This window comes from Microbispora cellulosiformans (assembly GCF_008728085.1).
In the GTDB taxonomy this organism is placed as follows: Bacteria; Actinomycetota; Actinomycetes; order Streptosporangiales; family Streptosporangiaceae; genus Microbispora; species Microbispora amethystogenes.
The window spans coordinates 57672-115342 of the sequence record NZ_VYTZ01000011.1; the positions used below are offsets into that span (position 1 = coordinate 57672).

Sequence of the window (57671 nt, forward strand, 5' to 3'; positions counted from 1 at the left end):
CCGGAGGCCGCCATCATCGTCACGGCCATGGGCATCAGAGCCAATGTGGACAGCAGCCCCGGCCAGCCGAGGACGGCCTGGAGGAACGGGAAGAGGACCACGGCTATGCCCGCCTGGACGCCGAAGACCACCAGCAGTGTGACCGACCCACCGGCCAGACCACGCTCACGGAACAGGCGCACGTCCAGCAGCGAGGCGTCCCGGCGGCGTACCTCCCAGGCCACGAAGCCGACGGCGGCGACGAGACCGGCGGCGAGGCCGGCCAGAGTCGCGGGCGCGGTCCAGCCGCGCTCGGGACCCTCCTGCAGAGCGAAGATGAGCCCGGCGACGGCGACCACGGACACGAGCGCGCCGACGGAGTCGAAGCTCTGGGCGGACCTCTGACGGGAGTCGGGGACCGACTTCAGCGTCATGGCCAGGGCCACGACGACCAGGACCACGGGCAGGACGAACAGCAGGCGCCAGTCGGCGACGTCGACCAGGAGCGCGGAGAGGAACATGCCCAGGATGCCGCCCCCTCCGGCGACGCCGGTCCACACGCCGATCGCCGCGCCACGTTCCTCCTCGGGGAAGGTGGAGGTGATGACGGCGAGAGTGACGGGCATGACCATCGCGGCGCCGACCCCGCTCGCCGCACGCGCGGCGAGCATCACCTCGGCCGTCGGAGCCAGGCCCGCCGCGATGTTCGCGATGCCGAAGACACCCAGACCGGCGACCAGCATGGGCTTGCGCCCCAGCCGGTCGCCGATCGCGCCGAGCGGCAGCAGCAACGCGGCCAGGGCCAGGGTGTAGATGTTGATGATCCACAAGATCGTGCTCTGCGAGGCGCCGAACTCGACGGCCAGGTGCGTCTGTGCGACGTTGAGTCCGGACACCGACGCGATGACGGCCATCAGCGCGATGGAGACGGCGATCAGAACGGTGCGCAGCTGACGCGCGTCCAGTGCGGCTCCGCCACCTCCGTCGGCGGCCGCCACCTGTGCGGGCTGGTTCGTACTCATGTGTTCCTCTCTTACTTCCAGATACGGGTCGCAGTGGGACCCGCTGCGCACACTAGGCCGCCGTTGCGAGAGGGGCATAGGATGTTGCGCATGGAGCAAGAAAGTGGGGACCTGGACAGCCTCGTACGCAAACGCCTCCGCGCCCTGCGCGTCGCGCAGGGCTGGTCCCTGGAAGAACTGGCCACCCGGGCCAACCTCAGCCAGTCGTCACTGAGCCGCATCGAGAACGGTCAGCGTCGCCTCGCCCTGGACCAGCTGGTCACCCTCGCCCGCGCCCTGGACACCACCCTCGACCAGCTCGTCGAGACCGCCGCCGACGACGTCGTCACCAGCCCGGTGATCGACGGCGCCCACGGCCTGATGCGCTGGCCGGTGAAGAGCGACCCCGGCATGAGCGTCGTACGCCAGCGCATGACCGAGCCACCGCCCGACAACCCCTCCCGCATGCGCGCCCACCCCGGCCGGGAATGGCTGGTCGTGCTCTCGGGCACCGCGATCCTCATGCTGGGCCACCGGCGCCTGCGTCTCGAGACCAACCAGGCCGCCGAGTTTCCCACGATGATGCCGCACGCCATCGGCGCCGAAGGCGGACCGTGCGAGATCATCGGCATCTTCGACCGCGACGCCCGCCGCGGCCACCAGCGCGACAACGGCAGCGACCGCGACACCCCCGGCGTCAGCGACTGAACTCACCACAGCGACCTTGGCTTTCGGGCATCGCGCAAGCGAGACAGCTAACCCGGAGCCTGCTATCCCCGAGAGCGCGTCCACGGACTGCGCTCTCTCTCACCACGAACCGACGTTCTTCAGCTGCCGATCCGACTCCGCAACTCGCGGGCTCTGACGTCGTCGAACTCAGTCAGCGCGGTAAGCGCTTCCTCCCGGTACGACCTGAGGTCCTCGCCGGCCCCTGCCTGCGTGATCGCCGTCATCATGTTCGCCAGCGCGATCGCCAGCTGCCACTGATCTCGCAGTTCACGATGAACTGCCACCGCCCGGCGATGGAAATCAAGGGCCTCCGTGGGTCGGCGGAGCGCGCGGTACGCTTCGCCTGTGGCATCCAGCGCCCGCGCTTCGCGGCTGCGGTCGCCCAAGCGCCGTTGGATACTCGACGCGCGCTGGAAGGACACCAGTGAGTCGGCGGGGCGTCCGGCCGCCAGCTGCACCTGGCCGTGCTCAAGCAGCCAATAGCCCTCCCACATGAGGTTGGCCCGGTCTCGCGCGATGCTCAGCGCCTCTTCGATGTACGCAGCGGCCTGACCGGCATGTCCGGCTTCGCGTCGCGCCATGGACAGCAGGCGCAGGGCGTTCCCCTGCCCGTCCGGAAATTCCAGTCGGCGGAAGCCGTCGAGCGCCCGCCCGGCGAAGTCCGCGCTCTCATCGAGGCGGCCCATCTCATAGGCCGTCTCGGCAAGATTCGCCAGTACGGTCGACTCCCAGCGGAGCTCGTCAAGCGGCCTGAGCGCGTCGAGGCTCTGTTCGAAGTCGGCGTGGGCCTGGCGCAGATCGCGGCGGCGAAGGTTGACCAACCCTAGGGCGTTGAGCGATATGGCCTCTCCGAGGGCGTCTCCGATTTCCCGCCTCAGCGCGAGTGCCATGCGGTGATGCTCGGCGCCCTTGTCGAGCTGGTGAGACTGGACATACGCCTTACCGAGGCTTTCGAGCACCTCCGCCTCGCCGTACGAGTCGCCGACGCGGCGGGCGGCCTCCAGCCCGATGGAGGCCAGTCCGAACCACGCCTCGAAGGGATTGTGCCGTGCGCAGTAGCCACGGGTGACGGCCGCCATCTGCCAGGCAAGGTCGTCCAGATCGTTCTGCTCCGCCGCCCGTACGGCTGCGACCAGATTTGGAAGCTCGACATTGAACCAGCGCAACGCTTCCTGGTATCCGGAAAAAGTCAGCTCGTTGACAGATGGATCCGGCTGACCCAGGCGGATCGGCCGGTCGAGCGGCGCCAGCATCTCCTGAGCGCCTGCGGCGGTGCGCAGATACCAGGTGGCCACCCTCCGCAGCACTTCGTGGCGACTTTTCGCGTTCTCCTCAGCGACGGCCTGGTCCACCGCGTAGGCACGCATCAGGTCGTGGAACTGGTAGCGGTCGGGACCAATCTGCTCGATGAGGTGGGCGCCCACGAGCGTGTCGAGCATCTGCCGGGCCTGGGCGGGCGCGCTCGAGACGGCCGCTGCCACGACCGGCACCCCGAACTCCGGGCTCGGATGCAGACCCAGGAGCCGGAACGCCCGTGCGGCCGGTTCGGGCAGCGCGCGGTAGGACCAGGCGAATACCGTGCGCACCGCATCGGATTCGTCGTCGCTTTCGGCGGTGAGTGCGTCCCAGAGCGCCGACTCGTCACGCAGGTCCTGGATCAGTTCGCGCAGCGGCATCCAGGGCCGGCTGGCGGCCCGCTCCGCCGCGATGCGCAGGGCCAGCGGAAGCCTGGCGCAAAGGCGCGCGAGCTCGGCCAATTCCTGCGGGTCGTCCTCTCCCCGGTAACCGGCGGTCACCCGGCGGATCAGCTCCAATGCCTCCGACTCGTGCAGCGTGTCAACGGTGACGCGGTGCGCCCCCTCACGCGCCATCAGCCCGGAAAGGCGGTCTCTGCTGGTCACGATTATTAGGCAGGTGTCTGTGCCGGGCAGCAGCGGACGTACCTGGGCCACCTTCGCCGCGTTGTCGAGCACCACCAGCATCCGCCGCCCCGCCAGCAGTGAACGGTACATCGCCGAGCGGGTTTCGGGATCTGGCGGGATCGCCGCCGCCGGGACGTCCAGAGCGCGCAGGAACCTGTCCAGAACCTCGTTCGCCGTAACCGGCTGGCCCGGGTCGTACCCGCGCAGGTTCACATACAGCTGACCGTCAGGAAAGCGCTCCCGGATCTGGTGCGCCCAGTGCAGTGCGAGCGCGGTCTTTCCCACCCCGGCGGTACCGGCGATCACGCAGACGCCGCTGGACCGGAACAGGTCGCCGTCCGGGATCAGTACCTTTCTGAGCCTGTCCAGCTCGTTCACCCGGTTGACGAACCCGCGGACGTCGCCGGGCAACTGGCGCGGGACATGTCCGGGCGCGTACACCGGGCCGTGGAAATGCACTCCTCCATGCACGTCCCGCGCCTGCACCACATCGCCCGCACTGCCGGACAGCTCCGAACGCGTGCTCCCGTCGTGCCTGTCGCCTGCGCCCTCCGGTCTCCTGGACCCCACCGTTTCCCTTCCTTCTATTTTTCGAGACCCTGAACGACAGCGTTGATCCGGAACCGACGTACGACGTCAGGCACCGGAACAGGAGAGTTCGAGCGTGGCTCCATTGCGGGCGAAGTAATCCGTCACGTCCTCGCCTGCACGATACAAGCGTTCGATCAGCGTTTTGCAACGCGCAATGAGCGAATGATCCGCATATCGCACACCGCCGGAGAGAATGCCGTGCTCGTTGTAGAGCACCTCGTACATGACGTCGTCTCCTAGCACCACCAGTTCCGGCAGCAGATTCGTCGTCTCCAGCGGTCGCACGTCAGCCGCGCCGACCACTCGCACCGAACCGCCATATTGGTGTCGAATACGAAGGAGGTGGAGCTCCCAGCGCAGATAAGGAGTAACCGGTTCTTCTACGACTCGTACGCGTCGCGTCCGGAACCCGGCTTTATCGATTCGCCGGTAGTAGTCGCGGATGGCGTCCCGTCGCTCGTCCAGCAGTCGGAGCGACCGCTTCCACTCGCCAGCCGAATACGCCGTCCAGCTCTCGTCCTCCGGTTCCTGGAACACCTGTCGCCGTTCCAGCTTCCAGAAGGCATTCTCGCGTATCGCCCAGAAATGCTCACTGAAGTCGTCTTGGTAAGCCTTTCTGGTGAGTTCCTCGCCATGGAACTTCTCGAGAAGATCACGCATCAGGTAAGTCCGCCTTGGCCGCGATGAGCATAACCCGGGGAATGATAACCAGCTTCTCATCCTCGGCGATGACCACACTCTCTGGCAGGCGCGATTCGTAGGAACGCGTGAGATCCCTACCGATCACCGCTATATCTCCGTTGTCGAGTTCCCAGATGTCGGGGCAACCATCGTCATTTCCGGTGCAGTCGAGTTCGGCCGCCGATTTGCCGAGCCGCCGGACCATCGTCGCCGAAGGGTCGGCCTCCCATGCACGAGCCATCAGTCTTCTCCTTTGCGAGTTGTCGTCTGGGTGAGCAGTCGGCCAGGATTGTTCGGACGAGACGTCTGGTCAGCGGTCAGGAGGGATGGCAGGTGTCATCTCAGTTATCCAGATCGGTCCGTCACCGCAGGTCATCTCCACTCCATCTGCGGGAGCGAGGGCAGTTCGCAGCAGTGTCATCCACTCACCGTCTATCCGGGCGAAAGGCCCGCGCTGCCCAAACAGCCCAAACCGGAAGACCCGGACTTGGTTGTGGATCTCGCGTGCACCGCGCCTCCAGTCCACGAACATGAAGTCCGGCTCCATCCAGCTGCCATAGTCAGCGCCCGCCTCGTCCTGAGGCTCGCCCTCCGCGCCAGCGGCCGCGAGCTCGATGGCGCCAGGGAGCAGTTCCGCGATGGCCTCGTCGATCTCCCGCCACAGCCTCTCTGTGACCAGGTCGTCCTGGATTTGGATACCGCCCTTTTGCGCGAGGATGTTCCCGCTGTCGAACTCCTCGTCCATCCAGTGGATGGAGACTCCGGTCTCCGGGTCGCCGTTGCGCACGGCCCAGTGAACCGGTATAGGCCCTCTGTAACGAGGCAGCAGAGAGGTATGCACGTTGATGGCGCCGAGTCGGGCGGTTCGCAGACCCTCCCGCGTCAGCTTCCATGGGCAGCCGTACACGACGATGAGGTCCGCCTGGTAACCGGCCAACGCCTTCGCCACTCCGCCGGCTGTACCGGGAAGCAGTAGATCCATGCCTGGCGGTAACGCCAGGCCAATGTCGGCCATGGTCTCCGCAGAACGTCTGCTGGTGGTTCTCTGCTGGCGCAGCGACCGAGCGTGCACGAATGCAACCGGCGTGTGACCCGCCTGAACGCAGGTTTCGTACAGAAGTCTGAAACCACTCACAGCAAAAGAGACCAGGACTACACGTAAGCCATTCGTCACGCTGGTCGACTCCTCGATGCCGCCCGATAGGGCTCCCTCCATGCAGTACGACTTCGCTCAGTACCCGATCCCGTGAACCGGGAGCCCAGGCGAAAGGAGCCGGGTAGTCACAGATCGCTGTCGCGACTCTCCGGTGTCGGAGCGCCGGGCGCGCCGAAGCGCACCGGTCCGTGGATGTCCCTGGCCTGGAGGACGGAGCCGTACTGAGAGCCTCCGATGATCACGTTCTGCACGGCGGGTGATCTTATCGTCGAATCAGAGGCCTCGCGACGGGCTTGAAACATTCCACAGAGCGTCAGCCCTATGCCTGCTATCGCTGCCAGCGCTCCGACGACGCTCGCCAGCTTGTCCGCTCTGTCAAGCCCGAGCACCGCGAAGTAGACCGCGGTTCCCGCGACGGCGGCAACGATGAGAAGGCCGCCTGCCCATAGTGATAATCGCCCCGGCATGACTTCCATCCTGAGCGTTTCCGATGGACATGACCAGCCCCGGCATTTGACGAACGAGGCTATATTCCCGTCCCGCTACGGGGGATACCCCTTGTGCTCACCTCTATCCTCAATAACGGTCTGGTACGCATTGCAGGGCCTTGGAGCCTTCTGCGCCCTTTCAGATAAAAACAGTCACGATGCGGCCCTCATCCGGCTACTACGCCCACGGGGTATGAAGGCCGTGCGGTACCGGGGCGCGCCTCGAGGGCCGGGTGTCAGGCAGGACGGGGGCCGCGGGTTTCGCGGAGGTGACCGCCGGAGAGCTCCAGCCAGCGCTCGACCCCGATCTCCGCGAGGAACCGTTCGTCGTGGCTGACCACCACGAACGCCCCCTCGTACGCGGTGAGCGCGCTCTCCAGTTGGGCCACGCTCACCAGGTCGAGGTTGTTGGTCGGCTCGTCGAGGAGCAGGAGCTGGGGGGCCGGTTCGGCGCACAGCACGCAGGCCAGCGTGGCGCGCAGCCGTTCGCCGCCCGACAGCACGCCGACCGGCAGGTGGGCCCGCGTCCCCCGGAACAGGAAGCGGGCCAGCAGGTTCATCCGCTCCGCCGGAGGCATGCCGGGCGCGTAGGCCGCCAGATTCTCGGCCACCGTGCGGTCGAGGTCGAGCAGGTCGAGCCGCTGCGACAGGTAGGCGACCCGGCCGTCGGCCCGTCGCAGCGTGCCGCCGTCGGGCGCCAGGTCGCCGCCGACGATGCGCAGCAGGGTGGACTTGCCCGCGCCGTTGGGGCCGGTCAGCGCGATGCGCTCGGGGCCGCGGATGGTCATGTCGAGACCCGGCCCGGCGAACAGGTCGCGGGCCCGCAGGCCTTCGCCGTGGAAGACCGTGCGCCCGGCGGGCACGTTCGTGCCCGGCAGTTCCAGCGTGATCCGCTGGTCGTCGCGCAGCGCCCGCTCGGCCTCGTCGAGCCTCGCCCTGGCGTCGCCGACGCGGGCGGCGTGCATCTGGCCCGCCCTCCCGGCCGACTCCTGCGCGCCGCGCTTCATGCCCCCGGCGACGATGCGCGGCAGGCCGGCGCTCTTGAGGTTGCGGGCGGCGTTGCCCGCGCGGCGCTCGGCGCGCTCGCGCGCCTGCTGCATCTCCCGCTTCTCCCGCTTGAGCTCCTGCTCGGCGCTGCGCACGGTTCGCTCGGCGGCCTCCTGCTCGGCCCGTACGGCCGCCTCGTACGCGGTGAAGTTGCCACCGTAGAAGCGGATCTCGCCCCGCTCCAGCTCGGCGATGCGGTCCATGCGGTCGAGCAGGGCCCGGTCGTGGCTGACCACGAGCAGGCAGCCGGTCCATTCGCCGAGCACGTCGTGGAGCCTGCGCCGGGCGGCGAGGTCGAGATTGTTGGTCGGCTCGTCGAGCAGCAGCACGTCGGGCCGCCGGAGCAGCTGGGCCGCCAGGCCGAGCGAGACGACCTGGCCGCCGCTCAGCGTGCCGAGCGGGCGGTCGAAGGCGAGGTCGCCGAGGCCGAGCCGGTCGAGCTGGGCGCGGGTGCGCTCCTCGATGTCCCAGTCGTTGCCGATCGCGGTGAAGTGCTCCTCGCTCGCGTCGCCCGACTCGATGGCGTCCAGGGCGGCGATCACCGGGGCGATGCCGAGCACCTCGGCCACGGTGAGGCCGGCGGTGAACGGGAGGTTCTGCGGCAGGTAGCCCACCTCGCCCTCGACGGCGACGGTGCCGGCGGTGGGCCGGTGCTCGCCCGCGATCAGCTTGAGCAGCGTGCTCTTGCCGGCGCCGTTGGGGGCGACGAGCCCGGTGCGGCCGCCGCCGATGGTGCAGGACAGGCCGGTGAAGACTGGGGTGCCGTCGGGCCAGGAGAAGGACAGGCCGGAGCAGACGATGAACGCGTCGGACATGGAAGAGACCTCGGTGTGTGTGACCCGGGCGCGCGACAAAGGGCCCGGTGGAGGGACGGGGAAACGACGACATGAGGCCACGCCGACAGCGGTTTGGTCACACGCCTGCCGGGGCCGTCACCCTCCGGTATCACCCGGAGATGTCGTCGTCACCTGCCACGTCTGGTCTCCTCGGTTCCGATCACAAACCGTCTGCCACCTTACCAGCCCGAGCACCGCCGGCGCGGAGGTGGGCGAGGCCCATGTCGAGGGCGGCCTCCAGATGGGTGGTCTCACCGGTGGACATCTGGATCAGCACGCCGCCCTGGATCCCGGCCAGCAGCGCGGCCGCCGCGCGGTCGGGGTCCACGTCCGGGCCGATCTCCCCGGCGTCCCGCATGTGGCGTACGCCCGCCGCGATCTCGGCCTGCCAGCTGCGCATCAGCTCGGTGACGACCGCCCGGGCCCCGGGCGTACGGCTGCCGAGGTGGGAGGTGACGGAGTTGAGCGGGCACAGGCGGCCCTGCCTCCGGTAACGGTCGACGACCTTGTCCCGCCACGCCTGCCAGGCGGGCCAGGAGGTGAGGTCGCCGAGCTGGGGCCGCTGGTCCTCCAGCACACGGTCGGCCTCGATGCGGGCCACGGCCAGCAGCAGTTCCTCCCGGCCGCCCGGGAAGTAGTGGAAGAGCTGGCTCTTGCTCGTCGCCGTGCCGGCCAGCACGTCGTCGAGGGTGGTGTCGGCCACGCCGTTCTCACGGATGAGCGCCGCCGCGCCCTCCAGGATGCGCTGCCGGGTCGCGGCCCCCTTGCGGGTCAGTGCGCGCATGACCCCCCTCCCTTTTGGACTTGCTGGTCCACTTTATCTCGCGCAAGCTGACTGGACCGCGCGGTTCGACACTCATCAGCCTTCCGAACGAAGGGGTCCTCCCCATGTCTCTCGACCACTACTACCTGCTCGGCCGTTCCGGGCTGCGCGTCAGCCGGCTCGCACTGGGCACGATGAACTTCGGCACCGGCGGCTTCCACGCCGCGTACGGCAGGACCGAGGACGAGGCCCGCCCGATCTTCCGCCGCTATCTCGAATCGGGCGGGAACTTCGTCGACACCGCCGACTTCTACACGGCCGGGGAGAGCGAGACGATCCTCGGCGCCCTTATCGCCGAGGCCGGGGTGCGCGACCGGGTGGTGCTCACCACCAAGTTCACCAACAGCGTCGACCCCGGAGACCCCAACGCGGGCGGCAACGGCCGCAAGCACATGATCAGAGCGGTCGAGGCGTCGCTGCGCCGCCTACGCACCGACTACGTCGATCTGTTCCTGCTGCACACCTGGGACCGTGTCACACCCGTCGAGGAGGTCCTGCGGACCTTCGACGACCTCACCAGGGCCGGGAAGATCCGGTACGCGGGCCTGTCGGACGTGCCCTCCTGGTACGCGGCGCGAGCGCAGACCCTCGCCGAGACGCACTCCCTCACGCCGATGGTCAGCCTGCAGCTCCCCTACTCGCTCGTGGACCGGGCGATCGAGCTGGAGCACGTCGCCATGGGGCAGAACCTCGGCCTCGGCATCACCGCGTGGAGCCCGCTGGGCGGCGGCTTCCTCACCGGGAAGTACCGGCCCGCGGACCGCGGCCTGACCGGGGGAGGGCAGGCTCGGCGGCGACGGCTCACCAGGACTCTCCTGGACCGACCGGGAGTGGCGGATCCTCGCGACCCTCGAAGAGGTCGCCGGGAAGCTCGGCGTGGCGATGGCCCAGGTCGCCCTGAACTGGGTCGCCACCCAGCCCGGGATCGCGGCGGCCATCGTCGGCGCGAGCAGCGCCGGGCAGCTCGACTCGAACGTGGCCGCCCTCGACTTCGAACTGCCGGCCGAGCTGCGCGCGAGGCTCGACGAGGCGAGTGCCGTGCCGCCCCCGTCGGTCTACCGGATGTTCACGCCGGGCTACCAGGGCTGGCTGGTCAGCCCCGGCGTCAAGGTCGGGGACAAGCCGGCCGGTTATGCCCCGGCCGTACGGAACTGGACGCCCGGCGGCGACGCCTGACCCGCACCGCCGCAGGAGCCGGGGCACGTGTCCGTCCCGGGTGGCCGTCTTCGGAGACTCCGGCCGTGGGTAGGGACTCCTGGACATCGAGGGAGACCGGTTATGGACACGGTACGGAACGTGATCGCCGGAGAGAGCCGCGAACCGGCGTCCGGCGAGTGGATGGACCTGGTCGACCCGTCCACCGAGAAGGTGTACGCCCGGGCGGCCCTCTCGGGCGGCGAGGACGTGGACCGGGCGGTCGCCGCCGCCACCGAGGCCGCCCGCGCCTGGCGGCGCACCACCCCGGCCGAGCGTCAGCGGCTGCTCCTGGAACTGGCCGATCTGATGACGGAGGGCAGGGAGGCGCTGGCCGAGGCGGAGGTGCGGGCGACCGGCAAGCCGCGCGCCACCGCGCTGAGCGTCGACGTGGAGGGGGCCGTCGACGCCGTCCGCTACTTCGCCGGAGCCGCGCGGCTGCTGGAGGGCCTCGGCGCCGCCGAGTACGCCGAGGGGCACACCTCGTTCGTGCGCCGCGAGCCGATCGGCGTCGTCGCCCAGGTGACGCCGTGGAACTACCCGCTGATGATGGCCGCCTGGAAGATCGGCCCGGCGCTGGCGGCGGGCGACACGGTGGTGCTGAAGCCGTCCGACACGACGCCCGGCTCGACCGTGCTGCTGGGCGAGATGTGCGCGCGGGTGTTCCCGCCCGGCGTGGTCAACGTCGTGTGCGGCGACCGGGACACCGGCCGCGCGCTGGTCGCCCATCCCGGGGTGGAGATGGTGGCGATCACGGGCTCGACGCGGGCCGGAGCCGAGGTGATGGCGGCCGCGGCGGGCGACCTCAAGGACGTCCACCTGGAGCTCGGGGGCAAGGCTCCCGCACTGGTCTTCGCCGACGCCGACCCGGCCGCGACGGCCGCCGGAATCGCCTCGGCGGCGTTCTTCAACACCGGGCAGGACTGCACCGCCGTCACGCGCGTGCTCGTGGAGCGGCGCGCGTACGACGGGTTCGTCGAGGCGCTCGCCGAGGCCGCGCGGGCGCTCGGGGTGGGGCACCCGGACGAGGAGGGCGTGTTCCTCGGCCCTGCCAACAACGCGGTCCAGGCCGAGCGGGTCGCGGGCTTCCTCGACCGGCTGCCCGCGCACGCCCGCGTGGTCACCGGCGGCGGCAGGCTCGGCCGTCCCGGTTTCTTCTTCCCGCCGACCGTCGTCGCCGGGGTGCGCCAGGACGACGAGATCGTGCAGCAGGAGGTCTTCGGCCCGGTGGTGACCGTGCAGCCGTTCGCGGACGAGGACGAGGCCGTCGCCCTGGCCAACGGCGTCGACTACGGGCTCGCCTCCAGCGTGTGGACCAGGGACACCGGGCGGGCCATGCGGCTGTCCGCCGCGCTGGACTTCGGCGCGGTCTGGGTCAACTGCCACCAGGTGTTCGTGCCGGAGATGCCGCACGGCGGCTTCAAGCACTCGGGCACCGGCAAGGACCTGTCCCGGTACGGCCTCGACGCCTACACCCGCGTCAAGCACGTGATGATCAGTCACACCTGACCACGCCGGCGAAGTTATTCCTTGACACGAATATTCGTGATGGGGAATAGTTCTCGTCGTGGACGAACTCCTCACCGCACTGGCCGACCCGGCCCGGTGGCGGCTCGTGAGCCTGCTGGCCGAGCGGCCCCGGCCGGTCGGCGTCCTGGCCGAGCTGGCCGGGGCGCGTCAGCCGCAGACCACCAAGCACCTGCAGGCCCTGGAGCGCGCCGGGCTCGTCACGTCCCAGCGCAGCGGCCAGCGCCGGATCTACGCCCTCCGGTCCGAGCCGCTGCGGGAACTGGCGGCCGCGCTCGGCCGCCTGGCCGACACCGCGGACCGGGCCGGCGGCCCGCGCGAGACCTACGACCGGTACGGGCTCAGCCTCCGCACGGAGCGGCTCGCCGCCGGCGAGCCGGGATGGGCCGACGGCCGCTCGTTCGGGTTCCACCGGTCACTGGCCGGCAGCCCCGAACTGGTCTGGCGTCACCTGACCGACGCCTCCCTCCTCGCCCGCTGGTGGACGCCCGACGACCTGCGCGTCTCCGAGCTCGTCTTCGAGGCGCGGCCGGGCGGGCGGATCGTCCAGGAGTACCGCGACGCCGAGGACACCGGCGGGGCGGACGTGGTCGCCGGGCGCGCCGAGGGGGTCGTGGACGAGGTGCGGCCCGGTGAGCACCTCGCCTACCGGCTCCGCCCGCTGCTTCCCGGCGGCGGCTCCGCCTTCACCGCGCACCTGGACCTCGGCCTGCGCCCGACCGAGGCCGGCACCGACCTCGACGTCCGGTTCCGGATCGCCGACAGCACGGTCGACTCCGCGGACTTCGTCGCGGGCGTCGAGATCGGCTTCGGCCAGAGCCTCGACCGGCTCGCGGCGATCCTCGCCGCCGGCCCGCACGACACCGGCACACCCACCAAAGAAGCCGAATCAAGGAGCACGACATGACCAGCACGACCCCCACCGGCCGCAAGGTGACCGCGAACCTGAACATCACCCTCGACGGGCGCTACCACGGCCCCGGCGGGCCCGGCGACTTCGCCGCCTTCGTCCCGTACGTGGTCACCGAGGTCGCCCGGGACCACATGAACCGCATGTGGCAGGGCGCGACGACGGCGCTGCTCGGCCGGGTCAACGCCGAGGGATTCATGGGCTACTGGCCCTCGGTCGCCGACAACGACGACGCCGACCCGCGTGACCGCGGATACGCCAAGTGGCTGGTCGGCGCGGAGAAGGTGGTCCTGTCGACCACCCTGACCGAGGCGCCCTGGGAGCGCACCCGCGTGGTCAACGCCCCCGCGGCCGAGGTCGTCGCCGATCTCAAGGCCACCGGCGAGGGCGACATCCTCGTCAACAGCAGCGCCAGTGTCATCAAGGCGCTCCTCGCGGCGGACCTCGTCGACCGGCTCCACCTCATGATCCTGCCCGAGATCATCGGAGGCGGGCAGCGGCTGTTCGACGACGGCCTGCCGGCCACGAAGTGGACGCTCGCCCACCGGGAGACCGGCGAACTCGGCGAGATGGCCATGGTCTACGACCGGCTCCGCTGAGCCCGGGACGATCAGCGCACCCGGCCGGGCCGGCGCCCGGGTGGTTCCCGTCTCACGCCACTTCTCCGGCGAGCAGTTCCTCCAGTTCGGCGAGATCACCGGTCCGCGCGGCGGCGGCGAACGTCCGTACGAGCCGCTGGTGCGCGGCGGCGCTCACCGGGTGGCGGCGCTCGCCCGCGAGACGGCCGTGGGCCCGTCGCAGGAGTTGCCGGGCGTGATCCTCACCCAGGTGGAGAATCCGCGAGATCCGGCGGTAGGGGTAGTCGAAGGCGATGCGCAGGAGATACACCGCGCGCTCGGCGGGGGTCAGCCGCTCCAGCAGCAGCCGGATCGCGGCGCCGACCTCCTCGTCTCGTTCGGCCGCCGTCTCCGGCCCGGCGGAGGGGTCCGCCGTCTCCGGCAGCCACGGACCGGCGGAGGTCTCGCGCCGCCTGCGGGCGGACTGCGCGACGTTGAGGGCGAGCCTGGTCGCGGTCAGCGCCAGGTACGCGGGCGGGCTGGCGACGGCGGAGCGGTCGGCGCGGGACCAGCGCAGCCATGTCTCCTGCACCACGTCCTCGGCCTCGCCCGCGTCGTGCAGGACGCGCAGGCCGATCGCTAAGAGCCGGGGCGCGACGGGGGCGAACGCCGCGACGCCGCCGTCTTGTCGCCCGGCCGGCACCTCGTCGATCCGCGCCGCGTGGCCCGCGTGACCCGCGTGGTCCGGCGGCGACTCCAACAGGTTCATGGTCACGATCTCGGCTCCGTTCGCACCCGGCATCCCCGCGATGCCGCTGTGATCACGGTCGCCTCCGGGGCCCCTCCATCGCGCCCCGGAGAGAGCCTGGTCGCTACCCTGGCCCCGGGTGCCCAGGGTGCCCAGGGGTCCCGTGACAGCCACCAGGAAGGCCGGAAGATGAAGATCGCCGTCATCGGCGGAACCGGGCTCATCGGCTCCCGGGTGGTCGAGATCCTCAGAGCTCGCGGGCACGAGGCGGCGCCGCACTCGACGTCCACGGGTCTGGACCTGCTCACCGGAAGGGGCCTGGCCGAGGCGCTGACGGACGCCGCCGTCGTCGTCAACCTGACGAAGCCGCGGACCTTCGACGACGCGTCACCCGCGTTCTTCCGGACGACCACGGACAACCTGCTGACCACCGCCTCGGCGGCCGGCGTCGGCCACACGGTCATCCTGTCGATCGTGGGCGCCGACCGGGTGCCCGGCTCGGTCTACTACCGGGGGAAGGTGCTGCAGGAGGACCTCCTCAAGGCCGGTCCCGTGCCGTACTCGATCGTGCGTGCCACGCAGTTCTTCGAGTTCATCGAGACGGTCATGTCCTGGACCTCCGACGAGCACACCGTCCGCCTGCCCGCCGTCCTGATGCAGCCCGTCGCCGCGGACGACGTCGCGCGGGCCGTGGCCGACGTCAGCGTGGGCGCCCCGCTGCGCGGCACCCTGGACATCGCCGGACCCGAGGTCTTCGCGCTCGACGAGCTGGGCAGGATCACCCTCGCCGCCCGCGGCGACCACCGCGCCGTCGTCACCGACGACGGCGCCGGCCTGTACGCCGCCGCCTCGGGCGACGCCCTCGTCGCCAAGGAGGGCGCCGTCATCGCCGGGACGACCTACCGGGAGTGGCTCACGCGCTGACCTGGCGAGCACGCACGCCTCGGTACCGCGTTGTCACAGATCCGGAGGCTGCCCTGTCTTCGAGACGGCCCGTACGTCGCGAAGTGACAGGAGCACGACCTTGCCGCCAGCAGCCACCACGATCCGGATCCGGGTCCGGATGAGCGCTCGCCCGGTCGACGAGCCGCACCGCGCCGCGAGCCAGCTCGAGCTGCTGTTCGACCTCACCTTCGTGGTCGCGGTCGCGGCCGCCACCGCCCAGTTCGCGCACGACATCGCCGCCGGTCACGGCCTGGCCGGTGTGGTGCCGTTCCTTCAGGTGTTCTTCGCGATCTGGTGGGCGTGGATGAACTTCACGTGGTTCGCCTCGTCCTACGACACCGACGACGTCGCCTACCGGCTGCTGACCATGGTGCAGATGGCCGGCGTGCTGGTCCTCGCCGCCGGCGTGCCCGCCGCGGGAAGCCGTTCCGACTACGGGATCATCACACTCGGCTACCTCGTCATGCGGATCGGGCTCGTCGCCCAGTGGCTGCGGGCCGGTCTCGAAGACCCGGCGGGGCGCCGCACCGCGCTCCGCTACGCCGGAGGCATCACCGCCCTGCAGGCGGGCTGGCTGGCGCGGCTCGCCCTCGTGGAGACGGGAGTCCTGCCCCCGTCGTCCGGCCTGCCGTTCTTCGCCTGCCTGGCCGCCCTGGAGCTCGCGGTGCCGGGGTGGGCGGAGCGGGCCAGGGCCACCAACTGGCACCCCCACCACATCGCCGAGCGCTACGGCCTGTTCACGATCATCCTGCTCGGTGAGAGTGTGCTGGCCGCGAGCAGAGGGGTCGGCAGAGCGCTCGAAGCGGGCGAGGTCGGCGGCCCGTTCCTCATGGTCGCCGGCGCCGGTCTCGTCCTGCTGTTCGCTCTGTGGTGGCTCTACTTCCTCGGCCCGGCGGGAGACGGTCTCACCGACCGTCGTCACCGGTCCTACCTGTGGGGATACGGCCACTACGGCATGTTCGCCGCCCTGGCCGCCCTCGGCGCCGGGCTGGAGGTGGCGGTGGAGCAGGGCGGGCACGACAGCGTGGTGCCGGGGGCTGCACTCGGTTACGCGGTCGCCGTGCCGGTGGGCCTGTATCTCGCCCTGCTGCTGGCGGTACACGTGCTCGTCGTCGCGGAACCCGTCATTTCGCCCACCGCGGTGCTGGGGTGCGCCGCCGTCGTCCTGTCGCTGCCGCTCGCGACGCCCTGGATCGGCGTGGCCGCCGTGGTCGGGGCGATCGCGGCCGTCTGCGTCCTGCTGGTCGCCGTCACGATCTGGACGGCCGCCGGGGCGCGTCGCGGGAACCGCGAGCGGGTCCGTCTCCCGTGACGTACGCCACGCCTCAGAAGAATTCCGCGGCGGCCGTCACAAGCCGGGAGCCTGTCCGGTCTTAGCTGGCGACCGGGTCGCGACGAGGTGGCCCGGCGTACGGAAAGGGAACGGCATGAAGATCGTGGTGATCGGCGGAACCGGCCTGATCGGCTCGAAGCTCGTGACGAAGCTGACCGAGCACGGCCACGAGGCGGTGGCCGCGTCGCCGAACACCGGCGTCAACACGCTGACCGGCGAAGGACTGGCCGAGGCGCTGACGGGCGCCCAGGTGGTGGTCGACGTCTCGAACTCCCCGTCGTTCGAGCGGGCCGCGGTGCTGAAGTTCTTCGAGACCTCCACGGGCAACCTGCTCGCGGCGGAGGCGGCGGCGGGCGTGGGTCACCACGTCGCGGTGTCGATCGTGGGAACGGAACGAATGCCGGACAACGGCTACTTCGCCGCGAAGATCGCACAGGAGCAGCTGATCGAGAAGTCGGGGATCCCGTTCTCGCTCGTGCACTCGACCCAGTTCTTCGAGTTCGCCCGCGGCATCGCCGACGAGGGCACGGTGGACGGCAAGGTGCACATGGCGCCCGTGCTCTTCCAGCCCATCGCGGGCGACGACGTCGCCAAGGCGGTCGGCCGGACCGCGGTGGGGGCGCCGCTGAACGGCAGGGTGGAGATCGCCGGGCCCGAGCAGTTCCGGATGGACGAGTTCTTCCGCCAGGCGCTCGCCGCCTGGGGCGACCCGCGCGAGGTGGTCACCGACCCCCACGCGCGTTACTTCGGCAGTGAGCTGAGCGAGCGTTCGCTGGTGCCGATCGACGACGCCGCCCTCGGCACGATCCGCTACCTGGACTGGCTCGGCACGGCCACCGGAAAGTAGACCGCGGCAGACGGCGCCGGACCCCAACACGGGAGGCCGGCACGGGCGGCCGGCGCGCCGGCCGCCCGCCGGGGAACGCTTCGCACCCGGCCGGATCAGATGACCAGATCACGCGTACGGAGGAACGATGAGTGCCCCGAGCGGCGAGAACGACTTCCTGCACGAACTCCAGATCGAGGTCGAGGCGGAGGTGATCGAGGTCGAGTGGAGCCGTCCCGAGGAGGCCGCCGGCCTGCCGGTCGCCGACTGGCTGTTCGACCCGTCGGACGCCGAACGTGAGGAGATCGCCTTGCGAGGTCTCCTCGACGCGGTCGAGGCGCTGGAAGACGGCCCCCGTCCGCGCGGTCCCGCCGACGACGGCCGTCGTTGACTGCCGGGGTTCACAGCGAGAAGGTAGGCTGCGCCTCGATCCGAGGCGTGGCGCCGGTAGCCTCCGACGTTCGACGGTCGGCACGTACGGCGGTCGGCAGTGAACGGGTGAAGGGTCGGCGGGACGGTGCCCATGGCAAGCGACGGTTCCGAGTCTCGGCTGCGTGGGCGGCGGACGGAGTGCGAGACGCTGGACCGGCTCGTGGCGACGGTGCAGGCCGGCCGCAGCTCGGTTCTGGTCGTGCGCGGCGAGGCCGGCATCGGCAAGACGGCGCTGCTGGACTACGCGCGGGACAGCGCATCCGGCTGCCGGACAGCCAGGGTGGCGGGCGTCGAGTCCGAAATGGAGCTGGCCTTCGGCGGTCTGCATCAGCTGTGCGCCCCGTTCCTGGACCGCCTCGGTCATCTGCCGGGCCCGCAGCGCGACGCGCTCGGCACGGTGTTCGGCCTGAGCGCGGGACCTCCGCCGGACCGCTTCCTGGTCGGGCTCGCGGTGCTCGGCCTGCTCGCCGACGTGGCCGGGAAGGGGCCGCTGGTCTGCCTCGTCGACGACGCCCAGTGGCTTGACGACGTCTCCACGCAGATTCTCGCGTTCGTCGCGCGGCGCCTGCTCGCGGAGCCGATCGGGCTGGTGTTCGCGGTGCGCGAGCACCACCTCGAACAGGAGCTGAGAGGGCTGCCGCAGCTCGGCGTGGGACGGTTGAGCGACGGCGACGCCCGCGCCCTGCTGGACTCCGTGACTCCCGGGCGACTCGACGAGCAGGTCCGGGACCGGATCGTCGCCGAGACGCAGGGAAACCCGCTGGCTCTGCTCGAACTGCCCCGGGGACTGACGCCGGCGGAGCTGGCGGGTGGATTCGGGCGGCCCGACGCGCGGCCGCTGGCAAGGCAGATCGAGCAGAGCTTCCTGCGGCGGGTCCGGTCGTTGCCGGCCGAGACGCAGCGGCTGCTGCTCGTCGCGGCGGCCGAGCCGGTCGGCGACGTGACCCTGCTGACGCGCGCGGCGGAGCTGCTGGGCATCGAACCGGACGCCGCCGCGCCGGCCGAAGCGGCCGGGCTGATCACCATCGGGACCCGGGTGCGTTTCCGTCATCCCCTTCTGCGCTCGGCGGCCTATCGTGTCGCGGCCCCGCAGGACCGGCAGGACGTCCACCGCGCGCTGGCCGACGCGACCGATCCCCGATCGGATCCCGACCGCCGGGCGTGGCATCTCGCCAACGCGACGGCCGGCCCCGACGAGGCGGTGGCCGCCGAGCTGGAGCGCTGCGCCGATCGGGCGCAGGCGCGCGGCGGGGTCGCCGCGGCGGCCGCGTTCCACGAGCGGGCGGCCGAGCTGACCCCCGATCCCGTACGCCGCGGCGCCAGGGCGCTGGCTGCGGCGCGGGCCAAGTATCGGGCCGGCGGGTACGACGCCGCGCTCGAATTGCTGGACGCGGCCGAGCTCAGCCCTCTGGACGAACGCGAACTGGCCCAGGCCGGCCTGCTGCGCGGTCAGATCGCGTTCGCCTCCAAGAGCGCCGGCGCCGCGATGCCGCTGCTGCTCCGAGCCGGCAGGCGCCTGGCGCCGCTCGACGCCGGGCTGGCCCGTGAGACCTACCGTGACGTGCTGAACGCGGCCATGAACGCGGGCCGGCTGCCGAGCGGCGCCCAGGTGGTGGACGTCGCCGAGGCGACGCTCGCCGCACCGCCGGGGCCGCCGCCGGAACGCAACGATCTGCTCCTGAACGGCGTGGCCGTGGCGCTCACCGAGGGGTACGCCGCGGGCGCGCCGATGGTGCTGCAGGCCCTCGCCGCCTTCCGCGCCGAAGGGGTCTCCAGGGAGGAGGGCCTCGGCTGGCTCCCGTTCGCGTCCCGCATGGCCCACAACGTCTGGGACTTCGACAGCTGGTCCGTGCTCTCCGCGCGACTGGCCGACCTCGCGCGCGAGGCGGGCGCGTTGTCGGTGCTGCCCTCAGCTCTCCACATGCTCGTGTCGAACAGGGTCCTCGCCGGGGAGTTCGCCCTGGCCGACGCGCTGGTCGCCGAGGCGGTGACGATCGGGGAGGTGACGGGCAGCCGCTACCTGGCCCAGTACGCGGCCCTGATACTCGAGCCGTGGAGGGGCCGGGAAGCCGCGACGCGTCAGGTCAGCGAAGCGATCACGCGGGACCCGGCCATCCAGGGGGAGGGCAAGGTGCTGACCGCCACCGCATGGGCGAGCGCGGTGCTCTGCAACGGCCTGGGCCGCTACGAGGAGGCCTACGTAGCGGCCGAGCGAGCATTCGAGCACCCGCGGCAGCTCGGCGGGACGGCCATCAGGTCCACGGCCGAGCTCGTCGAGGCCGCCGTCCGGAGCGGACGGCGGGCCAGGGCCGCCGAGGTCGCGTGGCGGCTCGACGAGATGGCACGGGCCAGTGGCACCGACTGGGCCCTCGGCACCTCGGCGTGCGTGCGTGCCCAGGTGAGCGACGGAGCGGACGCCGACGCCCTCTACCGCGAGGCGATCGAGCGGCTCGGCCGCACCGAGGTCCGCACGACGCTCGCCCGCACCCGGCTGCTGTACGGCGAGTGGCTGCGCCGCGAGAACCGCCGCCTCGACGCACGCGAGCAACTGGGCATCGCGTACGAGATGCTCAGCGACATAGGGGCCGAGGCGTTCGCCGAACGCGCCCGGCGCGAGCTCCAGGCCACCGGTGAGACGGTACGCAGGCGCACCGCCGAAGCGCGCCCCACCCTCACCGCCCAGGAGGCCCAGATAGCGCGCCTGGCCCGGGACGGGCTGACGAACCCCGAGATCGGCGCGCAGCTCTTCATCAGCCCGCACACCGTCGAATGGCACCTGCGGAAGATCTTCGCGAAGCTCGGCATCGCGTCCCGCAGGCAGATCGGCGCCGCGCTGCTCGAAGGCGTGGGCGTCACAGCCTGACCGCCGCCGACGGGCGGAGGCGACGTGACGGACGGGTGTCACAGATCCGCAGGGCCGCATGGTCCAAGTGCACGAGTCGATCAGAACCGTGCCGAGAGATGGATCATGAAGATGACGTGCCTCCGAAGACCGGTCGTGATTCCACTGGCCGCGGCCGGGTCCGTGCCACTTGGCGCCTCGACGCCGTCCGCCCTGTCCGCGGGCGGGTGACGGCGGTGTTGCGGGGACGGGCCGCCGAGCGCGAGCGGCTCGGCGGGCTGCTCGACGACGTACGGAGTGGTCAGAGCCGCGCGCTCGTGCTGCGTGGTGAGGCGGGAGTGGGCAAGACGGCGTTGCTGGACGACCTCGCCGCGCGGGCGCGGGGGTTTCGCATCGTCCGCGTCGCGGGTGTGCAGTCCGAGATGGAGCTGGCCTTCGCCGGGCTGCACCAGTTGTGCGCGCCGATGACGGACGGCCTCGCGCGCCTTCCCTCGCCGCAGGCCGGCGCGTTGCGCGCGGCCTTCGGGCTGAGCGCGGGGCAGGCGCCCGATCGCTTCCTCGTCGGTCTGGCCACGCTCGGCCTGCTGGCCGAGGCCGCCCGGGACCAGCCGCTGCTCTGCCTGGTGGACGACGCACAGTGGCTCGACCAGGCGTCCGTGCAGGCCCTGGCGTTCGCCGCGCGCCGCCTGCGGGCCGAATCGGTGGCGATGTGCTTCGCCACCCGGGTGCCGGACGAGACGCCGGACGTGCCGGGCCTGCCGGAGCCGCCGGTCGCCGGCCTGCCGGAGCTGACGGTGACCGGCCTGCCCGAGGGCGAGGCGCGGGCGCTGCTGCGCTCGGTGCTCCCCGGGCCGTGGGACGGGCGGGCACTCGACCGGATCGTCGCCGAGACGCGGGGCAACCCGCTGGCGCTGCTGGAGCTGGCGAAGGACTCCACCCCGGCCGACCTCGCGGGCGGGTTCGGCCTGCCGGGCACGCGGGCCCTCACGGGCCGGCTTCAGGAGCTCTACCAGCGGCGCGTCCTGTCGCTCCCGTCGCGTACGCGGCGGCTGCTGCTGGTGGCGGCCGCCGAGCCGGGCGGTGACCCGGGCCTGCTGTGGCGCGCGGCGGACCGGCTCGCCGTCGGGATCGAGGCGGTGACGCCCGCCATCGCCGCCGGGCTGGTGCAGATCGACGACCAGGTGCGTTTCCGCCATCCGCTGGTGCGTTCGGCAGTGTACTGGGCGGCCTCGCCGGAGGAGCGGTGCCGCGCGCACCTGGCGCTGGCGGAGGCCACCGATCCGCGGGCCGATCCCGACCGGCGTGCCTGGCACGCGGCGCAGGGCACGCGGGGCCCGTCGGAGGACGTCGCGGCGCAGCTCGTGCGCTCGGCCGATCGGGCGCGGGCCAGGGGCGGGCTCGCGGCGGTCGCGGCGTTCCTGGCGCGGGCGGTCGAGCTGACCCCTGATCCGGCCCGCCGCCAGGAGCGCGCGCTGGCCGCCGCGCGGGCGACCCATCGCGCCGGAACGCCCGGCGCCGCGCTGAGGCTGCTGTCCGTCGCGGAGGCGGGCCCGCTCGACGGGTTCCGGCGTGGCCAGGCCGACCTGCTGCGCGCACAGATCGCCTTCGCCACGGACCGCGGCGCCGACGCTCCCGGGCTGCTGCTCCGGGCCGCGCGGCAGCTTGAGCCGCATGACGTGCCGCTCGCCCGCGAGACGTACCTGGAGGCGATCAGCGCCGGGCTGTTCGCCGGTCCCCTGGCCACCGGCTGCGGCCAGCTCGAAGCGGCCGAGGCCGCGCGGGCGGCCTGCGTGACGGCGGAAGTGACACACGCCGCCCGCCCCGCCGATCTGCTGCTGAACGGCCTGACCGTGCTGATCACGGAAGGCCAGGCCGCTGGGGTGCCGGAACTGAGGCCGGCGCTGGAGGCCTTCGAATCCCCCGGCCTGTCCTCGGAGGAGGGGCTCGGCTGGCTCTGGCTGGCCGGCGTGGCGGCCGCGGCGTTGTGGGACGGTGAGGCCTGGGACCGGCTCGTCACCCGGCACGTCCGGCTCGCCAGGGAGAGCGGCCAGGCCACGGCGCTTCCCCTCGCGTTGACCGCACGCATAGCCGTGGACGCGTTCTCGGGGGAGCTGAGCGCGGCCGCCGCGCTGGCCGAGGAGGTGAAGGCGGTCTCGGAGGCCGTCAGGATCTCCTATCCGCCCTACAGCGACCTGCACCTGGCCGCCTGGACCGGACGCGAGGCGGACCACGCCGCGCTGGTGAGGACGGTGGTCGCGGAGGCGATGCGCCGGGGCGAAGGGAGCGCGCTGCTCGTCGCCGGGTGGTCGAAGGCGTTGCTCTGCAATGGTCTCGGCCGGTACGAGGAGGCTCTGCGCGCGACAGCCGACGTCGTCGGCCATCCGCGGAGGGAGACGAGCGCCGCAGTGGGCTGGGCTCTCGTGGAGTGTGTCGAGGCGGCCGCCCGCAGCGGCGCGCCGGGGCGGGCCGCCGACGCCTTCGAGCGGCTCGGCGAACTGACCCGGCCCAGCGGCACGGACTGGGCGCTGGGCGTCGAGGCGCGGTCGCGGGCGCTCGTCAGCACGGACGCGGAGGCCGAAGAGCACTACCGTGAGGCGGTCGACCGGCTCGGCCGGACCGCGATCCGGGGCGAGCTGGCCCGCGCCCATCTCCTCTACGGCGAATGGCTGCGCCGGGAGCGTCGCCAGCGCGACGCCCGTGAGCATCTGCGCACCGCCCATGAGGCGTTCACCGCCATAGGCATGGAGGCCTTCGCCGAGCGGGCCGCACGCGAGCTGCTGGCCACCGGCGAGCAGGCCCGGAAGCGCACCGCCGAGGCCGCCGGCGAGCTCACCGCGCAGGAGGCCCAGATCGTCCGGCTGGTCCGCGACGGCATGACCAACACCGAGATAGGCGCCCGCATCTTCATCAGCCCGCGCACGGTCGAATGGCACCTGCGCAACGTCTTCGGCAAGCTCGGCGTCACCTCCCGCAGGCAGCTCCAGCGCGCCGGCGCCGGGGTCTAGCCAGGCCCGGCCGGGGTCCGGTCACCCCGGGGAACCGGTGCCACCCCAGGGATCCGCCCCGTGTGTCACCCGGGTACGACCGGCCTCCCGCCCGAGGAGAGTGGGCACCGGAGAGACCAGATGAAAAGGGAGAATCCCCATGAACGACCACGTCTTGGAGCCGGCGGCTCAGGAGTTCGCCGAGGCGACCTCCACGCCCCCGTTCCTGTACGAGCTGGGCCCTGACGGCGCCCGCAAGGTGCTCGACGACCTCCAGGCCGCCCCGGTCGCCAAGCCCGAGGTCGACGAGAAGTGGATCACGGTGTCGGCCGGGGTCGGCGAGGTGCGGGCGCGCGTCGTCAGGCCCGCGGGGGCCTCGGGGACGCTGCCCGCCGTGCTGTACGTCCACGGCGGCGGCTGGGTGCTGGGCGATGCCGGCACGCATGACCGGCTGGTGCGGGAACTGGCCGTGGGCGCGGAGGCGGCGGTCGTGTTCGTGGAGTACGACCGGTCACCCGAGGCGCGCTATCCGGTGGCGATCGAACAGGCCTACGCGACCGCCCAGTGGATCACGCGGCACGGCGCGGACGAGGGGCTGGACGCCTCCCGGCTGGCGGTGGCCGGCGACTCGGTCGGCGGGAACATGACGGCCGCGCTGACCATCCTGGCCAAGTGGCGCGGCGACGTGCGGTTCGTGCACCAGTCGCTGTACTACCCGGTCACCGACGCCGCCCAGGACACCGGCAGCTACCGCGAGTTCGCCGACGGCCCTTACCTGACGGCCAAGGCGATGGCCTGGTTCTGGAACGCCTACACCACCGATCCCGCCCAGCGGGCCGCGATCACCGCCTCCCCGCTGCGCGCCACCCTGGAGGACCTGGCCGGGCTGCCGCCCGCCTTCGTCGTCGTCGACGAGTGCGACGTGCTGCGTGACGAGGGCGAGGCCTACGCCCGCAAGCTCGTCCAGGCGGGCGTCCCCACCACCGGCGTCCGCTACAACGGCACTCTGCACGACTTCATGATGCTGAACCCGCTCCGCGACACCCGCGCCGCGCGCGCCGCGACCGCGCAGGCCGTCGCCGTCCTCAGGACCGCCCTGAACACCGGAAAGGCACCCGCATGAGCGAGCAGCAGCCCGTCGTCGTCCTGGTCCACGGCGCCTTCGCCGAATCGGCCTCCTGGAACCGCGTCATCCAGCGCCTGCACACCCACGGCCTGTCCGCCGTCGCCGCGGCCAACCCACTGCGCAGCGTCGAGGGCGACGCCGCGTACGTGCGCGACGTGATCGCCGGCCTCGGCCGCCCGGTCGTCCTCGTCGGGCACTCGTACGGCGGCATGGTCGTCACCCAGGCCGCGGCCGGCCACCCGGCCGTGCGCGCCCTGGTCTACGTCGCGGCCTTCGCCCCCGAGCCTGGCGAGAACGCGTTCCTTCTGTCCGGCAAGTTCGAGGGCAGCACTCTGGGCGCGGCGCTGGAGGCCTATCCGGTCGTCTCCGGCGGCAACGAGTTCCGCATCGCGGCGGACAGGTTCCACCACCAGTTCTGCGCCGACCTCGACGCCGGCGAGGCCGCCCTGATGGCGGCGACCCAGCGGCCGGTGACCGAACGCGCCCTGACCGGCGCGCTGACGGCGGACGAGCCCGCCTGGCGCACCATCCCGTCCTGGTTCGTCCACGGCGAGCGCGACCTCAACATCCCGGCCGCGGCGCTGCGCTTCATGGCCGAGCGCGCCGGCGCCCGCCGGACCCGGGAGATCGCGGGCGCGTCACACGCGGTCGCCGCGTCACAGCCCGACGCCGTGACCGCCGTCATCCGCGACGCCGCCGACCACGCGCGGCGGTGAGACTCCGCAGGACCGCCTGAACCGGCCCCGGTCTCCGCTCACCGCGGAGACCGGGCGACAGACGCCGACACGAAAGGTCCAGGTGCGCGCATGGTCGCCTCCCTCCAACTCGAGCTCACGGCCGCCCCCGCGAAGACCTCCGCCACGTCGCTGACGCTGCGGCATCGGCACCTTCCCGGCACGAGCCTGATCGCGGTCGGCGGTGAGATCGGCCTCGCCAACAGCGACCTGCTGGCCCGCTACGTCGGCCGCCCCCGCCAACCGACCGTCAACGAGGTGAAGACCATGCCCGTCCACCAGGTCGTCCAGGAGCCCCGATCCCCTGTGCGTTTCACGACCCGCGCCGCCTGCGAGGACGCGGATCCCGGTCTGTTCTTCCCGATCATGTGGGACGACCGTCCCGATCGGCCCGACCGTCCCGATCGGCCGGAGGAGCAGGCCCGACGCATCTGCCAGACCTGTCCCCTACAGGCGGCCTGCCTCGACTGGGCGGTGCGCACCGGCGAGCCGGACGGCGTGTGGGGCGGCACCACCCCGGAAGAGCGCCGCCGGTTACGCGCCGGCCGGCGGCCCGCCACGGCCTGACCGCGTCCGCCGCAGGGGCCGGGGGCGCGGAGACTTCCGGGGCTGTCACAGGCGCGGCGGCCGTCCGGTCCTTATGGACGACCGGTCACGCGCACCACGATCGACAATGGAGGTAGAGCTCTGATGACGCATCCGGAACCGAGAGGGACCACTGCCGCTCCCGGCCGAGCGGGGATCGACACGCTCGACAGTCTGCGTGAGCACCTGCAGTGGGCGGTCGAGCTGGAACACGCGACGCTGCCGTCGTACCTGTGCGCGCTGTACTCACTGCGGCCGGAGGACAATCCGGAGGCCGTGGAGGTGGTGGGCAGCGTCTTCGCCGAGGAGATGCTGCACCTGGCGCTGGCGGCGAACCTGCTCAACGCCGTCGGCGGTCGGCCGCGTCTCGACATGCCCGGGATGCTGCCGCCGTACCCCCGGCGGCTGCCCCATAGCGACCTGGAACTGTCGCTGCTCCCGTTCGGCCCGGAGGCGCTGGAGATGTTCCTGCGCCTGGAGCGGCCCGCGCCGCCCGGCGCCCCGGCACAGGGCGACGGCTACGAGACGATCGGGCAGTTCTACGACGCGATCGAACAAGGGCTGCGCCACCTGTGCGAGCGGCTCGGCGAGCGGGAGGTCTTCTGCGGCGACCCCGCCCGCCAGGTGACCGGCGGCCGTTTCCGGCACACCACCGGCTCGTTGTTCGGGGTGGAGGATCTGGAGTCGGCGCTGGGGGCGCTGAAGGAGATCGTCGAAGAGGGCGAGGGTACCGCCCGGGGCGAGGTCTGGGACGGGGACCAGGACGTGTTCCACCCCGATCGGGACGAGGTCGGGCACTACTACCGCTTCCAGGAGCTCAAACTCGGCCGGCGCTACCGGCGGGGCGACACCCCGCGGTCCGGGCCGACCGGTGAGCCGGTCTCGGTGGACCCGGCCGCCGTACGGCCGATGCGGCCCAATCCGCGGCTGTCCGACCACGCCCCGGGCAGCGTCATCCGGACCGCGCAGGAGGAGTTCAACCGCGCCTACTGCAACCTGCTGAACCAGCTGGAGCAGGCGTTCGACGGCGAGCCGAGCCTGCTCGGGGCCGCCGTCGGCACCATGTACGCGCTCCGGGCCCAGGCCGACGCCCTGTTGCTGCTGCCGGACGCGGACGGCGCCATGGCGGGCCCCACCTTCGAGTGGGTGCCACCGGAGTCACGCTCGTGAGCGTCCCGCTCCCGGACACTCGTACGCGAGCACTCGCACACCATGGCGAGGGCGGCGCCCGTCCGGGCTCAGGATCGGGATCCGCTCGTGCTCGAAGCGCTCGATCGCCTCCCGGTACAGCGCCTCGGCCTCCTCATCTTGCTTGGCCTCCGCCGCGGCGATCAGCCGCTGCGCGCGGTGGAACGGCGCCGACGTCAGCTCCGCCGCACGCTTCAGGAACGCGCCTGCGGCGGCCGCGCGCTCCGCCGACCGCTCCAGGTCGGCGGCGACCTCCTCCCCCGGGGCGCCGAGCCGGCCCGCGTAGATCGCGGCCGGTGCACCGGTGGGGCCTGTGCGGCCCTCAATGGCAAGCGTGTCGTCTCGGCGTCGACGCGTGCGCGGTCCGTTCGCCGAGCAGCAGCGCGGCGACCGCCTCCGGGGCCTCGTGCATCGCGTCGTGGCCGGTCGGGAGGTCGTGGACCTGCCACCCGGGATCGGCGTGGAGCCGGGTGCGGAGCGCGGCGAACGGCGTCCGGTCCTCCCATCCCGAGCAGTAGACGAACTCCCGGCGGGGCACCCGGGCGAGCGCGCCTGTGAGCCGGACCGTCTGCAGGAACGAGGCGAGGGGATGGGGACGGCAGCGGGGATCCACGCCGACCGGCGGCCGGACGGCGTAGCCGGTGGTCGCGGCACCCGACGCGAACGCCTCCCGGTAACGCTCGGTCGTCGACGACCAGCACGACTCCCCGTCGCGCGGCACGTAGGCGTCGAGATGCACCAGTCGTGAGACACGGCCGCCGGCGCGATCGGCGGCGGCGGCGATCACCATCCCGCCGTAGCTGTGGCCGACCAGCGTCGCGCCGGTGACATGCGCGCGATCGAGGAGGCGCAGCACGTCGCCGGCGTGCGTGTCGAGGTTGGCGGTCGCGACCGTCGCGGCGTCGTCGTCCGGCCGCAGACCGGTCAGGGTCAGGGCGTGTACGGCATGACCGGCCCGTTCCAGCAGCGGAACCACCGCCTCGAACGACCAGGAGCCGTGCCAACCGCCGGGCACGAGGACGAACGTCGCCATGCGTTTCTCCTCCTCTCTCGAACCGCGGCATCGAGGCACGCCGCCTCGACGCTCCACGACGAACCAGGCGGCGCCCGCGCCGGTCGCTCTTCCAGAGCCTGGCCGGGGTGTCGCGCCTGTTCTCCGCCATTGTCTCGGCACACACGATATTGATCGCTCGCTTGGCGCGGCGGGCGAACCGTCGCGGGACGAACCTCCGAACAGATGCGGCCCGAACCGCCGGGAGGGTTGATCCACCGCCGTTTACACAATCTTCATTTGCTCGATGACGGGGCGTACCTCGCCTCCTGCGGCCCCGAAAGCCCTTTTGAGCAGGTACGACCGTACGTCCCGGAAGTCGTCGGCGAAGCCCGACAAAAAAGGTCAATTTGCCTAACTACGACCTGCTATTTCCGGATTTATCGTCATTAGCGAATCTCCGAGCTGTCTGACTGCTCCGTTCGTGTCCAGCCCCCTCTCCTGGCCGGAGCAGCAGGCAGAAGGGGACGCTCGTGAAACGAGCCTTCGCCGCCCTCACCTCCACCCTCGGCGCCCTGTCCCTCCTCCTCACCCTGACCACCGGCCCCTCCCTCGCCACGCCGCCGAACATCCCGTCGGCGAGCACCGCCGCCTCCCGGCTGGCCTCGCTCACCGTGGCCGCCGAGTCGCACCAGTCGACCTACAACCGCGACCTCTTCCCGCACTGGATCACCATCTCGGGCACCTGCAACACCCGCGAGCAGGTGCTCAAGCGGGACGGCAGCGGCGTCGTGACCGACTCGAGCTGCGCCTCCGTCTCCGGCAGCTGGTACAGCCCGTACGACGGAGCGACCTGGCACGCTGCCTCCGACGTCGACATCGACCACATGGTCCCCCTCGCCGAGGCCTGGCGCTCCGGCGCCTGGGCCTGGACCACCGCCCAGCGTCAGGCGTACGCCAACGACCTCGGCGGCCCCGAGCTGTGGGCCGTCACCGACAACGTCAACCAGGCCAAGGGCGACCAGGACCCCACCACCTGGAAGCCGTCCCTGACCTCCTTCTGGTGCACCTACGCCCGCGCGTGGATCCAGGTGAAGTGGTACTACGGCCTCACCCTGCAGAGCGCCGAGAAGTCCGCCCTGACCACCATGCTCGGCTACTGCTGATCCCCTCCCCCGCTGCGGCGGCGCGCCGCCGCCGCAGCGGGGGGCATAAGTCGATGGCGGGGACGAGATCGGATGTGGCACGGTGTGGGCGTGTCTGAGCAGATCGTGCTGCCGCGCAGCGTGGACGAGGCGGTCGCCGCGGAGCGGGCGGGCCACGCCCTCCGCTACCTGTACTTCTGGGGTCACCGGCCGCCGCGCGACGGCGGCGTCGGCCCTGGCTGCCTGTCCCAGTGGTGGCCGGTCGCCTTCACCGAGGACGGCCACACCTTCGCCTCCGCCGAGCACTACATGATGGCGCACAAGGCCTGGCTGTTCGGCGACGACCAGACCGCCGCGAAGGTCCTCGCCGCCGGTCACCCGAACGAGGCCAAGACCCTCGGCCGGGCCGTACGCGACTTCGACGAGCAGGTCTGGAACGCGCAGCGGTCCGACATCGTGGTCCGCGGCAGCCTCGCCAAGTTCGGCCAGAACGCGGACCTGCGCCGCTTCCTGCTCGCCACCACCGGCCGGGTCCTGGTGGAGGCCAGCCCCAACGACCGGATCTGGGGCATCGGCCTGACCGCCGGCGACGAACGCGCCGCCTCCCCCGCCACCTGGCAGGGCCTCAACCTGCTCGGGTTCGCCCTGATGACCGCCCGCGACATCCTCGCGACCGAGGCGTAGCTTCGGGCCCCGACGTCCGCCCCCGCACCGCTCCAGACCGCCGGAAGCCCTGTCATCCCTTGCTTTCCTCTTCGGGCGGGGGAGGAAACGGGGCGTAGAAGACGAGACCGGATACCCGTCCTGCCTGTACCACCGGCCCATGTCGCACGTCTCCGCTGATGAGGTTGAAGACGTTGCCCGTCTCCCCCGCTGGAGGTGTGGTGCCCAGTGCCTCCGTCAACTGCCTCAGCTCTTCGGCCAGTGGAGGGTCCGCCTCGACCAGACGGCACAGCCGGGCCCGCCACGCCTCTTCGATGCCGGCCACGAGCCGTCCGTCGTCGGCCTCGTGCGCGGCCAGCAGTTCCGCGCGGGACGCGTCGAGCTCCTGGGACATCTGCTCGGCGTTCTTTCCCCGGGCGAGCATGCGGGCGACGCCTTCCTTCGCCTTGGTCCAGGAGTCGGAGACCATCAGTCCGACCAGTGTCGCCGCTCCCGAACTCGCCAGTGCTACCAGCTCAGGCTCCACGGCTGGCCTCCTCGCCGCGTGTCGTGCGCATGTGCCTTCCCGCCGTCACTGGTCCGGCCCGTCGTCCGGAGGCTCGGACGGGGGCTCGAAACCGTCGAACCGCGGGGACTCCGCTGGGTCGAACCGGCGCAGAAGATCGTCAGCGGCCTCCTGCCTACCGTACGCGCGCAGTACGTCCGCCACGTGCTTGGCGAGCAGGACCCGTTCGGGACTGTCCTGCTCGATGTCCATCGCGCTCAGGAAGTCCCCGAAAAGGTCCGGGACGGTACGGGACGAAGGAGCGAAGGCCCCTGTCGCGCCATTGCTCACGTACCCGGCGGGCGCCTCCACTGTCCCGTCGGCGAACGTGGACAACAGGTGCCGGAATGGCTCGGCAACGTGCGTGTTGTTGGCGGCGGAGGAAAGCTGGGCGAGCAGGCCGATGTCCTGCACGGTCTTCTGGACGTGGTCGTCGTTCTTGGCGAGCCACCAGACCACGGCACTGCCGGTGTCCTTCAGCACGCTCTCACTTAGATAGGCGCGCCTGGTCTGTTCGTACCTCATCTCGTGCTCCCAGAGGGCGTTCTCCTTACGCGCCGCCGCGAGCTTGGCGAGTCGTGCCTGGTCCTGGTCGGCGAGGGTGAGCGTGACGGAGTGCGCCATCGCCCGGATGCCTCCCGTCGCGTCCGGCTCCATCCGGGCCAGCGCACCGCTCAGTTCGTGCCGGACGAGCGAGGCACGGCCAGGCGGCCTGTTCGCCGTGATCGCACGGGCCCGTTCGAGGATCGCGTCGATCGCCAGAGCCTCGGGATTGGCGAGCGACTCGTCGAACCGCGCGACGATCGGTGACCAGCGAACGGTTGCGGAGAACACGAAGTCGTAGTCCGCCCAGGCGCTCGGCAGGGCGACATCGGCGATGTTCGGTTCTACACGCTCCGTTACTGTCACCGGCGGAGGTGAGGAGGAATAGGGCAGCTCTCGCGGCTTGAGCAGGCCCTTCACCACTCCCAGCCAAAGAGCCGCGAGCAGGACGACGACGAGAAAGCCGAGCCACAGGGGCCGGGGAGCGAACACGAACAGACCGACGAAGATCAACCCGCAGAAGGCGGCGAAGTAGGCGGTCAGTGTTGTACGGCCAGAACTCATGGAACGGCCTTTCTTGCCGGACTATGCGACCTGAATGCCCAGGACGGACCTGATTTTTGAGTAGAGGCGATCGTGTAACCGGACGTCGCTCTTACTCCATTCGGGCCGGGAACGCTCCAGCTCTCCGGCCATCGAGTACAGGGCGGACAGGACGGGCGGCCTCTGCCGGGCGCCTTCGACGAGCACGTCGATGAGCACGTCGGCCCACGGCCCGCTCTCGCCTGCCGCCTCAAGCCACTGCTGGACCCGTTCGCGCCAGACCTCCTCGCCGCTCCGCTCGAAGACGACGCTCCAGCCCACCGTCACCTGCTCGCGGAGTATGGACCTTGCCAGCGGCGCGCGAGCACCGCCGGTCGAGGCCAGCAGATCCGAGTCGGCCAGATCCAGGAACAGACCGGGGTCGGCCCTGTATCGGTTGTCCTGCGTGAACTGGTCGTTGAGCCGGCTGAACATCAGGCGCAGCAGCCGCCGATCCGCACGCACCAGTTCGAGGAGCGCCTCACGGGCCTGTGTGGTTCCAGTCTCGCGCCTGGCCCGATGATGGAGGCGGACCACGGCCTCGTAGGGATTACGCACGGCCATGACCTCGGAGCACATCCTGACGATCACTTCGGCGAGCGTCTCGGATAGCGCTCCCTGTCGGCACCATTCGTATATCTGATGGCGGAAGAACCTGCCCTGCCGCTGGTCCAGCAGACCTACGGTCAGCACCTGCGCCGCTGCACGCCGACCGGCCCCATTCATCGGCCTTGCCGTCCACTCAACGATCAGAGAGACGAGCATCCCCCGATAGCGGTCGTCGTGCAGGCACAGTTCCGTGAACCGATCGACGAGGTTGTCACGGTCGTCCAAGGGCACACTCTGGGAGGCAGCAGTGAGACGCACCCACTCGCGCAGGCTCGCGCGCAGATCTGGAAGATGGATCCAGAGATGCCGACGGGCCGCTGCGTCATATCCGAGATCTCTGAAGTGCACCCGGCCGTCGCGACCAAGCACCGCATGGATCTCTTCGAACCGTATGTCGAGGCCCCTGTGCTGCAGCGGCGAACGGTCCTCAAGCGGGTGCTTGGCCTCATGAAGGAGCACGTAGGTCGCTTCGTGAATAACGTCGGCATGTGCACCATGCAGCATGGCCGTGGCGAGCAACAGTGCACGTTGGTCGCCTTCAAGCGTGCGCGAGTCGGCGGTGACCTGACTGTCCCTGTCATATAGGGCTCCATAGGCCTCCTCGCACCAGGACTTGATTTCGCCAGCACCGCCGACTCTCTTCCTCGCCTGGATCACGAGCAACGCGAAGTGGGCAACGTCCTCAAGTCGAGGCCGCGCACTCAGGAATCGGTCAGTGGCAGGGCTGGCAGAATGCGTCTCCTGCCAGTTGAATCCGGCTTGCCGTAGGTAATGCCGCAACACCTGGAGTTCTGCCGGACGACCGATCTCGACCCGATATTGTTCAAGCGTCGGCTGTAGCCGTTCGGCTCTGTTATGCGGGAGCACGACAACAAGGCACGCCCGGTGTTCACGTACCTCGGCGTGAGCGTCGAGGAGCTCCCGATGAGCTCGCGCCCAATACCGGTCGTCAGCGGCCGACAGGTCAAGCAGCAGCAGGTCGCCGTCGACGATGGCGTCACACGCCAGCAGACGCCCGTCCCTGTCGTTCTCGTCGTTGAGCGGCATCTCCCGAAACGCCATCTCCCCGCCGCGCAACTCGTGCAGGAGCATCTGCGCGGCCGCCTGGCGGCCGCTTCCCGGCGCTCCGTCGAGAAGGACAATCCGTGATCGGGGAAGAATCTCCCGCGCCTCGCCAAACCCTGGTGGATAGGCGAAACACCTGCTTAACAGTAGGAGAGACTCCGCTGCGAATCTTCTATACGATTTACCCTCGACGCTTTGCTGGAACAGCAGGTGTAGATTGATTATGGGAGCCGCCCCCGTGCTTATCTGGACGAAACGGCTCGGGTTGAAAGAGGGCTCGTCGCTCAACGATCTTCATCCTCGTCGCCGACCTGACCGTTGAACCGCTGGTGGATGCCCCCGTTGTTCTCCCCGACGAACATAGCACCCGGCCCGGAGAACTGCTGGTTGTTGATATTGCCCCTACCGAGATGGACCTGCCTATAGTCGTTGCCGATGCCGCCGGCGATGTCTCTGCCCTGCACGTTCGTCCTGCCGGACACGTTCCCCATCTGATTGCGCACGGAGCTTTCTGGTTCGGGGGTGGTGCGGTCGTGAAGTGTGGGCACCAACTCGATCAGCCTCTTGGTGATCTTGGTCAGGCCTGGTTCCGGGTCTTTCATGTCCAGTCGTACGGACTGGCGATCGGCGAGTGGTCTGAGTTCCTGGGGGAGATCCGCGGCTTTGAGCCGTGCCGTCTCCGTCCCCTCGAGAACGGGGATGACGGAGATCCCGCATTCGAATGCTTCCAGGATCTCCCTGCGAACCCAGTCGTTCTCGTCGTACAGCGCCGGGTAGTTCGTCCAGTTCGGTCCGATGACAGCGAGGAGGACCTCGCTCCGCCGTACGCTGTGGAGGAGTTCCTCCTGGTAGCGAGTGCCGGGCGCAATGGACTTGGACGCACGGAAGGCCGCCTCGTCCCCGAAGCGGTGGGACAGTTCTCTTTCGATGAACGTGGCGGTCTTGTCGCCATCCCCGTTGCGGTAGTTGACGAAAACGTCGGGCATAGCAGGTTGCTCCTTCTTCATAAGGCGACGATGCGCAGTGCCGCGCTGAGTTCGGGTGACAGATCGCGCACCGCCACGTTTTTGGGGTGCCGGTTCAGTGCGCGGGCGAGTGATCGCAAGTCGGAGGCGATGGTGACGGATCCCACGGCGACGAGGTCGCCGATCAACTCACGCGTCAGCGCACATGCGTGGTCCACTTCGCCCGCGGCGGCGTACGCGAGGGCTCTGCGCATCCCGAACCGAACCCGGGCGCGGACGGCCTGGGGAGCGAGCTGTCTCAGTTCCCGGTCGAGGAGTGCGGCGGCCTCATCTGGACGCCCCAGGTCGTACAGGCACCATCCCGTGATCATCGCGACGGAATCGGGCAGGTTCGTCGTGCCGATCGCCGGCTCGTCCGAATCGGTATTGCCCAGCGCGAGCAATACCCGGGACCGATCCAGAGCACGCATGCAGGCGTCGTAGTCACAGGCGATCGCGTGACCCTGGGCCTCCCGCTGCGCGGCGAGCCCGCTGATCCGAGGCGGAACTACGCCCGTCTGCGCCTGTCGAGCCAGCCCGACGGTCTGCGCGGCGTCCTGTTGATACAAGGTGATCAGCGCTCTTCGCACCAGCCCATATGAGGCGAGATACCGGTCACCGCCCGCGGTCGCCAATTCGACGGCGAGCCGCGTCCACCAGAGCGCGCCCTCGTCGTTCCCGGTCTCCTGTACCAGCCATCCCGCGTACTCCGCATACCGGGAACCAAGCCTCAACAGGCCTTGGCGGATACAGGGGGCGGCATCGGCGGCCACTTCCCTGAGCGTGTGCGTCTGTGCGATAAGCGCGGGAAGTACGACTGTGGGGTGAGCGATCTGACCCAGCCGCCGATATTGGTCGAACAACACCCGGGATGCTTCGAGTACGGTCTCGCTCCCGGTGCTCAGCGTGGCCTTGGCAGCCGAAGATCCTCCTGCGACGCCGATGCCCATGCCGGCCACGGACATCGCACCGAGGCTGAGCACCTGCCTTCTTCCCACGGGCTGGAACCAGCTCTGCCCGTCTAAGGACAACCGCATCAGCCACACCTCCTCCTTGTCGGCGTCGTCCGTCGTCGCCAGGTCCGCAGGTGGATCGGAGCTCACGGGCACGAGCCGAGCCAGCGCGCCTCCGGCGCCGAGCTTGGCGTCACACAGGCGGACCAGGTCACGGCTCGGTGCCTTGAGCCCGCGCTCGACCTTGCTGAGCTGGCCCTTGCTGTAATTGACCAGCTTTGCCAAATCACTCAGCGAGAGATTCGAACTGATTCGTAGTCTCCGAAGCTCCTGTCCGAAATGAGCCGGCTGCTGCACCGCGTGTCCCTCCGTCGTTCCGCCGGACAGCCGCCGCTGTAAGACTGCGTCAGTCAGACCGCCCGGACAAGGCCGATACCGGTGTTTCCCGTTTCCACCTTCGCAGGCAACGGGAAACGGTGCCACACCCCACCCATTGCCGATTGATTGAGTTGATTCTCACTCCCACGAGCCACTCGGACACCGCCAATCTGTATCTATGACATAGAGATCAGACCGACCACGATCCATGAATTGCACTATATTTATCTTCAATTGTGGCTAGGCCCAGAGGACGGTCCGGCCGCGGGCCCGGCGCAGGGGCGGCGGATCGGCGACCTAGGATCGGGGCATGCCCTTGACCGCGAGCGACGTCGACCGGTTCGAGGCGGCCAGGCCGCGCCTGGAGGCCATCGCCTACCGGCTCCTCGGGTCCGCCGGGGAGGCCGAGGACGCCGTACAGGAGACGTTCCTGCGCTGGCAGACCGCCGACGTCGGCCGCGTCGAGGTCCCTGAGGCCTGGCTGACGAAGGTGCTCACCAACCTGTGCCTCAACCTGCTCACCTCCGCGCGGGCGCGCCGCGAGACCTACGTGGGCCAGTGGCTGCCCGAGCCGCTGCTCGCCGGAGACCCGATGCTCGGCCCGGCCGACACCGCCGAGCAGCGCGAGTCGGTCTCGTACGCGGTCCTCACCCTCATGGAGCGCCTCTCCCCGAGCGAGCGGGCGGTGTACGTGCTACGGGAGGCCTTCGGCTACCCGCACCGGGAGATCGCCGAGATCCTCGACATCACCGAGGCCGCCAGCCAGCAGATCTCCCACCGCGCGAGGAAGCACGTCGCGGACGGCAGGGCCCGTGCCGAGATCGACCAGGCCGCCGCCCGGCGGGTCGTCGAGGAGTTCCTCGCGGCCGCCGCCAGCGGCCGGATCGAGCCACTCGTACGGCTGCTCACCGAGGACGCCGTCTCGATCGGCGACGGCGGCGGGAAGGTGCCCGCTCGCGCCAAGGCGTTCGAGGGTGCCGTCGCGGTCGCGAAGTTCCTCAGAGGTCTGTTCAAGCCCGGCGAGGCCAAGCGCGCCCTGGCCGGCGGCGCGCCCGGACTCTACGCGTCGACCGCCAACGGCGACCCTGCCGTCGTGGCCGTCGTGGACGGCCGGGTCGTCGGCGTCATGTGCCTGGAGGTCACCGCCGAGGGCATCGCCGCGTGCCGCAACCAGGTCAACCCCGACAAGCTCGAACGCGCCACGGCGCGCTGGGCGGCGGTCGCCGACCACGGGAAGCCGCTGGCCACCGCCTTCTGAGCACGGTGTGAGGCGCTTCACATCCCGCTCCTGTCAGCAAACGGCGCGCTGCCCGGTTCAAGGGCAAACGACCACACGACAGGAGCACGGGCATGCAGCACCGCATCGTCGTCCTCGGCGCCGGATACACCGGAGCCATCACCGCCGGACGCCTCGCGAAGCGGCTCCGCCGCGAGGACGTCGCCATCACCCTCGTCAACGCCGAGCCCGATTTCGTGGAACGCGTCCGCATGCACCAGCTGGCGACCGGCCAGCGCCTCAGGCCCCGGCCGCTCGGCGAGATGTTCGCGGGCACCGGCGTCGAAGTGAGGATCGCGAAGGTCACCGGCGTCGACGCCGACCGCAGGACCGTATCCGTCACCGGTGCGGACGGCGACGGAGAACTCGCCTACGACACGCTCGTCTACGCCCTCGGCAGCGGGTGGAACCCCCAGGGCGTGCCGGGAACCGCCGAGCACGCGTACGAGATCGCCGGCCGTCCCGGCGCGCTGCGGCTGCGCGAGCGCCTGGCCCGGCTCCGCGCCGGGCAGACCGTGGTCGTCGTCGGCGGGGGGCTCACCGGTGTCGAGGCCGCGACCGAGATCGCCGAGGCCCGCCCGGATCTCGGCGTCGCCATCGCCGCCCACGGCGGGCTCGGCGACTGGCTCTCGCCCAAGGGCCGCGAGCACCTGCGGAAGGTCTTCGCCAGGCTCGGCGTCACCGTCCACGAGCACGTCACCGTCGCCTCCGTCGAAGCCGACCGCGTCGTCACCGCCGACGGCACGGCCATCCCGGCCGACGTCACCGTGTGGGCCACCGGGTTCGCGGTCCACCCCATCGCGAAGGCGACCACCCTGAAGGTCGGCGACACCGGTCAGATCGTGGTCGACGGGACGCTGCGCTCGGTCTCGCACCCGGACGTGTACGCCGTCGGCGACGCGGCCTTGGCCATGGGCCCGGGAAACAAGCCGCTGCGGATGTCGTGCGCCTCGGGCACCCCGAGCGCCTGGCAGGCCGCCGACGCGATCGCGGCGCGCCTGACCGGCGGGAAGCTCCCCAACGTGCCGATCCGCTACTTCAACCAGTGCGTCTCGCTGGGCCGCAGGGACGGCCTGATCCAGGTCGTCACCGCCGACGACCGCGCCGTACGGGCGGCTCTGACCGGCCGGTTCGCCGCCTTCTACAAGGAACTGGTCTGCAAGGGCGCCGCCTGGGGCGTCGCCAACCCGACGCTCGGCCTGCCGGTCCGGCGCCGCCCCGTCACCCACAAGCAGGCGGCATCCTCGGCCGTAAGGGAACCGGCGTAAAGGGCCGTAAGCGACGGCCGCGTCCTCCACGGCGGTGACGAAACTCCGGAAATCGCCACCACAGAGCTCACCGCCGTGGATGACGCACGGTGATTCGGCGGGACCTTGGGTAACAACCCAAATCTATGACATAGCCGAAAACCATGAACATATCAGTCCGGAACTGGCACAAACGATGCCTATATGGCAATTGAGGCAATTAGTGCTTGAATAGTCGATAGATCGCGAGATGGCCTTCTCGTACACCGGCTGGACGCGGCATGGGGCCACATGATCGCTTGGGACGAGGTGTGCCGAGAGGGGGTCCAGAGGGCGACGTCCCGGAGGCACCGCGCGTCACGGCGGTCCGAGTTCGCCGCATCTGGGGTTTCGATGGAGAACGCGTCGTTCGGAGTCGCACTCCGGGATCTACGCAGGGAACGTGGCCTGTCGCTGGCGTCGCTTTCGGCGCTGACCCACTACAGCAAGGGCTACCTGAGCAGGATCGAGACGGGTGAACGGCCGCCGACGCCGCTGGTGGCCAGGCGGTGCGACGAGGTGCTCCGAGCCGAGGGAGCCCTCGCCGGGCTGGTGCCGGTGCGACGCCGGCACCAGGACGCGTTCCGGCGTCCGGCGCAGCTTCCGGCCGCTCCCCGCGCCTTCGCCGGCCGCGCGGACGCGCTCGCCGAACTCGACGACGCCCAGCGAGGTCATCAGACGGTGGTCGTCTCCGGCCCGGCCGGTGTGGGCAAGACGGCGACGGCGCTCTACTGGTCTCACCGCGCCGCCCGCCGGTTCCCCGACGGGTGCCTGTTCGCGGATCTGCGCGGCTTCGATCCGACCGGCGCTCCCGCCGACCCCGGTGAGGTGCTCGCCCGGTTCCTCCGCGACCTCGGCTGCTCCCCCGCGTCCGTCCCGGCCGGGCTGGAGCCGCGCGCGGCCCGGCTGCGCACGCTGCTGGACGGCAGGCGCATACTGATCGTCGTCGACAACGCGGCGACGGCCGACCAGGTACGCCCGCTGATCCCGGGCTCGGCCGGGTGCCGCCTGGTGGTGACCAGCCGCAGCCGGTTGTCCGGCCTGGTCGCCAGGGACGGCGCCGCGCGCCTCGTGCTCTCGCCGCTGCCGGAGTACGAGGCGCTGACCCAGCTCGGGCAGGCCATCGGCGGCCGGCGCGTCGCGGAGGAGCCCGAGGCCGCGGCGGAGATCGCCAGGAGGTGTGGTTATCTTCCGCTGGCGCTGCGCATCGCGGCCGAACGGGCGCAGGCGCGGCCGTCGGTGCGGCTGGCGGCCCTCGCCACCGAGCTGGCGGTCACCCGCGAGCGGTTGAACCTGCTGGCCACCACCGAGGACGAGGCGACCACGGTCCGTTCGGTGTTCTCCTGGTCCTACCGCGCGCTGCCGCCGGACGCCGCCCGCATGTTCCGGCTGCTCGGCCTGCACCGCGGCGCGGATCTCGGCGTTCCGGCGGCCGCCGCGCTGGCCGGGACCGGCTGCTCCCAGGCGCAGCGCCTGCTGGAGGCGCTGGCCGCCGTCCACCTGCTGGAGGAGGTCTCCTCCGGGCGCTACCGCTTCCACGACCTGGTCGGGCTGTACGCCGCCGAGTGCGCCGAGGCCGACGAACCCGCGGAGGAGCGGTCCGCGGCCGTACGCCGGCTGCTCGGCTGGTATCTGCACGCCGCCGACGCCGCCGGTCGCCGGATCGATCCCCTGCGTCGCCGCGCCCGGTTCGACCCGCCCGACGGGCGGCCGGTCGCGTTCGCCGGCTATGCCGAGGCGCTCGACTGGTTCGACGCCGAGCGCGCCAATCTGGCCGCCGTCGTACGACACGCCGCCGAGGCCGGCCACAGCGCCCTCGCCTGGCGCCTGGCCGACGCCGGGGGGAGCTACTTCGTCCTGCGCAAGCCGTGGGCCGAATGGGTCTCGGCGTACCAGGCCGGTCTGACCGCCGCTCGGGACGGCAACGACGAAGCGGGTGAGGCCTGGATGCTGGACGGCCTCGCCGCGGTCCACCGTGACCTGGGCAGTCTCGACGAGGCACTGGAGAACTGCGAGCGGGCGCTCGTGATCTGGCGCCGCGTGGGCGACCGGGCGGCCGAGTGCGCCTGCCTCAACGATCTCGGCGACATCTGCCGCACGCTGGGCCGTACGGCGACCGCGCTCGCCCGGCTGCGCGAGGCCCTCGCCCTGAGCCGTGAGATCGGCGGCGCGCGCGAGACCGCCACCGCGCTCGGCCGCATCGGCGAGACCTATCTGTGGACGGGTCAGATCGACCAGGCGCTCCGGTTCCTCTCCGACGCGCTCGCCGTGTTCACCAAGCTCGGCGACCGGAACGGCGAGGCGCGCGTGCTCGACACCATGGGCGTGGCCTACCAGACCCTCCGATGCGGAGACCAGGCCGTCGATCTCCTGCGCGCCGCGCTCCGGGTGCGGCGTGAGATCGGCGACCGGCACGGCGCGGCGACCACGCTGCTCCACCTCGGCGAGGTCTACCGCGACGTCCGTGCGGAGGCCCCCGCCCGGATGGCGCTCCGCGAGGCGCTCACGATCTGCGAGGAGTCGGACGATCCCCTCGTCGGCCGGTTGCGGGAACTGCTGGGCGACCGACGCGGGGACGCGCTGCCGTGACGCCCGCCCGCGGAGGGCGTCACGCGTGCCTTCGGGAGAAGAGGCGGGCGCCGAGCACCAGGCAGACCACGGCGGTGACGACCGCGACTGCGGCGCCCGTCACCACGACCGAGCCGGTGTAGTCGCCGTACAGGGCGGTGCGCATGCCGTCCACGATGTATCGGAACGGCGTGAGCCGGGAGATGACGTCGAGCCACTGGGGCGCGAGGGTCATCGGCAGCAGGATCCCGGAGAGGAGCAGCAGCGGGATGGCCGCCACGTTCAGCAGGGGCGTGAACGACTCCTCGCTGCGCACGAGCAGGCCGAGCCCGTGCGACAGGGCGGAGAGCCCCACCGCGATGGCCGCGACGAAGAGGAACATCAGGAGGAGGCCGACCAGCGGCGCCCGCAGGCCGAAGGCGTACGCCACGGTGAGCAGGACCACCGTCTGGACGAGCAGGACCACGGTGTCCCGCATGACCCGGCCGGCGAGCAGGGCGAAACGGCTCACCGGGGTGACCCGCATCCGCTCGAACACCCCCGAGCGCAGGTCGGCGATGATGGACAGACCGGCGAACAGGGGGCCGAACAGGCCGAGCTGGATCAGCAGGCCGGGCACGAAGAACCGCCACGCCGCACCGGCCGGCAGGCCGTCGACCCCGGCCCCGGCCACGCTGACCAGCAGCGGGCCGAGGAAGGCCAGGTAGAGCGCCGGCTGGAACAGGCCGATGATCGGCCACGCCGGGGAACGCAGCGACAGCCGCATCTGCCGGGCGAAGATCAGCGAACTATCGGATATGAGGGACATGCACGCTCCTCCAGGGTCGGGGCCGCCGCGCCGGGATCACGAGTGGTTCTCGTTCAGCGAGGATCCGGTCAAGGCGAGGAAGACGTCGTCCAGCGTCGGCCGGGCGATGTTGACGGACCGAAGGTCGAGGTCGGCCTGGTCCGCCGCGCGCATCAGCCAGACGAGCGCCTGCTCGCCGCCGCGCGCGGTCAGCCGTACGGTCTGGCCGGAGACGGCGATCTCGTCCAGGCCGGGGCACTCGGCGAGCACCGCCTTCGCGCGGTCGGCGTCGCCGCCGAGGGTCAGGCTGACCACGTCGCCGGAGATCCGGCGCTTGAGGGCGTCGGGGGTGCCCTCCGCGATGACCCGCCCGTGGTTCATCACCAGGATCCGGTCGCACAGCGTGTCGGCCTCGTCGAGGTAGTGCGTGGTCAGGAAGACCGTGGTGCCGAGCTCGTCGCGCAGGCGGCGGATGTGCGTCCACAGATCGCTGCGGCTCTGCGGGTCCAGCCCCACGGACGGCTCGTCCAGGAAGACCAGCCGCGGCTCGTGGACGAGCCCGAGGGCGATGTCGGTCCGCCGCCGCTGGCCGCCCGACAGCGTACGGATCGGCCGGTCCGCGAGGCCGGTCAGGTCGAGACGCTCGCAGAGTTCGGCGGCGCGGCGCTCCGCGTCCCGCTTGCCGATCCCGTAGAGCCGCGCCTGCAGGATCAGTTCCTCGGCCACCCGGCAGTTGCCGTCGGTGCCGCCGGCCTGCGCCACGTAGCCGATGCGGCGGCGGACGCCGGCGGGGTCGGCGTCCACGTCGACGCCGGCGACGGTCGCCCGGCCCGAGGTGGGCTTGAGCATCGTCGTCAGGATGCGCAGGGTGGTGGTCTTCCCGGCGCCGTTCGGCCCGAGGAATCCGATGATCTCGCCGGGACTGACCTCGAAGTCGACGCCCCGGACGGCCTCGACCGTCCTGCCTCCGACGGTGAACGTGTGGGTCAGCCCGGTGGCCTGGATGATGGGCACGGCCGCTCCTGATGTGCTCATGACCAGGCCGCCGCGACCGCGACGACCAGGTCACCCTTGTGTGTGATCGAGACGTCGACGCCCCGGACTCCGGCGGCGTCGGCGGCCGTGCGGGCGGCGCCCTCCAGCGTGACCTCGGGAGCTCCGGAGGAGGCGCGGGCGACCACGATCTCGCGCGGCGCGACGCCCTGGAACAGGCCCATCCGGAACACCTTGAGCACGGCCTCCTTGGCGGCGAACCGGCCGGCCAGGAACTCTCTGCCACGCTCCTCCGACAGGCCCTCGGCCGCCGCGAGCTCGGCGGGGGCGAACGCGTAGTCGTCGAACCAGCGGCGCGCGCGCAACCGCTCCAGCTCGCCGATGGACATCAGGTCGACACCGACACGCATCAGACCACCCCTTCGGCCACACGGCCGGGGCGGACGTCCCGGTCTCGCGATGTGAAATAGTCGTCTCGCAACAGCCCCTGGAAGACGCCGCGGCGGTGGATGTTGCCGGTGCCCTCCATGAACTCGAAGGCCCGCACGTCCCGGTACGCCTTGTCCAGCCAGGGGTGCTCGACCAGCGACGCCGGGCCGAGCAGCCGGGCGGCCAGCAGGGTGGCGTCCTCGGCGAGGCGGGCGGCGCGCATCTTGACGCCGCTGACCCGGAAGGTGTTGGGCGAACCGGCGTCGATCTCCGCCGCGACGTCGCGGAGGAGGCGGCGCAGCCGGTTCAGCCGGTCGATCATGCCGTCGACCTCGGCGCGGCCGGCGCTCGCGAGCGCGGGGCGCTGCTCCAGCACGTAGTCGCAGGCCGCCCGGCCGACGCCCAGGGCGAAGGCGGCGACGCTGGGCCGGAACCACAGCATCGCCTGCAGCGCTCCCTGCAGCCCGCGCCGGCTGCGCGGCCGGTGACGGCCGAGCACCCGCTCGGGCGGGATGCGCATCCCGTCGAAGCGCAACCGGCTGATCCGCGCGCCGCGGAGCCCGATGATCGGGAGCGTCTCGGCGTGGAAGCCGGGGTCGCCGGTGTCCACCATGACCGCCTCGATGCCCCACGGTCCCGTGGCCCGGCGGCAGAACACCACGCCGACCCGCGCGTGGGCGCCGTTGCCGATGTACATCTTCTCGCCGCTCAGCACCCAGCCCTCGCCCGAGGGGTCGGCGTCGAGGCGGGCCGTGAGCTCGGTCGCCGCCGAGCCCTTCTCCGGTTCGGTGAGCGCGAAGAAGGCCCAGGTGGGCCAGTCGGAGGTCCGGCCGAAGAACCAGTCCTGCTGCGCCTCGTCGGCGAGGGCCCGCAGGACCACCGTCGACAGGGCGGGCCCCGGGCTGGCCAGCGTCATGCCCGGATCGCCGTACGCGAGCCACTCCGCCGCGAGGACCCACTCGGCGCACGAGGCCTCCGCGGGCACGAAGGACGGCAGGACGTCGTCGTGCCGGGCGTACCGCGCCGGGGTGAGCATGTGCTGCTGGAGCCGTACGGCGGGCAGGTGGAGGAACCGGTGGACGGCGTCCGGGTCGGCGTCGAGCGCCAGCCCCGGTTCGCGCAGCTCCCGCGCGGCCTCCCGGAAGTACTGTTCGAGCGCGTCCATCCGCTCGCCGCGCGTGTCCAGGGCGTACGTCGCGCTCTCAGGCATGGTGGTCCTCCACGCGGTGGTCCGGGCCGGGCTGGAGGTAGACGTTGCCCGCCACCTCGGCCAGGTAGAGGTCGGCGCCCGGCCCCTCGGCGAGCATGCTGTAACCGCCGAGGAGGCGGAGCAGGACCCGGCCGGTGCAGGTCAGGCGCTGGTGGCGGGCCCAGCGGACGTCGCGGCCGGCCTCCTCCTCCGGTTCCGCCGCCTCCTCCTGCAACTCCATCGCGACGTCGGCCAGGTCGGCCTGGAGCTGTGGCCGAGAAAGCAGGCTGGTGCCCTCGCTGACCCGTTCGCCCAGGCGGGTGATCGTGTGCGCCAGCGTCCGGCGGAGCACCGTGTGCTGCAGCGCGAGCAGCCCCTCGGCGAACCGGGCGGCCGTCGCGTCGTCGCGGGCGCTGCCGGCGGACGCGGGCACGCACGCGAGCCCGAAGCGGCCGAACCGCCCCGCCCCGGCCACGCCCAGCGCCTCCGCCGAGGCGAGGACGCTTCCGGACGGCGACGCGACGAACCCGCCGGACGTCACGTCGGCGTGCAGGGCGTCGAGCAGGGACGGGTAACTTCCGAGAACTGCTGTGGTCATCGGCGCTCTCCCCCGGTGACGGCCTCGCGGCGGGTGAACGTGGCGACGTGGCTGATCCCGGTCCGCGGATCGGTGTCGCCGAGCACGACCGTCCGGTAGGCGGCGCCCCATTCGGCGTGGTGCCTGGCGAACTCCAGCCAGACCCCCGTGCAGTAGGAGCCGGGCGGCGCCTGGTGAGCCTTCGGCCCGGCCGGGCCCGTGTCGGCGGCCTCGGCCCACGACCCGGTCACCACCAGCCGCTCCCCGGGATCGGACCCCTCCGGCAGCCCGGGCGGCTCGTCGAGCAGGACGGCGAGGTCCCGGCCCGGCCCCGCCGAGGCGAGCCCGGCCAGCTCCCAGCCGCCCGCGGCGCCGAGCACCAGCAGCACCGCCGAGTCGACCAGGTCGCCGTCCTGGACGAACGGCTCCGGGTAGGGGTACGTCGTCTGCTCGACGACCACCACGGCGGCGCTGTGGCAGCGGCCCGACCGCAGATAGGCGCCGGCGATCCGCAGCGCTGTGAACGGCGCGCCGAGCCCCTGCTCGGAGACCGCGAAACTCATGGACCGGTCACCGAGCACGTGACCGAGGTGCGCCGCCAGGGTCTTCTCCGGCGCGTGCGGGTCGGGCAGCGCGTAGGCGACGATCAGCAGGTCCGGGCCGGGCAGCGGGCCGGGGGCCGCCCGCAGCACCCCCTCGGCGAGCTCCAGGAAGGTCGCGTTGCTCCCGCCCGCCGCGAACGACGTGTCGAAACGCATCCCGTACGGAGCGAGCACGCCCTCGTTGAACTCGGCGATGTCGGGTTCGAAGTGGCACGGACGGGTGGCGTGCGGCACGTAGGCGACCGCGGTCTCCAGTGACAGGGCCATGGCCGTGCGTCAGCCGGCGTTGCCGGTGGGGACCAGGTCCACGAGCCCCTGGAGGTAGTCGGCCAGCGTGCCGATGGTGCGGAAGCTGTCCATGTCGAGACCCTCGGGGTCGATCTCGACGTCCATCGTGTCCTCGACCGCCATGAGCAGTTCGAGGATCGACGTGGAGTCGAGCTGGAGGTCGTCGAACAGCCGGGTGTCCTCCGTCACGCCGGGCACATCCCGCTGGAGCACCTCGCCGACGGCCCGGACGACGGCTGTCACGATCTCGGATCGGTTCATTACCCGTTTTCCCTTCTCGATGTGGAACTGGTCACTGCGCGACAGGCTGCGCTACAGGGTGGGCGGCCGGCTGGTCGACCGGCTGGACGGCCGGGCTCGGCCGGTCGACGAGGATCTGCCTGCCGAGCAGGTCCTCGACGGTGTCGCGGTGCCGGACGAGATGCGCGGTGCCGCCGGAGACGAGGACCTCCGCCGGATATCCGTGGCTGAGGAACAGCACCGGGGACGACGTGGGACCGTACGCGCCCGAGCGCTCGACCCCGATCAGGTCGCCGGGCCGCACCTCGGGCAGGGCCACCTTGCGGCCGAGCACGTCGTCGGGGGTGCAGAGCGGGCCGGTGATGGTGTATCGGCGGTCGGCGAGCTCCCCGGAGCGGTCGATCGACCGGATGGGGAAGTTGCGCTTGACGAAGCTGCCCACCCCGACGGCGGCCATGTGGTGGTTCATCCCGCCGTCGGTGACGACGAACCACTCCCCCTTCGACTGCTTCACGTACCGCGCCCGGACGACGTACGTGCCGCAGCGGCCCGCGAGGTAGCGGCCGAGCTCCATGATCACCCGGCAGCCCGGGTGTTCCGCCGCGAACTCCCCGACGACCGCGTTGACGCCCTCGGTCAGCCGGTCGAGATCGAGGTCCTTCTCGTTCTCGAAGTACGCGATGCCGAGACCCCCGCCGATGTCGACGGTCTCGAGCGGGAAGCCGAGCGTCGCGCTCAGCTCGCGCGCGGCGGCGAGGATGCCGGCGGTGTTCTGGACGACGCCGTCCTCGTCGAGGATGCGGGTGCCCATGTAGGCGTGGATCCCGGTGACGCGCACGTTGCGCAGCGCGCGCAGCGACGACGCGCTCTCCAGCAGCAGTTCGTGGTCGATGCCGAACTGCCGGGGCTTGCCGCCCATCGACAGGCGGGCGCCCTTGGTGGTGAACGCCGGGTTGACCCGCAGCAGGGCGCGGGTCCCCGGTCCGCTGAGCCGGTCGAGCGCGGCCAGCTCCTCGAGCGACTCGCAGACGACGGCCGCGATCCCGCCCTCCAGGCAGGCCCGCAGTTCGCCCTCGGACTTGCCCGGCCCGAGGAAGATGACGTCGTCGGGCGCCGCGCCGGCCCACCGCGCCGTGGCGAGCTCCGCCATCGAGGACACCTCGAGGCCGGCGCCGAGCGACCGCATGACGGAGCAGACGCTGACGTTCGGGTTGGCCTTGGCCGAGTAGAAGATGTCGACGGCGGGGTGGAGGCGCCGCCGGAGCTCCGTGTAGGAGTCGGCCAGCACATCGGCGTCGTAGATGTACAGGGGCGTGCCGAACCGCTCGGCGAGATCGGCGATCGGAATGCCCTGCACGGCGAACGCGTCGGTCATGAGTCCTCCCTGGGCTGGATCACGCCGGCGAGCGCGGCCCGTACGGCCCCGTCGAGCGCGGTCAGCCGGTCGTGGTCAGGAGCGGTGAGCAGGGTGTAGAGCCGGCCCTGGTGCGGCGTGCCGTCACCGGTGCCGGTGTTGCCGGCGCCGATGTTCACCGTGCCGAAGCAGGTGACGATCACCCGGCCGCCGGACGCCGGGAACAGCAGCGGGCCGAGGACCCGGCGCAGGTCGTCGAAGACGAGCGGCGCCGCGGACCGCACCGGGTAGTGCCGGGCGAGGGCGACGTGACCGGGGGTGAGGAAGCGCTCGGTCAGACCACCCTGGTAGGTCGACATGTTGAACCTGGCGTTGATCTCCAGGACGGGGTAGACCCGCTCGTCGTCCGCGACGATGGCGTCGATGCCCGCCACCCCGAAGAACCCGTCGGCGGCCAGCCGGCCGCCCACCTCCTCGGCGGCGCGGCGCAGCAGCGCATGCTGGTCGTCGCTCAGCTCGGCGGGCATGAGGTGCCCCTGGTGGACGCCGCGCTCGGTCAGCGCCTGCTTGACGAAGTCGAGCCGCACGCCGCCGCGGCGGTCGATGGTGATCTGGTAGTTGAGGTCGGCGCGCTTGGGGATCCAGTGCTCGACCACCAGCGCGACGCGGTCGTGGCCGGTACGGGCCGCGCGCCGTTCCAGGAGGCGCACCAGCCGGTCGGCCTTCGCCGCGGTGTCGAGCACCACGAGTCCCTTGCCGGAGACGCCGTACGCGTCCTTGACCACCACCGGTCCCGGGAGGCCGGCGGCCTGGGCGAGCGCGTGCCGCAGCTCGCCGAGCGTCTCGCAGCACCACCCGGGCACCGGGGGCAGCCCGAGCTCCTCGGTGACGCGCCGGCTGTAGATCTTGCTGTTCACCCGCTCGAAGGTCGCGGCGTCCGGCACGGCCAGCGGCACCTGGGCGGAGACCGCCAGCTTCTCCTCGAACTCCGAGGTCCCCATCGGGATGAGCCGGGCGCCCCGGCGGCCGAGGGCGCTCAGCCGGTCGAGCGCCTGCGGCGAGCTCAGCAGGTCCTCCGCGGTCGACCTGTCCCCGGTCGTCGTCTCCGGCACGAGCACGGCCGGGAGGCCGATCCCGAGATCCTCACCGAGGTAGCGGAGATATCCCTGGTCGGGCGCGTTCTTGACGAGGATGACGTCGCCGGGCCCGGCGAGCAGGAGGCCGAGCTCCTCCATCCGCAGGACCACCTCCGTCGGCGCCGCCGCCGGAGCGGGCAGCCCGACGTGGTGCCGCGCCCACTGGGTCTCCACCTCGAAGTTGCACAGGAAGGCCAGCGGCGTGGCCGGATCCCCGGTCAGCGCGGTCTTCAGCCGCCGCAGGTAGTCGGTGCTCTCACGTGTCACAGCGTTGCCCCTATCCGCCGATCACCATCGCGGCGTACGTCGCGCCCAGGCCGACGGCGGCGAGCAGGTAGACGCCGTCGTCGCGCAGCCGGCCCTCGTCACGCATGCTGGCGAGATTGATGAATGGGTCCGATCCGAAACAGTGGCCGAGCCGGGGAACATTGTCGAGATAAATTCGCTCGACCCCGAAACCCAGTTCCCGGATTACGCTCCGCCACGACGAGTTGTTCACGTTGTGCGGCACGATCATCGTTATCTCCTCCGGCCGCAGGCCCGCCTCGTGAACGGCCTGGCGGAGAATCCCGACAACGGTCGGCGTGTAGGAGGTGAAGAAATCCGCGAGCACGTCGGGCTGCGGCCGGTAAAGCTGCGCGAACTCACCGCGCGTCCGCACCGCGTACGACCGGATGCGCCGGCCCGCGCCGCCGACGCCGACCAGGCAGGCGGCCGACCCCTCCCCCATCAGCGTCGTGTTGGCGATCACCGAGAAGATCCGCGAGGTCGGTTTCTCACCGGTCACGACGAGGGCACGCGCGTCCGTGTCGCCGTCCGCCGACAGAAGCTGTACGGCGACGTCGACGGCGGCGAGCCCGCTCGCGCAGTTCTGCTGGGTGACCGCGAACGCCTCGGCCTTGGGCAGGTCGAGCCTGCGGCAGAGCTCCTGGGCGGTGCTGACGTGCGCGGGAGCGACGTCCGGAGCGGTGTGCGCGTAGATCAGGTAGCGGATCCGGTCCCGGTCGGCCGCGGTGGGGACGAGCGCCCGGGCCGGCGTGCTCAGCAGGTCGAGCAGGTCGAGGTCGGGGTCCATGGGCAGCCGTGCCAGGCCGTGGACGCGCTGGAACAGCCGGAGCTGGTGCCGGTTGATCCCCATCCGGTCGGCCACCTCCTCGATGGCGACCGACCGGCGCGGTACGAAACCCTGCACCGCCTCAATGGCCGGGACGGGGGCGGTGGGCATGACACGTGCCTCCACATGCGTGCATCGGATTCAAACGAGGCACACGCTAGGCCGAGCCGTCCTCGATGGATATTGGGGTTTTCCCTACCATCGCCCGCCGGCCCGGTGGCGCGAGAGATGTGGAGATTTCCCCAATAGGCCGCCGGCCGCCCGGTGAATACCCTCCGTGTGAAATTCATTGATCCCCCGAGCGCTGAGTGTTCAGGAGGCGGCATGGGTGGCCTGGTATTCACCGAACGCATTCACGTGAAATTCGCCGGGGGACGCGCGGTGGAGGCGCCGCTGACGCTCGGGCAGATCAACACCCTCGAATGGCTCGGCGACGACACCCGGGCGGGGCTCTACCGGATGATGGAGTGGGCGGTGACGGTGCCGGACGGCACCACCCTCCGCGACGTGACCGACACCCTCGCGGTGCTGGTCGAGCGCCACGAGTCGCTGCGGACCTCCTTCGTCACCGGCGACGAGCGGCGGCAGGTCGTGTCGGGCTCCGGTCAGGTGGCTGTCGACGTGTACGAGACCGACGCCGCCCCCGGCTCGCCCGTCGCCCACGAGGAGGTCACCGACCTCATCGCGGCGCTCCAGGCCGCGCCCGTGGACGACGTGGCGGACTCGCTCTTCCGGGCGGCCGTCGCCATGCACGACGGCGCCATCCGGGTGGTGCTCATCGCGTGCAGCCATCTGGCGGTCGACTGCGAGAGCCTGGCCGTGGTCGTCCGGCAGTTCAGGCATCTGATCGACAACCCGGACGAGCGCCACGCCGGGCCCCTCACGCACCAGCCCGCCGACCAGGCGGCCGTCGAGCACTCCGCCCGCGGCCGGCGCCGCGCCGAGGCGTCGCTCCGCTACTGGCGGCAGCTCACGTCACGGATGCCGCAGAGCCTGTGCGCGATGCCGCGGCCGACCGGCGGCGACGAACGCGAGCTCCACCACGACTACGCGGTGCCGGCCTCCGGCGGCGAGGGGCAGCCGCTCGGCTGCTGGCTCGACTCCCCGGCGCTCCGGCTCGCGCTGCCGCACATCGCGGCGCGTACGCAGACCACGCTGCCCATGGTCCTGTCGGCCGCGTTCTGCGCCGTGCTCTCCTGGCGCACCGGCGTCTCCGACCTGGTCTTCGCCTCGCTGGCGAACAACCGGATCGGCAGGGAGATGCACGACTACGTCGGCACCCTGGCGCAGGACAGCCTGCTCGCCGTCGACGCCGGGACCACCAGCTTCGACGAGCTGGTCCGGCGGACCGGCGGCGCGACGCTCCGGGCCGCCATGCACGGGCTGTACGAGGTCAGGCTGCTCCAGGAACTCCAGGAGGAGATCGGCGACCGCCGGGGCACGCTGTTCCAGCGGGACTGCGCGTCCAACATCAACATCTTCTTCGACGGCGAGGTGCGGCCGGCCGGGCCGCCGGAGGTGGCACAGGAGGCGCTCTCCCGGACCGCCCTCCGCTGGCACATCCCGCCGTACTTCCGGGTGCTGCTTCTGATGCGGGTCATCGACTCCGACGGCGAGCCGCTGCTCGGCCTGACCACCGGCCACGCCGACCTGATCCCCGCGGCCGAGATCGAGTCGCTGCTGCTCGGGATCGACCGGCTGCTCGCCGCGGCCGCCACCGGCGACGTCGATCTCCGCCGGATGACCGAGATCACCGGGCTGACGCCGGTCGTCCGCGGCCCGGAGTGGCTGCGGGTGGACAACTGCTGGATCGAACTGCCGGAGGTGCAGGCGGTGGTCGACGAGGCCGTGCAGGCGCCGGCCCGGGTGTTCGCCGAGCCGGGCGACGACGGCCGTCCGGTCCTGACCGCCTACGTCGCCGCGGGCGGCCCGGTCCGTACGCCCCGGGAGGCCCACCGCGCCTGCCTGGGCCTGCTGAACGGCCGCTACTCCGCGATGGCGCCCGGCCGGTACGTGATCTGCGCCCGCGCTCCCGAAGACACCGGCGACCCGGCCGCCTGGCGCCGCCAGCCCGTGCTCGCCGAGGGCGACGGCCGGGAGGCGCACCGATGAGCCACGCCGAGCCGATCGCCGTACTCGGCCTGGCCTGCAGGCTTCCGCAGGCGCCCGACCCGGACGGCTTCTGGCGGCTGCTGCGGACCGGCACGGACGCGATCACCGATCCGCCGCCCGGACGGCCGGAGACCGGGCCGGGGCACCGGCCCGGCGGGTTCCTCGACCGGATCGACGAGTTCGACGCCGAGTTCTTCGGGATCTCGCCGAACGAGGCCGCCGTCATGGACCCCCAGCAGCGGCTCATGCTGGAGCTCGCCTGGGAGGCGCTGGAGAACGCCCGAATCGCGCCGACCTCGATCAGGGACCGTCACGTCGGCGTGTTCGTCGGCACGATGTCCGGCGACTACGGCACGGTGCTCCACCGCAACGGGCCGCAGGGGATCACCCGGCACACCCTGACCGGCTCCAACCGCGGCGTCATCGCCAACCGGATCTCCTATCACCTGGGCCTGCGCGGCCCGAGCTTCGCCGTGGACAGCGGCCAGTCGTCGTCGCTGCTGGCCGTACACCTCGCCTGCGAGAGCCTCCAGAACGGGGAGGCGGAGCTGGCCGTCGTGGGCGGGGTCAACCTGAACATCGTGCCCGAGAGCACGGTCGGCGCGGAGCGGTTCGGCGGGCTGTCGCCCGACCACCGCTGCTTCACCTTCGACGCCCGCGCGAACGGATACGTCCGCGGCGAGGGCGCCGCGGCCCTCGTGCTCAAGCCGCTGCGCCTCGCCCAGGCCGACGGGGACCGGATCCACTGCGTGATCCTCGGCAGCGCCGTCAACAACGACGGGAACACTGGCATGCTCACCGTTCCGAGCCGCGCGGCGCAGGAGCGGGTGATCGAACTGGCGACGCGCCGCGCGGGCGTCGGCCGGGACGAGGTCCAGTACGTCGAGCTGCACGGCACCGGCACGCGAGTCGGCGACCCCATCGAGGCGGCCTCGCTCGGCGCGTCCCTGGGCGCGGGACGGCCGGACGGCGACCGGCTCGCCGTCGGCTCCGCCAAGACCAACGTGGGCCACCTGGAGGGCGCGGCGGGAATCGTGGGCCTGCTCAAGGTGGCCCTCAGCCTCGCCCATCGAGAGCTCCCGCCGAGCCTGAACTTCGTCACGCCCAACCCGGAGATTCCGCTGGACCGGCTGGGCCTGCGGGTCCAGACCGAGCTGTCCCCCTGGCCGAGGCCCGACCGGCCGCTGGTGGCGGGCGTCTCCTCCTTTGGCGTAGGCGGCACCAATTGTCACGTCGTACTCGGCGAGCCCCCAGCCGTACGCCCGGCGGAGCTCCCGGTGGCGGGGGCCGCCGCCACCGGTGACCTGCTGCTGCCGTGGGTGCTGTCCGCGAAGACCGGGCAGGCACTGCGGGCCCAGGCCGGACGCCTCCGCGAGTTCGCCGAGGCCGACCCCCGGCCTGGGACGGCGGACGTGGCGCGCTCGCTCGCCGTGACGCGGGCCTCTTTGCGGGAGCGCGCCGTCGCCCTGGCCGCCGATCGCTCGGAGTTCCTGACGGGTCTCGCGGCGGCGGAACAGGGCGACCTCGCCGGCAACCTCCTGCGCGGCGGCGCCGACGACGAGGGCACGGTGGTCCTCGTGTTCCCGGGGACGCCCGAGGACGTCCCCGGCCACCTCGCCGCGGCGGCCGGGCTGCTGGACTCGGCCACCCCTCCCGGGCGGACGTTCCGCCGCCACCTGGAGACGTGCGCGACCGAGATCGAGCGGCGCACCGGCTGGTCGCCGCTCGACGTCCTGCGCGGCGCGCCCGGAGCGCCCGCCTCCGACGCTCCGGAGGTCGTCCGGCCCGTGTCCTGGGCCGTCGCGGTGGCGTTCGCCGCGACCTTGGAGTCCTTCGGCGTACGGCCCGGCGCGGTCGTCGGCCACCTCGACGGTGAGATCGCCGCCGCCTGCGCGGCCGGTCTCCTGACCCTCGCCGAAGGCGCCGAACTGATCACCCGCACCGGCGCCGCGCGTCCCCACCCGGCCGGCCCGTCCGACGTGCCCGAACCGCCGGTGCCGGACGCGGACGTGCCCGCCGCGACAGCGCCGAGCGCCGGCGAGATTCCCTGCTTCTCGACGCGTACGGGCGGCAGGCTCGACCGGGCCGCCGTCGACGCCGTCGACGTCGCTGGTGCCGCCACCCTTGGCACCGCGCCTGCCGGCACTTCTGACCGGCTCGGTTCTCTCGTCGACGCCCTGGCCCACGAGGGCCGCCGAATCTTCGTCGAGTTCGCGACGCGACCCGTACTGACCGGCGCGAAAGACACCGTCCTTGCCGCCGGGCCGGATCATCTCGGGGTGCTGGGTTCGATGGCCCTGGCCTACGTGCACGGGGCCGATGTGGACTGGGCGGCCGTGATCGGGGACGAGGCGGCTCTGGTCGACCTGCCGACCTACGCCTTCCAGCGCACGTCGTACTGGATCACCCCGATCGCCGCCGGGACATCGGAGCCGGCCCCCACCCCCGCTCCGGTCCATTCCCCTGTAGTGGCCACGACGTCGGACGACGCCGCGTGGCGGCGCGGGACGGCCGGGGCGCCGGAGGCGGAACGGCGGCTGGCGGCGGTCACGCTGGTGCGCGAGCAGGTCGCCGACCTCCTCGGCCACGCCACCCCGGATGCCGTCGGCATGCGGCAGACGTTCGGCGACCTCGGCTTCGACTCCGTCACCGGCGTCGAGCTGAGCCAGCGCCTGAGCGCCGTGACCGGGCTGCGGCTGCCCGACACGCTGGTCTACGACCATCCGACGCCGGTCGCCGTCGCCGAGCACCTGGTGGGCCGGGCACTCGGCCAGGAGGGCGAATCGGCGGGCGCCCCTGCGGGCACCATGACGGCCGGTACGACGACCACGACCACGACCACGACCACTGCGACCGCCTCCGCCTCCAACGCCGACGCCGCCTCCGAGGACGACGATCCGATCGCCGTGGTGGCGATGGCCTGCCGGTACCCCGGCGGCGTACGGTCGCCCGAGGACCTGTGGCGGCTGGTGGAGTCCGACGTCTGCGCGGTGTCCGACGTACCCGCCGACCGCGGCTGGGAGGTCCCCGCCGTCGGCGGCTTCCTGGCCGACGCGGCGGGCTTCGACGCCGACTTCTTCGGCATCTCGCCGCGCGAGGCGCTGGCCATGGACCCGCAGCAACGGCTGATGCTCGAAGTCACCTGGGAGGCCCTGGAACGGGCCGGGATCCCCGCCGCGACGCTCGCGGGCGGCGACACCGGCGTCTACGTCGGCGCGATCCCGCAGGAGTACGGCCCGCGCGGGCACGAGGGACCCGACGAGCTCAAGGGCTACCTCATGACCGGCGGCACGGGCAGCGTCATCTCCGGCCGGATCGCCTACACCCTCGGCCTCGGCGGCCCCGCCGTGACCGTCGACACCGCCTGCTCGTCGTCGCTGGTCGCCGTGCACATGGCCTGCCAGGCGCTGCGGCTCCGCGAGTGCGGCCTGGCCCTGGCCGGCGGCGTGACCGTGATGGCCTCTCCCACGATGTACACCGAGTTCGGACGGCAGCGCGGGCTCGCCGCCGACGGCCTGTGCAAGCCGTTCGCCGCCGCGGCGGACGGCACGAGCTGGGGTGAGGGCGCGGCGCTGCTGGTGCTCGAACGGCTGTCCGACGCCCGGCGCAACGGCCACCCCGTCCTGGCGCTGGTCCGCGGCAGCGCGGTCAACCAGGACGGCGCCAGCAACGGGCTGACCGCGCCCAGCGGCTCCGCGCAGCGGCGGGTGATCCGGGCCGCCATGGCCGCCGCCGGGCTCGGGCCCGCGGACGTGGACGCCGTCGAGGCGCACGGCACCGGCACCTCGCTCGGCGACCCGATCGAGGCCGAGGCGCTGCTGGCCACCTACGGCCGGGAGCGGCCCGCCGACCGGCCGCTGCTTCTCGGCTCGGTGAAGTCGAACATCGGTCACTCCCAGGCGGCCGCCGGCGCCGCCGGGCTCATCAAGATGGTCATGGCCATGGGCGCGGGCGTCCTGCCGAGGACCCTGCACGTCGACCGGCCCACCCCCCGGGTGGACTGGTCCTCCGGCGCCGTACGCCTCCTGACCGAGGCGACCGGCTGGCCGGACGCCGGCCGTCCGCGCCGTGCGGCGGTGTCGTCCTTCGGCATCAGCGGCACCAACGCGCACCTCATCCTGGAGCAGGCCCCCGCCGCGGCCCCGCCGGAGACCTCGCCGCCGACAACCATCCACGCGGACGACGGATCACCCGCGACGTGGCTGATCTCGGCCAAGACCGAGCCGGCCCTGCGGGCGCAGGCGCAGCGGCTGAGGGACTTCGTCGCCGCCCGTCCCGGCCTCGACGCGAACACCGTCGCGGCGGCCCTCACGGCGGGCCGTACGGTGTTCGAGCACCGGGCCGTGATCACGGCGGCGAGCCGGCCGGCCCTGTTGTCCGGCCTCGGCGCGGTCGCCGCCGGCGAGGCCGCGCCCGGCGTGCTGCGTGCGACGGGCGGGGCCGGCGGGACCGCCTTCCTGTTCGCGGGGCAGGGCAGCCAGCGACCCGGCATGGGCCGTGAGCTGTATGAGGCGTCCGAGGTCTTCGCGGCCGCGCTCGACGAGGCCTGTGCGCACCTCGATCCCCACCTGGAACGGCCGCTGCGCGACGTCATGTGGGCGCCCGCCGGGTCGCCCGAGGCGGAGCTGCTCGGCCAGACCGGCTACACCCAGCCGGCGCTGTTCGCCCTGGAGACCGCGTTGTACGCGCTGGCCCGGGAGTGCGGCATCACGCCGGACTACCTCATCGGCCACTCGATCGGCGAGCTCACCGCCGCGCACGTCGCGGGTGTGCTGTCGATGGCCGACGCCGCGACGCTGGTCACCGCCCGAGGGCGGCTGATGCAGGAACTGCCGCGGGGCGGCGCGATGGTGTCGATCCGCTCCGCCGAGGACGCCGTACGCCCGCTGCTCAGCGGGCACGAGGAGAACGTCGGCGTGGCGGCCGTCAACGGCCCGGCCGCGGTCGTCGTCTCCGGCGACACCGACGCCGTGCTCGACGTCGCTCGGCGCTGCGAGGAACTGGGCTGGGCGACCCGGCGGCTGAACGTCAGCCACGCCTTCCACTCACCGCACATGGACGGCATGCTCGGCCACCTCCTCGACGTCGCCGCCGCCCTGACCTTCCGGCCGCCCGCGATCCCCGTCGTGTCGAACCTCACCGGACGGATCGCCACCCCGGAGGAGCTGTGCTCGCCCGCGTACTGGGTGCGGCACGCGCGTGAGGGAGTGCGTTTCCTCGACGGCGTCCACCGGCTCGCCGAACAGGGCGTCACCACCTATCTGGAGCTGAGCCCCGACGCCGTGCTCGCGCCACTCGCCCGGACCACCCTCGCGGCACTGTCGCCCAAGCCCGACCCGGCACCGGAGTTCATGCCGATCCTGCAACGCGGGCGTCCGGAGGCCGAGACCGCCGACCGGGCCGTCGCCTGGGCACGTGCTCGTGGCGCGGGCACGCCCACGCACTCGGGTCACACCGATTGGGCGGCCGCCTGCGCCGGCCTGCCCACGTACCCCTTCCAGCACCGGCGCTACTGGCTGACCGCCACGCCGGGCCCGAGCGCGTCCGAGTCAGGCCCGTCCACGGCCGCCCCCATGGAGACGCGCTTCTGGGCCGCCGTACGCAGCGGGGACACCGGCGCGGTCGCCGACACGCTCGGGGTCACCGGTGCGGACGAGCGGTCGTCACTGGGCGCGGTCGTCCCGATCCTGTCCGACTGGCACCAGCGGCACCGCGAACGGGCGGCCGCCGACGGACGGCGCTACCGCGTCGCCTGGCGGCCGATCCCCGTGACGGCGGCTCCCGCCCCGCGCGGCGTGTGGCTCCTGGTGGTCCCGGCCGGGTACGCGGACCACGAATGGGTGACCGCCTGCGCGAGCGCCCTCACCGACGGCGGCGCCGACGTCCGTACGATCACCGAGGTGGGCGGCGACGCCGACCGGGACGTGCTCACGTCGCGGCTCCGCGCCGCACTGGGCGACGTAACCGCGGGCCACGGCACAGCGGGCCACGGCACAGCGGGTCACCAAGCTGGGGGTGCGAGCTCTGCGGGGGTGGGCGGCGTGGTGTCGCTGCTGGCG

The 57671-nt window shown here is 71.7% G+C and carries 47 protein-coding genes and 1 pseudogene (2 of these 48 cut by a window edge); 23 read left to right on the forward strand and 25 right to left on the reverse strand.

Features of this window, described 5'->3' with window-relative positions; translation table 11 throughout:
• Positions 1-1001, reverse strand: partial view of an MFS transporter gene (locus tag F5972_RS27085; protein ID WP_150937196.1) — the 5' portion only. 613 nt of this gene lie to the left of the window's left edge; only the first 1001 of its 1614 coding nucleotides appear in the window; its start codon is at positions 999-1001; the stop codon falls past the left edge of the window.
• 90 nt (positions 1002-1091) lie between these two features.
• Here F5972_RS27085 and F5972_RS27090 point away from each other — a divergent pair, with 90 nt between their 5' ends.
• On the forward strand, positions 1092-1688 hold the full coding sequence (locus F5972_RS27090; RefSeq protein WP_225311936.1) for a helix-turn-helix domain-containing protein: 597 nt from the start codon (positions 1092-1094) through the stop codon (positions 1686-1688).
• 119 nt (positions 1689-1807) lie between these two features.
• Here the strand turns inward: F5972_RS27090 and F5972_RS27095 are convergent, their stop codons facing one another.
• From F5972_RS27095 to F5972_RS27125, 7 genes are all read right to left on the reverse strand, one after another.
• Entirely contained in the window at positions 1808-4090 is a 2283-nt protein-coding gene (locus F5972_RS27095) for an ATP-binding protein (RefSeq protein ID WP_225311937.1), read from the reverse strand.
• A 177-nt stretch (positions 4091-4267) separates the two neighbouring features.
• The gene (locus F5972_RS27100; RefSeq protein WP_150937201.1) at positions 4268-4882 is read right to left on the reverse strand and encodes a DUF6879 family protein; all 615 of its coding nucleotides are present in this window, start codon (positions 4880-4882) and stop codon (positions 4268-4270) included.
• A complete protein-coding gene (locus F5972_RS27105; RefSeq protein WP_150937203.1) occupies positions 4875-5144 on the reverse strand; it encodes a hypothetical protein in 270 nt (89 codons plus the stop codon). Before F5972_RS27105 ends, F5972_RS27100 begins: the two co-directional genes overlap by 8 nt.
• Positions 5145-5213: 69 nt before the next feature.
• Positions 5214-5918 (reverse strand): methionyl-tRNA formyltransferase, encoded by a 705-nt coding sequence (locus F5972_RS27110; RefSeq protein WP_204286387.1) that lies wholly within the window; start codon positions 5916-5918, stop codon positions 5214-5216.
• A gap of 266 nt (positions 5919-6184) precedes the next feature.
• A complete protein-coding gene (locus F5972_RS27115; RefSeq protein ID WP_150937208.1) occupies positions 6185-6535 on the reverse strand; it encodes a hypothetical protein in 351 nt (116 codons plus the stop codon).
• Positions 6536-6783: 248 nt separating this feature from the next.
• Positions 6784-8409, reverse strand: a complete 1626-nt coding sequence (locus F5972_RS27120) for an ABC-F family ATP-binding cassette domain-containing protein (protein WP_150937210.1) — start codon at positions 8407-8409, stop codon at positions 6784-6786.
• A 181-nt stretch (positions 8410-8590) separates the two neighbouring features.
• On the reverse strand, positions 8591-9214 hold the full coding sequence (locus F5972_RS27125; protein WP_150937212.1) for a TetR/AcrR family transcriptional regulator: 624 nt from the start codon (positions 9212-9214) through the stop codon (positions 8591-8593).
• 104 nt (positions 9215-9318) lie between these two features.
• On the opposite strand from F5972_RS27125, the pseudogene F5972_RS39470 reads away from it, so the two are divergent.
• The 5 genes and pseudogenes from F5972_RS39470 to F5972_RS27145 all read left to right on the forward strand — a co-directional run.
• Positions 9319-10005 (forward strand): annotated as a pseudogene (locus tag F5972_RS39470) (aldo/keto reductase); the annotation flags it as partial.
• Positions 10006-10090: 85 nt separating this feature from the next.
• A complete protein-coding gene (locus F5972_RS38965; RefSeq protein WP_263641865.1) occupies positions 10091-10429 on the forward strand; it encodes an aldo/keto reductase in 339 nt (112 codons plus the stop codon).
• Between the two features lie 102 nt (positions 10430-10531).
• Complete coding sequence (locus tag F5972_RS27135) at positions 10532-11956, forward strand: aminobutyraldehyde dehydrogenase (RefSeq protein WP_150937214.1); 1425 nt, start codon at positions 10532-10534, stop codon at positions 11954-11956.
• Positions 11957-12014: 58 nt separating this feature from the next.
• Positions 12015-12881 (forward strand): metalloregulator ArsR/SmtB family transcription factor, encoded by an 867-nt coding sequence (locus F5972_RS27140; RefSeq protein WP_150937216.1) that lies wholly within the window; start codon positions 12015-12017, stop codon positions 12879-12881.
• Positions 12878-13483, forward strand: a complete 606-nt coding sequence (locus tag F5972_RS27145; protein ID WP_150937218.1) for a dihydrofolate reductase family protein — start codon at positions 12878-12880, stop codon at positions 13481-13483. Before F5972_RS27140 ends, F5972_RS27145 begins: the two co-directional genes overlap by 4 nt.
• Before the next feature lie 52 nt (positions 13484-13535).
• On the opposite strand, the gene F5972_RS27150 is transcribed toward F5972_RS27145, so the two are convergent.
• Positions 13536-14210 (reverse strand): sigma-70 family RNA polymerase sigma factor, encoded by a 675-nt coding sequence (locus F5972_RS27150; protein ID WP_150937424.1) that lies wholly within the window; start codon positions 14208-14210, stop codon positions 13536-13538.
• Positions 14211-14378: 168 nt separating this feature from the next.
• On the opposite strand from F5972_RS27150, the gene F5972_RS27155 reads away from it, so the two are divergent.
• The 10 genes from F5972_RS27155 (at position 14379) to F5972_RS27200 (ending at position 27166) form a co-directional block, all read left to right on the forward strand.
• A complete protein-coding gene (locus F5972_RS27155; protein WP_150937221.1) occupies positions 14379-15113 on the forward strand; it encodes an SDR family oxidoreductase in 735 nt (244 codons plus the stop codon).
• A gap of 139 nt (positions 15114-15252) precedes the next feature.
• Positions 15253-16446 carry a low temperature requirement protein A gene (locus tag F5972_RS27160; RefSeq protein WP_191910331.1) on the forward strand — a complete coding sequence of 398 codons (1194 nt, stop codon included), beginning with the start codon at positions 15253-15255 and terminating at the stop codon, positions 16444-16446.
• 115 nt (positions 16447-16561) lie between these two features.
• Positions 16562-17314 (forward strand): SDR family oxidoreductase, encoded by a 753-nt coding sequence (locus F5972_RS27165; RefSeq protein WP_150937225.1) that lies wholly within the window; start codon positions 16562-16564, stop codon positions 17312-17314.
• 127 nt (positions 17315-17441) lie between these two features.
• Positions 17442-17684 (forward strand): hypothetical protein, encoded by a 243-nt coding sequence (locus F5972_RS27170; protein WP_150937227.1) that lies wholly within the window; start codon positions 17442-17444, stop codon positions 17682-17684.
• 132 nt (positions 17685-17816) lie between these two features.
• The gene (locus F5972_RS27175) at positions 17817-20588 is read left to right on the forward strand and encodes an ATP-binding protein (protein ID WP_150937229.1); all 2772 of its coding nucleotides are present in this window, start codon (positions 17817-17819) and stop codon (positions 20586-20588) included.
• Positions 20589-20803: 215 nt separating this feature from the next.
• Positions 20804-23572 carry a helix-turn-helix transcriptional regulator gene (locus F5972_RS27180; protein ID WP_225311938.1) on the forward strand — a complete coding sequence of 923 codons (2769 nt, stop codon included), beginning with the start codon at positions 20804-20806 and terminating at the stop codon, positions 23570-23572.
• A gap of 139 nt (positions 23573-23711) precedes the next feature.
• Positions 23712-24674: an alpha/beta hydrolase gene (locus F5972_RS27185; protein WP_150937233.1), complete on the forward strand. Its 963-nt coding sequence runs from the start codon at positions 23712-23714 to the stop codon at positions 24672-24674.
• On the forward strand, positions 24671-25393 hold the full coding sequence (locus tag F5972_RS27190; protein WP_150937235.1) for an alpha/beta fold hydrolase: 723 nt from the start codon (positions 24671-24673) through the stop codon (positions 25391-25393). Before F5972_RS27185 ends, F5972_RS27190 begins: the two co-directional genes overlap by 4 nt.
• 90 nt (positions 25394-25483) lie before the next feature.
• On the forward strand, positions 25484-25978 hold the full coding sequence (locus tag F5972_RS39475; protein ID WP_404803080.1) for a WhiB family transcriptional regulator: 495 nt from the start codon (positions 25484-25486) through the stop codon (positions 25976-25978).
• A 123-nt stretch (positions 25979-26101) separates the two neighbouring features.
• Positions 26102-27166, forward strand: coding sequence for a ferritin-like domain-containing protein (locus tag F5972_RS27200; protein ID WP_150937237.1), 1065 nt, complete (start codon positions 26102-26104; stop codon positions 27164-27166).
• 340 nt (positions 27167-27506) lie between these two features.
• Here F5972_RS27200 and F5972_RS27205 read toward each other — a convergent pair whose 3' ends face one another.
• On the reverse strand, positions 27507-28217 hold the full coding sequence (locus F5972_RS27205) for an alpha/beta fold hydrolase (protein ID WP_150937239.1): 711 nt from the start codon (positions 28215-28217) through the stop codon (positions 27507-27509).
• A 491-nt stretch (positions 28218-28708) separates the two neighbouring features.
• Here F5972_RS27205 and F5972_RS27210 point away from each other — a divergent pair, with 491 nt between their 5' ends.
• Positions 28709-29341, forward strand: coding sequence for an HNH endonuclease family protein (locus F5972_RS27210; RefSeq protein WP_150937241.1), 633 nt, complete (start codon positions 28709-28711; stop codon positions 29339-29341).
• 84 nt (positions 29342-29425) lie between these two features.
• Positions 29426-30004 (forward strand): NADAR family protein, encoded by a 579-nt coding sequence (locus tag F5972_RS27215; protein WP_225311939.1) that lies wholly within the window; start codon positions 29426-29428, stop codon positions 30002-30004.
• A gap of 52 nt (positions 30005-30056) precedes the next feature.
• On the opposite strand, the gene F5972_RS27220 is transcribed toward F5972_RS27215, so the two are convergent.
• The 5 genes from F5972_RS27220 to F5972_RS27240 are packed head-to-tail and all read right to left on the reverse strand — an operon-like array spanning position 30057 to position 35640.
• A complete protein-coding gene (locus tag F5972_RS27220; RefSeq protein WP_150937247.1) occupies positions 30057-30509 on the reverse strand; it encodes a hypothetical protein in 453 nt (150 codons plus the stop codon).
• 45 nt (positions 30510-30554) lie between these two features.
• The gene (locus tag F5972_RS27225; protein ID WP_150937249.1) at positions 30555-31634 is read right to left on the reverse strand and encodes a hypothetical protein; all 1080 of its coding nucleotides are present in this window, start codon (positions 31632-31634) and stop codon (positions 30555-30557) included.
• A 21-nt stretch (positions 31635-31655) separates the two neighbouring features.
• Positions 31656-33614, reverse strand: a complete 1959-nt coding sequence (locus F5972_RS27230; RefSeq protein ID WP_150937250.1) for a hypothetical protein — start codon at positions 33612-33614, stop codon at positions 31656-31658.
• Positions 33611-34333, reverse strand: a complete 723-nt coding sequence (locus F5972_RS27235) for a toll/interleukin-1 receptor domain-containing protein (protein ID WP_150937252.1) — start codon at positions 34331-34333, stop codon at positions 33611-33613. The genes F5972_RS27230 and F5972_RS27235 overlap by 4 nt, the downstream gene beginning before the upstream one ends.
• Complete coding sequence (locus tag F5972_RS27240; protein WP_150937254.1) at positions 34330-35640, reverse strand: helix-turn-helix domain-containing protein; 1311 nt, start codon at positions 35638-35640, stop codon at positions 34330-34332. Before F5972_RS27240 ends, F5972_RS27235 begins: the two co-directional genes overlap by 4 nt.
• A gap of 331 nt (positions 35641-35971) precedes the next feature.
• On the opposite strand from F5972_RS27240, the gene F5972_RS27245 reads away from it, so the two are divergent.
• The 3 genes from F5972_RS27245 to F5972_RS27255 all read left to right on the forward strand — a co-directional run bounded on the left by F5972_RS27245 (position 35972) and on the right by F5972_RS27255 (position 40812).
• On the forward strand, positions 35972-36919 hold the full coding sequence (locus F5972_RS27245) for an RNA polymerase sigma-70 factor (protein WP_150937256.1): 948 nt from the start codon (positions 35972-35974) through the stop codon (positions 36917-36919).
• Between the two features lie 92 nt (positions 36920-37011).
• Complete coding sequence (locus F5972_RS27250) at positions 37012-38205, forward strand: NAD(P)/FAD-dependent oxidoreductase (RefSeq protein WP_150937258.1); 1194 nt, start codon at positions 37012-37014, stop codon at positions 38203-38205.
• A gap of 372 nt (positions 38206-38577) precedes the next feature.
• Positions 38578-40812 carry an ATP-binding protein gene (locus tag F5972_RS27255; protein WP_191910332.1) on the forward strand — a complete coding sequence of 745 codons (2235 nt, stop codon included), beginning with the start codon at positions 38578-38580 and terminating at the stop codon, positions 40810-40812.
• A gap of 19 nt (positions 40813-40831) precedes the next feature.
• On the opposite strand, the gene F5972_RS27260 is transcribed toward F5972_RS27255, so the two are convergent.
• Genes F5972_RS27260 through F5972_RS27305 form a run of 10 tightly spaced genes read right to left on the reverse strand, consistent with a single transcriptional unit; the run spans position 40832 to position 49611 of the window.
• On the reverse strand, positions 40832-41599 hold the full coding sequence (locus tag F5972_RS27260) for an ABC transporter permease (RefSeq protein WP_150937262.1): 768 nt from the start codon (positions 41597-41599) through the stop codon (positions 40832-40834).
• A gap of 36 nt (positions 41600-41635) precedes the next feature.
• Positions 41636-42586 carry an ATP-binding cassette domain-containing protein gene (locus tag F5972_RS27265; protein WP_150937427.1) on the reverse strand — a complete coding sequence of 317 codons (951 nt, stop codon included), beginning with the start codon at positions 42584-42586 and terminating at the stop codon, positions 41636-41638.
• Positions 42587-42609: 23 nt separating this feature from the next.
• Positions 42610-42981 carry a holo-ACP synthase gene (locus tag F5972_RS27270; protein ID WP_150937265.1) on the reverse strand — a complete coding sequence of 124 codons (372 nt, stop codon included), beginning with the start codon at positions 42979-42981 and terminating at the stop codon, positions 42610-42612.
• Entirely contained in the window at positions 42981-44210 is a 1230-nt protein-coding gene (locus tag F5972_RS27275; RefSeq protein ID WP_225311940.1) for an acyl-CoA dehydrogenase family protein, read from the reverse strand. The genes F5972_RS27270 and F5972_RS27275 overlap by 1 nt, the downstream gene beginning before the upstream one ends.
• The gene (locus tag F5972_RS27280; RefSeq protein ID WP_150937267.1) at positions 44203-44787 is read right to left on the reverse strand and encodes a hypothetical protein; all 585 of its coding nucleotides are present in this window, start codon (positions 44785-44787) and stop codon (positions 44203-44205) included. The genes F5972_RS27275 and F5972_RS27280 overlap by 8 nt, the downstream gene beginning before the upstream one ends.
• Complete coding sequence (locus F5972_RS27285) at positions 44784-45635, reverse strand: hypothetical protein (protein ID WP_150937270.1); 852 nt, start codon at positions 45633-45635, stop codon at positions 44784-44786. Before F5972_RS27285 ends, F5972_RS27280 begins: the two co-directional genes overlap by 4 nt.
• A gap of 9 nt (positions 45636-45644) precedes the next feature.
• On the reverse strand, positions 45645-45917 hold the full coding sequence (locus F5972_RS27290) for an acyl carrier protein (RefSeq protein ID WP_150937272.1): 273 nt from the start codon (positions 45915-45917) through the stop codon (positions 45645-45647).
• Between the two features lie 31 nt (positions 45918-45948).
• Positions 45949-47271 carry a type III PLP-dependent enzyme gene (locus tag F5972_RS27295; protein ID WP_150937274.1) on the reverse strand — a complete coding sequence of 441 codons (1323 nt, stop codon included), beginning with the start codon at positions 47269-47271 and terminating at the stop codon, positions 45949-45951.
• Positions 47268-48653 (reverse strand): preATP grasp domain-containing protein, encoded by a 1386-nt coding sequence (locus F5972_RS27300; RefSeq protein ID WP_150937275.1) that lies wholly within the window; start codon positions 48651-48653, stop codon positions 47268-47270. Before F5972_RS27300 ends, F5972_RS27295 begins: the two co-directional genes overlap by 4 nt.
• A gap of 10 nt (positions 48654-48663) precedes the next feature.
• Positions 48664-49611, reverse strand: coding sequence for a ketoacyl-ACP synthase III family protein (locus F5972_RS27305; RefSeq protein ID WP_150937277.1), 948 nt, complete (start codon positions 49609-49611; stop codon positions 48664-48666).
• Positions 49612-49824: 213 nt separating this feature from the next.
• On the opposite strand from F5972_RS27305, the gene F5972_RS27310 reads away from it, so the two are divergent.
• Both F5972_RS27310 and F5972_RS27315 read left to right on the forward strand, forming a co-directional pair.
• Positions 49825-51612: a condensation domain-containing protein gene (locus F5972_RS27310; RefSeq protein WP_150937279.1), complete on the forward strand. Its 1788-nt coding sequence runs from the start codon at positions 49825-49827 to the stop codon at positions 51610-51612.
• Positions 51609-57671 carry the beginning of a type I polyketide synthase gene (locus F5972_RS27315; RefSeq protein ID WP_150937281.1) on the forward strand. The gene runs 6879 nt beyond the window's last position, so only the first 6063 of its 12942 coding nucleotides appear in the window; its start codon is at positions 51609-51611; its stop codon lies beyond the right edge, outside the window. The genes F5972_RS27310 and F5972_RS27315 overlap by 4 nt, the downstream gene beginning before the upstream one ends.

Coding starts and splice junctions, on each gene's coding strand:
- F5972_RS27090 (WP_225311936.1), top strand. CDS start 1,092: ATGGAGCAAGAAAGTGGGGACCTGGACAGCCTCGTACGCAAACGCCTC.
- F5972_RS27100 (WP_150937201.1), bottom strand. CDS start 4,882: ATGCGTGATCTTCTCGAGAAGTTCCATGGCGAGGAACTCACCAGAAAG.
- F5972_RS27105 (WP_150937203.1), bottom strand. CDS start 5,144: ATGGCTCGTGCATGGGAGGCCGACCCTTCGGCGACGATGGTCCGGCGG.
- F5972_RS27110 (WP_204286387.1), bottom strand. CDS start 5,918: ATGGCCGACATTGGCCTGGCGTTACCGCCAGGCATGGATCTACTGCTT.
- F5972_RS27115 (WP_150937208.1), bottom strand. CDS start 6,535: ATGGAAGTCATGCCGGGGCGATTATCACTATGGGCAGGCGGCCTTCTC.
- F5972_RS27120 (WP_150937210.1), bottom strand. CDS start 8,409: ATGTCCGACGCGTTCATCGTCTGCTCCGGCCTGTCCTTCTCCTGGCCC.
- F5972_RS27125 (WP_150937212.1), bottom strand. CDS start 9,214: ATGCGCGCACTGACCCGCAAGGGGGCCGCGACCCGGCAGCGCATCCTG.
- F5972_RS27135 (WP_150937214.1), top strand. CDS start 10,532: ATGGACACGGTACGGAACGTGATCGCCGGAGAGAGCCGCGAACCGGCG.
- F5972_RS27145 (WP_150937218.1), top strand. CDS start 12,878: ATGACCAGCACGACCCCCACCGGCCGCAAGGTGACCGCGAACCTGAAC.
- F5972_RS27150 (WP_150937424.1), bottom strand. CDS start 14,210: ATGAACCTGTTGGAGTCGCCGCCGGACCACGCGGGTCACGCGGGCCAC.
- F5972_RS27155 (WP_150937221.1), top strand. CDS start 14,379: ATGAAGATCGCCGTCATCGGCGGAACCGGGCTCATCGGCTCCCGGGTG.
- F5972_RS27160 (WP_191910331.1), top strand. CDS start 15,253: ATGAGCGCTCGCCCGGTCGACGAGCCGCACCGCGCCGCGAGCCAGCTC.
- F5972_RS27165 (WP_150937225.1), top strand. CDS start 16,562: ATGAAGATCGTGGTGATCGGCGGAACCGGCCTGATCGGCTCGAAGCTC.
- F5972_RS27170 (WP_150937227.1), top strand. CDS start 17,442: ATGAGTGCCCCGAGCGGCGAGAACGACTTCCTGCACGAACTCCAGATC.
- F5972_RS27175 (WP_150937229.1), top strand. CDS start 17,817: ATGGCAAGCGACGGTTCCGAGTCTCGGCTGCGTGGGCGGCGGACGGAG.
- F5972_RS27185 (WP_150937233.1), top strand. CDS start 23,712: ATGAACGACCACGTCTTGGAGCCGGCGGCTCAGGAGTTCGCCGAGGCG.
- F5972_RS27190 (WP_150937235.1), top strand. CDS start 24,671: ATGAGCGAGCAGCAGCCCGTCGTCGTCCTGGTCCACGGCGCCTTCGCC.
- F5972_RS39475 (WP_404803080.1), top strand. CDS start 25,484: ATGGTCGCCTCCCTCCAACTCGAGCTCACGGCCGCCCCCGCGAAGACC.
- F5972_RS27200 (WP_150937237.1), top strand. CDS start 26,102: ATGACGCATCCGGAACCGAGAGGGACCACTGCCGCTCCCGGCCGAGCG.
- F5972_RS27205 (WP_150937239.1), bottom strand. CDS start 28,217: ATGGCGACGTTCGTCCTCGTGCCCGGCGGTTGGCACGGCTCCTGGTCG.
- F5972_RS27225 (WP_150937249.1), bottom strand. CDS start 31,634: ATGAGTTCTGGCCGTACAACACTGACCGCCTACTTCGCCGCCTTCTGC.
- F5972_RS27235 (WP_150937252.1), bottom strand. CDS start 34,333: ATGAAGAAGGAGCAACCTGCTATGCCCGACGTTTTCGTCAACTACCGC.
- F5972_RS27245 (WP_150937256.1), top strand. CDS start 35,972: ATGCCCTTGACCGCGAGCGACGTCGACCGGTTCGAGGCGGCCAGGCCG.
- F5972_RS27250 (WP_150937258.1), top strand. CDS start 37,012: ATGCAGCACCGCATCGTCGTCCTCGGCGCCGGATACACCGGAGCCATC.
- F5972_RS27255 (WP_191910332.1), top strand. CDS start 38,578: ATGGAGAACGCGTCGTTCGGAGTCGCACTCCGGGATCTACGCAGGGAA.
- F5972_RS27260 (WP_150937262.1), bottom strand. CDS start 41,599: ATGTCCCTCATATCCGATAGTTCGCTGATCTTCGCCCGGCAGATGCGG.
- F5972_RS27270 (WP_150937265.1), bottom strand. CDS start 42,981: ATGCGTGTCGGTGTCGACCTGATGTCCATCGGCGAGCTGGAGCGGTTG.
- F5972_RS27275 (WP_225311940.1), bottom strand. CDS start 44,210: ATGCCTGAGAGCGCGACGTACGCCCTGGACACGCGCGGCGAGCGGATG.
- F5972_RS27280 (WP_150937267.1), bottom strand. CDS start 44,787: ATGACCACAGCAGTTCTCGGAAGTTACCCGTCCCTGCTCGACGCCCTG.
- F5972_RS27285 (WP_150937270.1), bottom strand. CDS start 45,635: ATGGCCCTGTCACTGGAGACCGCGGTCGCCTACGTGCCGCACGCCACC.
- F5972_RS27290 (WP_150937272.1), bottom strand. CDS start 45,917: ATGAACCGATCCGAGATCGTGACAGCCGTCGTCCGGGCCGTCGGCGAG.
- F5972_RS27295 (WP_150937274.1), bottom strand. CDS start 47,271: ATGACCGACGCGTTCGCCGTGCAGGGCATTCCGATCGCCGATCTCGCC.
- F5972_RS27305 (WP_150937277.1), bottom strand. CDS start 49,611: ATGCCCACCGCCCCCGTCCCGGCCATTGAGGCGGTGCAGGGTTTCGTA.
- F5972_RS27310 (WP_150937279.1), top strand. CDS start 49,825: ATGGGTGGCCTGGTATTCACCGAACGCATTCACGTGAAATTCGCCGGG.